52 protein-coding genes and 1 tRNA gene (1 of these 53 only partly in view) are annotated in these 57,671 nt (G+C 68.6%); 15 read left to right on the top strand and 38 right to left on the bottom strand.

Annotated elements, in window-relative coordinates:
• The first annotated feature begins 574 nt into the window (after positions 1–574).
• Positions 575–859, top strand: coding sequence for a hypothetical protein (locus ACO0M4_RS29150; protein ID WP_430374076.1), 285 nt, complete (start codon positions 575–577; stop codon positions 857–859).
• 165 nt (positions 860–1,024) lie between these two features.
• Here ACO0M4_RS29150 and ACO0M4_RS29145 read toward each other — a convergent pair whose 3' ends face one another.
• The 3 genes from ACO0M4_RS29145 to ACO0M4_RS29135 form a co-directional block, all read right to left on the bottom strand.
• Positions 1,025–1,441 carry a UbiA family prenyltransferase gene (locus ACO0M4_RS29145; RefSeq protein ID WP_430374075.1) on the bottom strand — a complete coding sequence of 139 codons (417 nt, stop codon included), beginning with the start codon at positions 1,439–1,441 and terminating at the stop codon, positions 1,025–1,027.
• 285 nt (positions 1,442–1,726) lie between these two features.
• On the bottom strand, positions 1,727–1,903 hold the full coding sequence (locus ACO0M4_RS29140) for a hypothetical protein (protein ID WP_430374074.1): 177 nt from the start codon (positions 1,901–1,903) through the stop codon (positions 1,727–1,729).
• A gap of 215 nt (positions 1,904–2,118) precedes the next feature.
• Complete coding sequence (locus tag ACO0M4_RS29135; protein ID WP_430374073.1) at positions 2,119–2,610, bottom strand: putative phosphothreonine lyase domain-containg protein; 492 nt, start codon at positions 2,608–2,610, stop codon at positions 2,119–2,121.
• Between the two features lie 83 nt (positions 2,611–2,693).
• Here ACO0M4_RS29135 and ACO0M4_RS29130 point away from each other — a divergent pair, with 83 nt between their 5' ends.
• The 4 genes from ACO0M4_RS29130 to ACO0M4_RS29115 all read left to right on the top strand — a co-directional run bounded on the left by ACO0M4_RS29130 (position 2,694) and on the right by ACO0M4_RS29115 (position 11,016).
• A complete protein-coding gene (locus ACO0M4_RS29130; RefSeq protein ID WP_430374072.1) occupies positions 2,694–3,893 on the top strand; it encodes a hypothetical protein in 1,200 nt (399 codons plus the stop codon).
• Positions 3,890–7,207 (top strand): hypothetical protein, encoded by a 3,318-nt coding sequence (locus ACO0M4_RS29125; protein ID WP_430374071.1) that lies wholly within the window; start codon positions 3,890–3,892, stop codon positions 7,205–7,207. The genes ACO0M4_RS29130 and ACO0M4_RS29125 overlap by 4 nt, the downstream gene beginning before the upstream one ends.
• Before the next feature lie 8 nt (positions 7,208–7,215).
• Positions 7,216–9,996 carry an RNaseH domain-containing protein gene (locus ACO0M4_RS29120; RefSeq protein ID WP_430374070.1) on the top strand — a complete coding sequence of 927 codons (2,781 nt, stop codon included), beginning with the start codon at positions 7,216–7,218 and terminating at the stop codon, positions 9,994–9,996.
• 225 nt (positions 9,997–10,221) lie between these two features.
• Positions 10,222–11,016, top strand: coding sequence for a 3'-5' exonuclease (locus ACO0M4_RS29115; RefSeq protein ID WP_430374069.1), 795 nt, complete (start codon positions 10,222–10,224; stop codon positions 11,014–11,016).
• A gap of 966 nt (positions 11,017–11,982) precedes the next feature.
• On the opposite strand, the gene ACO0M4_RS29110 is transcribed toward ACO0M4_RS29115, so the two are convergent.
• The 3 genes from ACO0M4_RS29110 to ACO0M4_RS29100 are packed head-to-tail and all read right to left on the bottom strand — an operon-like array spanning position 11,983 to position 15,297.
• Positions 11,983–12,579 carry a hypothetical protein gene (locus ACO0M4_RS29110; protein ID WP_430374068.1) on the bottom strand — a complete coding sequence of 199 codons (597 nt, stop codon included), beginning with the start codon at positions 12,577–12,579 and terminating at the stop codon, positions 11,983–11,985.
• Positions 12,576–13,190 (bottom strand): hypothetical protein, encoded by a 615-nt coding sequence (locus ACO0M4_RS29105; protein ID WP_430374067.1) that lies wholly within the window; start codon positions 13,188–13,190, stop codon positions 12,576–12,578. Before ACO0M4_RS29105 ends, ACO0M4_RS29110 begins: the two co-directional genes overlap by 4 nt.
• Before the next feature lie 25 nt (positions 13,191–13,215).
• The gene (locus ACO0M4_RS29100) at positions 13,216–15,297 is read right to left on the bottom strand and encodes a hypothetical protein (protein WP_430374066.1); all 2,082 of its coding nucleotides are present in this window, start codon (positions 15,295–15,297) and stop codon (positions 13,216–13,218) included.
• A 545-nt stretch (positions 15,298–15,842) separates the two neighbouring features.
• On the opposite strand from ACO0M4_RS29100, the gene ACO0M4_RS29095 reads away from it, so the two are divergent.
• On the top strand, positions 15,843–16,559 hold the full coding sequence (locus ACO0M4_RS29095) for a GNAT family N-acetyltransferase (RefSeq protein ID WP_430374065.1): 717 nt from the start codon (positions 15,843–15,845) through the stop codon (positions 16,557–16,559).
• A 270-nt stretch (positions 16,560–16,829) separates the two neighbouring features.
• Here the strand turns inward: ACO0M4_RS29095 and ACO0M4_RS29090 are convergent, their stop codons facing one another.
• Positions 16,830–17,339 (bottom strand): prepilin peptidase, encoded by a 510-nt coding sequence (locus ACO0M4_RS29090; RefSeq protein WP_430374064.1) that lies wholly within the window; start codon positions 17,337–17,339, stop codon positions 16,830–16,832.
• A gap of 456 nt (positions 17,340–17,795) precedes the next feature.
• Between ACO0M4_RS29090 and ACO0M4_RS29085 the strand changes: the two genes are divergently transcribed.
• Positions 17,796–17,869 (top strand) — tRNA-Met (locus ACO0M4_RS29085).
• Positions 17,870–18,083: 214 nt separating this feature from the next.
• Here ACO0M4_RS29085 and ACO0M4_RS29080 read toward each other — a convergent pair.
• The 17 genes from ACO0M4_RS29080 to ACO0M4_RS29000 all read right to left on the bottom strand — a co-directional run bounded on the left by ACO0M4_RS29080 (position 18,084) and on the right by ACO0M4_RS29000 (position 34,953).
• On the bottom strand, positions 18,084–21,473 hold the full coding sequence (locus tag ACO0M4_RS29080; protein WP_430374063.1) for a LysM peptidoglycan-binding domain-containing protein: 3,390 nt from the start codon (positions 21,471–21,473) through the stop codon (positions 18,084–18,086).
• Positions 21,474–21,475: 2 nt separating this feature from the next.
• Positions 21,476–21,943 (bottom strand): hypothetical protein, encoded by a 468-nt coding sequence (locus tag ACO0M4_RS29075; protein ID WP_430374062.1) that lies wholly within the window; start codon positions 21,941–21,943, stop codon positions 21,476–21,478.
• 3 nt (positions 21,944–21,946) lie between these two features.
• Complete coding sequence (locus tag ACO0M4_RS29070; protein WP_430374061.1) at positions 21,947–22,417, bottom strand: hypothetical protein; 471 nt, start codon at positions 22,415–22,417, stop codon at positions 21,947–21,949.
• Positions 22,414–22,782, bottom strand: coding sequence for a TadE family protein (locus tag ACO0M4_RS29065; RefSeq protein WP_430374060.1), 369 nt, complete (start codon positions 22,780–22,782; stop codon positions 22,414–22,416). Before ACO0M4_RS29065 ends, ACO0M4_RS29070 begins: the two co-directional genes overlap by 4 nt.
• 46 nt (positions 22,783–22,828) lie before the next feature.
• Entirely contained in the window at positions 22,829–23,038 is a 210-nt protein-coding gene (locus ACO0M4_RS29060; RefSeq protein ID WP_430374059.1) for a hypothetical protein, read from the bottom strand.
• 51 nt (positions 23,039–23,089) lie between these two features.
• Positions 23,090–23,986, bottom strand: coding sequence for a hypothetical protein (locus ACO0M4_RS29055; protein WP_430374058.1), 897 nt, complete (start codon positions 23,984–23,986; stop codon positions 23,090–23,092).
• On the bottom strand, positions 23,986–24,876 hold the full coding sequence (locus ACO0M4_RS29050; protein ID WP_430374057.1) for a type II secretion system F family protein: 891 nt from the start codon (positions 24,874–24,876) through the stop codon (positions 23,986–23,988). The genes ACO0M4_RS29055 and ACO0M4_RS29050 overlap by 1 nt, the downstream gene beginning before the upstream one ends.
• Complete coding sequence (locus tag ACO0M4_RS29045) at positions 24,873–26,435, bottom strand: CpaF family protein (RefSeq protein ID WP_430374056.1); 1,563 nt, start codon at positions 26,433–26,435, stop codon at positions 24,873–24,875. Before ACO0M4_RS29045 ends, ACO0M4_RS29050 begins: the two co-directional genes overlap by 4 nt.
• Positions 26,428–27,297, bottom strand: coding sequence for a hypothetical protein (locus ACO0M4_RS29040; RefSeq protein ID WP_430374055.1), 870 nt, complete (start codon positions 27,295–27,297; stop codon positions 26,428–26,430). The genes ACO0M4_RS29045 and ACO0M4_RS29040 overlap by 8 nt, the downstream gene beginning before the upstream one ends.
• Positions 27,298–27,307: 10 nt before the next feature.
• Complete coding sequence (locus tag ACO0M4_RS29035; RefSeq protein ID WP_430374054.1) at positions 27,308–27,985, bottom strand: SAF domain-containing protein; 678 nt, start codon at positions 27,983–27,985, stop codon at positions 27,308–27,310.
• A 26-nt stretch (positions 27,986–28,011) separates the two neighbouring features.
• Positions 28,012–28,449, bottom strand: coding sequence for an ATP/GTP-binding protein (locus ACO0M4_RS29030; protein ID WP_430374053.1), 438 nt, complete (start codon positions 28,447–28,449; stop codon positions 28,012–28,014).
• Positions 28,450–28,883: 434 nt separating this feature from the next.
• Positions 28,884–29,489 (bottom strand): hypothetical protein, encoded by a 606-nt coding sequence (locus ACO0M4_RS29025; RefSeq protein ID WP_430374052.1) that lies wholly within the window; start codon positions 29,487–29,489, stop codon positions 28,884–28,886.
• 249 nt (positions 29,490–29,738) lie between these two features.
• Positions 29,739–30,761, bottom strand: coding sequence for a hypothetical protein (locus tag ACO0M4_RS29020; RefSeq protein ID WP_430374051.1), 1,023 nt, complete (start codon positions 30,759–30,761; stop codon positions 29,739–29,741).
• A complete protein-coding gene (locus ACO0M4_RS29015; protein WP_430374050.1) occupies positions 30,758–31,219 on the bottom strand; it encodes a hypothetical protein in 462 nt (153 codons plus the stop codon). The genes ACO0M4_RS29020 and ACO0M4_RS29015 overlap by 4 nt, the downstream gene beginning before the upstream one ends.
• Positions 31,220–31,231: 12 nt before the next feature.
• The gene (locus ACO0M4_RS29010) at positions 31,232–32,143 is read right to left on the bottom strand and encodes a replication-relaxation family protein (RefSeq protein WP_430374049.1); all 912 of its coding nucleotides are present in this window, start codon (positions 32,141–32,143) and stop codon (positions 31,232–31,234) included.
• A gap of 90 nt (positions 32,144–32,233) precedes the next feature.
• A complete protein-coding gene (locus ACO0M4_RS29005; RefSeq protein WP_430374048.1) occupies positions 32,234–34,453 on the bottom strand; it encodes an ATP/GTP-binding protein in 2,220 nt (739 codons plus the stop codon).
• Positions 34,450–34,953, bottom strand: coding sequence for a hypothetical protein (locus tag ACO0M4_RS29000; protein ID WP_430374047.1), 504 nt, complete (start codon positions 34,951–34,953; stop codon positions 34,450–34,452). The genes ACO0M4_RS29005 and ACO0M4_RS29000 overlap by 4 nt, the downstream gene beginning before the upstream one ends.
• A 420-nt stretch (positions 34,954–35,373) precedes the next feature.
• Here ACO0M4_RS29000 and ACO0M4_RS28995 point away from each other — a divergent pair, with 420 nt between their 5' ends.
• Positions 35,374–35,958 carry a GNAT family N-acetyltransferase gene (locus ACO0M4_RS28995; RefSeq protein ID WP_430374046.1) on the top strand — a complete coding sequence of 195 codons (585 nt, stop codon included), beginning with the start codon at positions 35,374–35,376 and terminating at the stop codon, positions 35,956–35,958.
• A gap of 698 nt (positions 35,959–36,656) precedes the next feature.
• Here the strand turns inward: ACO0M4_RS28995 and ACO0M4_RS28990 are convergent.
• The 10 genes from ACO0M4_RS28990 to ACO0M4_RS28945 all read right to left on the bottom strand — a co-directional run bounded on the left by ACO0M4_RS28990 (position 36,657) and on the right by ACO0M4_RS28945 (position 48,010).
• Entirely contained in the window at positions 36,657–37,895 is a 1,239-nt protein-coding gene (locus ACO0M4_RS28990; protein ID WP_430374045.1) for an IS701 family transposase, read from the bottom strand.
• 59 nt (positions 37,896–37,954) lie between these two features.
• Entirely contained in the window at positions 37,955–38,929 is a 975-nt protein-coding gene (locus tag ACO0M4_RS28985) for an NlpC/P60 family protein (protein WP_430374044.1), read from the bottom strand.
• Entirely contained in the window at positions 38,926–41,385 is a 2,460-nt protein-coding gene (locus ACO0M4_RS28980; protein ID WP_430374043.1) for a hypothetical protein, read from the bottom strand. Before ACO0M4_RS28980 ends, ACO0M4_RS28985 begins: the two co-directional genes overlap by 4 nt.
• Positions 41,382–43,916, bottom strand: coding sequence for an ATP-binding protein (locus ACO0M4_RS28975; protein WP_430374042.1), 2,535 nt, complete (start codon positions 43,914–43,916; stop codon positions 41,382–41,384). The genes ACO0M4_RS28980 and ACO0M4_RS28975 overlap by 4 nt, the downstream gene beginning before the upstream one ends.
• Positions 43,916–44,524, bottom strand: coding sequence for a hypothetical protein (locus tag ACO0M4_RS28970; protein WP_430374041.1), 609 nt, complete (start codon positions 44,522–44,524; stop codon positions 43,916–43,918). The genes ACO0M4_RS28975 and ACO0M4_RS28970 overlap by 1 nt, the downstream gene beginning before the upstream one ends.
• Entirely contained in the window at positions 44,524–44,841 is a 318-nt protein-coding gene (locus tag ACO0M4_RS28965; RefSeq protein ID WP_430374040.1) for a hypothetical protein, read from the bottom strand. The genes ACO0M4_RS28970 and ACO0M4_RS28965 overlap by 1 nt, the downstream gene beginning before the upstream one ends.
• A 14-nt stretch (positions 44,842–44,855) precedes the next feature.
• Positions 44,856–45,875: a conjugal transfer protein gene (locus ACO0M4_RS28960; RefSeq protein ID WP_430374039.1), complete on the bottom strand. Its 1,020-nt coding sequence runs from the start codon at positions 45,873–45,875 to the stop codon at positions 44,856–44,858.
• Positions 45,876–46,029: 154 nt separating this feature from the next.
• Positions 46,030–46,275, bottom strand: a complete 246-nt coding sequence (locus tag ACO0M4_RS28955) for a hypothetical protein (protein ID WP_430374038.1) — start codon at positions 46,273–46,275, stop codon at positions 46,030–46,032.
• A gap of 143 nt (positions 46,276–46,418) precedes the next feature.
• On the bottom strand, positions 46,419–47,282 hold the full coding sequence (locus tag ACO0M4_RS28950) for an RNA polymerase sigma factor (RefSeq protein WP_430374037.1): 864 nt from the start codon (positions 47,280–47,282) through the stop codon (positions 46,419–46,421).
• A 323-nt stretch (positions 47,283–47,605) separates the two neighbouring features.
• Positions 47,606–48,010, bottom strand: a complete 405-nt coding sequence (locus ACO0M4_RS28945; RefSeq protein ID WP_430374036.1) for a hypothetical protein — start codon at positions 48,008–48,010, stop codon at positions 47,606–47,608.
• Between the two features lie 1,512 nt (positions 48,011–49,522).
• Here ACO0M4_RS28945 and ACO0M4_RS28940 point away from each other — a divergent pair.
• On the top strand, positions 49,523–50,230 hold the full coding sequence (locus ACO0M4_RS28940; protein ID WP_430374035.1) for a hypothetical protein: 708 nt from the start codon (positions 49,523–49,525) through the stop codon (positions 50,228–50,230).
• Between the two features lie 115 nt (positions 50,231–50,345).
• Here the strand turns inward: ACO0M4_RS28940 and ACO0M4_RS28935 are convergent, their stop codons facing one another.
• Positions 50,346–50,672: a winged helix-turn-helix domain-containing protein gene (locus ACO0M4_RS28935; protein ID WP_430374034.1), complete on the bottom strand. Its 327-nt coding sequence runs from the start codon at positions 50,670–50,672 to the stop codon at positions 50,346–50,348.
• Complete coding sequence (locus tag ACO0M4_RS28930; protein WP_430374033.1) at positions 50,669–51,157, bottom strand: hypothetical protein; 489 nt, start codon at positions 51,155–51,157, stop codon at positions 50,669–50,671. Before ACO0M4_RS28930 ends, ACO0M4_RS28935 begins: the two co-directional genes overlap by 4 nt.
• A gap of 194 nt (positions 51,158–51,351) precedes the next feature.
• On the opposite strand from ACO0M4_RS28930, the gene ACO0M4_RS28925 reads away from it, so the two are divergent.
• Entirely contained in the window at positions 51,352–51,636 is a 285-nt protein-coding gene (locus ACO0M4_RS28925; protein WP_430374032.1) for a hypothetical protein, read from the top strand.
• A 96-nt stretch (positions 51,637–51,732) separates the two neighbouring features.
• On the opposite strand, the gene ACO0M4_RS28920 is transcribed toward ACO0M4_RS28925, so the two are convergent.
• Positions 51,733–52,512 (bottom strand): transposase family protein, encoded by a 780-nt coding sequence (locus ACO0M4_RS28920; RefSeq protein WP_430374031.1) that lies wholly within the window; start codon positions 52,510–52,512, stop codon positions 51,733–51,735.
• Between the two features lie 239 nt (positions 52,513–52,751).
• Between ACO0M4_RS28920 and ACO0M4_RS28915 the strand changes: the two genes are divergently transcribed.
• Positions 52,752–53,618, top strand: a complete 867-nt coding sequence (locus ACO0M4_RS28915; protein ID WP_430369035.1) for an alpha/beta fold hydrolase — start codon at positions 52,752–52,754, stop codon at positions 53,616–53,618.
• A gap of 69 nt (positions 53,619–53,687) precedes the next feature.
• Here ACO0M4_RS28915 and ACO0M4_RS28910 read toward each other — a convergent pair whose 3' ends face one another.
• Entirely contained in the window at positions 53,688–53,813 is a 126-nt protein-coding gene (locus ACO0M4_RS28910) for a hypothetical protein (RefSeq protein WP_430374030.1), read from the bottom strand.
• Between the two features lie 122 nt (positions 53,814–53,935).
• Here ACO0M4_RS28910 and ACO0M4_RS28905 point away from each other — a divergent pair, with 122 nt between their 5' ends.
• The 4 genes from ACO0M4_RS28905 to ACO0M4_RS28890 form a co-directional block, all read left to right on the top strand.
• Positions 53,936–54,946, top strand: coding sequence for a quinone oxidoreductase family protein (locus tag ACO0M4_RS28905; RefSeq protein ID WP_430374029.1), 1,011 nt, complete (start codon positions 53,936–53,938; stop codon positions 54,944–54,946).
• Between the two features lie 320 nt (positions 54,947–55,266).
• Positions 55,267–56,385 (top strand): tyrosine-type recombinase/integrase, encoded by a 1,119-nt coding sequence (locus ACO0M4_RS28900; protein WP_430374028.1) that lies wholly within the window; start codon positions 55,267–55,269, stop codon positions 56,383–56,385.
• Positions 56,385–56,711: a helix-turn-helix domain-containing protein gene (locus tag ACO0M4_RS28895; RefSeq protein WP_430374027.1), complete on the top strand. Its 327-nt coding sequence runs from the start codon at positions 56,385–56,387 to the stop codon at positions 56,709–56,711. Before ACO0M4_RS28900 ends, ACO0M4_RS28895 begins: the two co-directional genes overlap by 1 nt.
• 3 nt (positions 56,712–56,714) lie before the next feature.
• Positions 56,715–57,671: the 5' portion of a hypothetical protein gene (locus ACO0M4_RS28890; protein ID WP_430374026.1), read on the top strand. It continues 558 nt past the right edge of the window; the window shows 957 of its 1,515 coding nt (coding positions 1–957); the start codon lies at positions 56,715–56,717; its stop codon lies off the right edge, out of view.

Raw genomic sequence — 57,671 nt, 5'->3', positions numbered from 1 at the left:
GCCCGTCGCCGCATGCGATGGTGGGCATGGGCGAGCACGGCCAGGGTGCCGTGGCCGACCGGCAGCGACCGGTGACGTCCGGGCTGCGGGCGGCAATGAACGACGTCCGACGGCTACCGCGACGGCACAATCGTCCTTGCGCACCTACGCCGCGCCAGCTGACTCGCCGGCACCGCCCTTGCCGCGGCCACGGCCCGGGTACCCGTCCCAGCCGGGCGCCGCTCGGCACCGAGCCGCGTTCACCCCGGACAAGACGAGCGCGGCGAGACCAGGTCCCGGCGGAGCCCCTCGCGAAGCTGGCGTCCATGAACGCTGAGCGCGTCAAGATCCCGAACACCGACGACGGCCGCCGGCTCCGGGACGCCCTCAGCGCCCTGCGTCCAGCCTGATGTCCCTCACGCACACCCGTGACGGAGTCACGGTGGGTTCGGATCTGCGCGGTGCGCCTCGCCCGTCACAGGCGGCCCTTGAGTCGGAACAGGAAAAGCGGCAGCGGCTGACGTGGTACCGAGTCAGCAGGAGGGGACGGAGACGAGTGAACGAGTTAGATCTGACAGACCAGGTGGATCTGGCGGTGAGGGCGCACGTGCGCCCGGGGCCACGGTTCCCCGAGGTCGTCTGGGCAGGCGAGAAGGTCCGGCTGCGGCTGTGGGCCAACCAGGCTGCGGACGTGGCGCGGGTCCTGGGGATCGGCACCGGGCTGCCGCTGGGGATGGAGCTGCCAGGGGTCGGGGTGCGGACGTCGGTGGGGACCGAGGTGGACGGCGTCGCGATGGTGCAGATGTCCGAGGGGGACGCGCGGCGCTTTGCAGCCATGTTGGAAGACGCGGGTCAGGCATGGCGCCATCGACTGTGCTGAAAGTGCCCGTCCTGTCCGTGTTATCTGCGGCAGGAGGGAATCGGTGCCGACCGTCGTCCAGCTGCCGGCCGGGAAGGCGCTGACCGTCCGGGCAGCGGCCGACACCTTCTTCGGCACCAATCGACTGCTGCTGGGCGTGCCTGTACGGATGTACTGGTTGGTGGGCTACAGGGTGAGGATCGCAGCGGAGAGGATCGCGGTGTACCAGTACTCGAAGAGGCGGTAGGTGCGGTGGTCGTAGGCCGGTGAGCGGCGGCGGGGCACGCGCCAGGCGATGGTCCAGCACAGGCTGGCGGTCCCGGCTTCGGCGATCCAGGCCCAGGTGGTGGATGCACGTAGCAGGAGAAAGTGATCGATCAAGGGCAGCAGGGCGAAGCCAGCGGCCAGGAAGGCGCGGGTGAACAGCTCGCCGAAGGCGGCGGGGAAGGTGAGGCGGCCGGCTGCGGTGTCGCCGGGCAGGTCGCGCAGGTCCTGGACGGGGATGAGCAGGAAGATCGGGACGGCGAGGGCGAGCATCCACCGCCAGGCGTCCGCGGTGAGCGGGCCGGTCATCTGCCAGGCCGGGCCGAGCATCGGTAGCACGCCGAAGCAGTGGGGGCGGGGCTGCTTCAGGACTAGCCAGGTGGGGATTCAGCGGCTTCGCTCGAGCGCGCAGTGGAGCACATCCGGGAGCGACTCGATGCTCTTGAGTACCGTCTCGCCGAACTCGAGGCACGACCGCCGTGCCGGTGTGAACAGGAGGCGGGTGGGAAGCCGCCCGATCGCCGCGGCCGGTAGGGGGCATGGGCGAGAGTGCCCGCTGCAACCTGGCACAGAATGCGGACAGCATTTCCAGGACGGCTTCGGTCGCTGAAACAGGAGGAGCTGTCACTCTCGGAAGAGGCGCAGGGCGACGTCGTCCAGGATCACTGAGGCCATCACGTCTGCGGCTTGTCGGTACTCCTCGTCGGTGACGTCATCCTGGCTTCCGAGCATGTCGAGCCACTCCTGTGCCTGCCAGGGGCACCAGGTCGCGAGGACTTCGGGGGTGGGGATGTCGAGCATGGGTGCTCTTTCTTCAGCTGAGGTACTTCTCTAGCCGCGCGATGCGCAGCCCGGGTAGGTCGGCCGAGTGCCGCACCCGCGTTGTCCCCGGCGGATCTTGTCCGATGAGCGCGTACGCTGCTGGCTCTTCTTCGGGATGCGCCGGTGCGGGTCGTGGCGGGGCGCTCCATGGGCGTCGGGCGGGCTGAGACTGCGCGCCGGGTTGGGCGTGGTGGTTATTGGCGGCGCCGTGCCGCTCTGCGGCGGGCCGCGGACCGTGGCGCGGCCCGGTCGATCATCTTGGTGGTGCCGGTGGGGGAGACGAAGGTGGCAGCGCCGTCTCCGTAGATGCCGGCGTGGGTGGTGTCGTTGGTCTTGTAGGCGAGCCGGTGCGGCACACCGAGGTGGCGTAGGGCGAGCAGGACGCGTTCGGCTTCGGCTTTGGTGGCCGTGCGTTCGTGCAGGTCGGCGGTGTAGATGCAGATGACGCGGCGGGTGTCGTCGCCGCGGGCGGCGTTGATCAGGGTGCCGGCCTTGGCGACGGGGCCGAGCTGGCTGGCGCGGACGGCGTCGTGGATCAAGCGCCATCCGGTATCCAGGGTGGCCATCGGCAGAAACCACAGCCACTTGCCCCAGGTTGGCGGTTCATCGGCTTTGGGTGCGAAGGCCCAAAGCCAGTGCGTATCGGTGGTGGTGGCGGGGGAGAGGCCGGTCGGGGGCTCATCCACGCGTAGCCTCCATACGGGGTAAAACCAGTACAAGACATCAGTTTATGGGAATTCGGGCGTTTTCCTGTTTGTACGGTACGCGCATGTCGTCGGCTGACAGCCCCACCATTGCGCGTCTGGACGAGGCGATCACCGCGTGCTGCCTGGCCGCAGCCGCCTTCGCCGACACCACACTGCCACCGCAGCGGGTAGCCCAGATGGCCATGGACTGCCTGGGCCTGCTGCGTGCCGCACACCCGGCGCGCAGCGCCCAGGGCTTGGACATGGCCATCTTTCGGCGTGGGCTGCGCGGACCGCTTGGCAGCCTGTTGCCTGCCCGCAGTGAGCTGCCCGTGGAAGTCTCCGAGCTCCACCTGCTCGATGAACGAGGCCAGTTGAACGAGAAGGTGCACCGACTGTGCCGCGAACACCTGGTGCCGCTGCGGGTGCTCGAGGTGCCCTGGCCGTGGGCACGGATGCGGGCTGAGCAGCAGCAGGGCCGCCTGCACGAGGCGCTGCGACAGCTACCTCCCGAGCTGTACGGGCGCGCCCGCATGCTGTGCATCACCCATCCAGCTGGGGAAGCGCGGGCCCTGCGGCGGGCCTGGGGTGATCTGTGGGGGAAGGTCGACTTCTTCGAGCCGATCTCCGAGTGGTCCTGGGCCCAGGTGGCCGGCTGGTGGTTCGCCTGCCCGCTGTGCCAGTGGCCGATGTTGGTGGAGGCGGAGGAGCACCGCGCACGGGTGCGATGCACCGCGCACGCCTGGCGTGGCGTGCGCTACACCCTCGATCTCTCCCGCACCCAAGGCGTCGCACCGCCCCGATTGCGCCTCACCGGCAGGCCCTCCTCAAAACAAGAATGGCCGACGCAGCCGGTGGTGGGGCAGCCGGCCAGCAGCGATCACCTCGCCTTCCAGGAAGGCGCGTGGCACTTCACCACCGTCGCGGGCCTGGTCGAGAAGGAACTTCGAGACCGCGCACACAAAGAGGTACCCGAAGCCCGCTGCGAGATGTGGCCAGCCGACCCCTACCCCGACGCCTACGACATGCGGCTGACCGTGCCGACCCCAGATGGTCAGCGGGTGTTCCGCGTCGACGTCAAGGACTGGATGGACGCCGCCGCCCTGGCCCGCGCCCTCATCAGCAAACCACTACCCGACAAGGCGATCAGCGTGGTCGTCCCCGACCAGCAGGAATCCCAACTGCACATGCTTAACGCCCGTCTGCCCGACTCCCACTATCGGGCCTTCACGGTCAGCCGGTTCCTCGATCACGTCGCCGACACAGCCCGGGGCCGAGTGTGAGCAGCCGGCGTGTGGACCCGGACGAACGGGACGAGCAGGAGGAGGTGATCGCGGCAGCCCTCGCGCTGACCGAGCACTACTTCGGCTACACCGACCCGCATGGCCGTCGGTGCGTGCCGCTCGACCAGGCCGGGGTACTGGCCACCGGACGCCTGGGCGATCTCATGGCCGGGTGGGAGCATCTGAGCGCCGACGAACACGAACGCCTCGGCCGCTTCTGGCAGGTGCGCGGTGATGATCTGGCCCGGGAGGCCGACTTCGCCAACGCCGCTCAGTACTACGCGGCCTGCAACCGCGGCCTGTACGACAGACCCGACCACGAGGGGCCCCAGCGCCGTCGGTACCTCGTGGCCCTCCACGCCGAGGACCCGCTCATCCTGGCCGACCGGCACCTGCATCAGGCCGCCCGATTGATCGCCGCCCGCAAGGACCTGCCGGTGAAGGCGGGCGAGGGGCTGTGGCAGTTCGGCACCCGCGAGATCACGACCGTGCGCGTGCCACCCCACGCCTCCACCACCGGCGACATGAACCTCAAGCCCTTGGCATGGAACACCGCACCCCGCTGCGGCGACGCCCATGTGGATGTCGAGGCCGTCCTCGCGCAGGTCCGCGCGCATGAGCACAGGGATGCGAAGGTAGCGTGGAAGCCGCAGCTGCTCGGGCAGTTCTTCGATCGCCTACGCGACCACCACGGTAACGCCATCGACCGCCTGGAGCTGCCGGCTGGGCGCCTGCAGATCGTCAACGCGCCCACCGGCGTCGGCAAGTCCGTCGCCATGCTCGAGATCGCCATCCTGGCTGCCCGTCAGCGACTGGGTCCGGTACTGGTGGTTGTCCCCCAGCTGAGCGACGCCTTTAAGACCACCGACAAGCTCCGCGCGATCGCTCAGCACGACCTCGACGACGATCTCCTTGACGCCGCTGGGCTCCCCGCCCGGCGCGCCTGCGACCTTCACATCACCCCGCTGATCACACCGAACCGGATGGCCGAGCAGGCGGGGCGCGCCGTCGCCCGCGACCGGTGGGACCGCTTTGATCAGCTTGCCCACCCCTGTGACGTGAAGGCGTGGATCACTCATGGCCCCGCCCCCGCACCGGGCGAGGAACCCTGCCTGCGTCTGCGCCGCGTCCAAGAGGGCGAAACAGACGACGGCGAGTTGACGGAGACCGGGCCCAGGGCCTGCCCGCGTATCGACCACTGTCCACGCTTCGCACTGCTCCGTGACGCCGCCCACGCTGACATCATCGTCACCAACCACCACAATCTGCTGCTGGGCAGCGCCCGGCTGCCCCTGCTGCTCGACGGGCTGCCCACCAGCCGCGAGAGCCTGCTCAAACTCCTGTTGGGACGATGCCCCCTCATCCTGATCGACGAAGTCGACGGTCTGCAGGCGACGTTGTGCGACGCCGACACCAAGCAGCTTGAACTCGCCGCTCATGGCCCCGGCACCACCGACAGCCCGCTGGTCAAGCTCGACCGGGCGCACCGCCGGCGCCCTGTGCCCCCGTCAGTAACACGCCGCATCGCCGATCCCCTGCGCCTGGCCAGGCACTTCGCTGAATCGTTCCTCGACTACGCCCTGGAGGGCGAACTGTGGCTCGAGCCAGACGATGCCGACCATGACCGACCTTCCTCCAATTTGCACCTGCCCGGCGCATGGGAACGCCGTATCGTCGCAGCTCTGCTGCACAAGAAGGAAAACGACAAGATCCCCTATGCGGACCTGGCGGGCTTGGCGGACCTGTTCCCCACCCCGTTCCAGGGTCAGAATCGTCAGGCAGAGCGCCGCCCACGGCGCGGACAAGTGCGTACCGAACTGCCTCAAGCCCGCGCCATCCGCCCACTCCTGGAGGAGGCAGTCAGCGCTGACCAGGGGCGCAACCGATTGCCCGCCATCAAGAATGAACTCACCACCCTGCTACAGAAGAACGGGCACCACGGCGTCGCGCTCCTCCAGTTGGTCAATGCGCTGCTGGTGCGCTCCTGGCTCGGCTGTCTGACCGACGCCCTCACCAAGCTGCGCAACGTCGCCGCCGCCGCAGACGCCTTCTTGCCCGAAGCCCGCCCGATCGCTGACCTATTGGGCACCTTCGCCCAGCATTCGCCTATCCCGCATGGCGCACTCGGCGACTCCCTGTACGGCTTCGCCATCACCCAGAACCCGCGTCCCATCGCCACAGGCCGGCTGCTCGTGCGGAGCTTCACCGGCGACCCGCACACCACGATGACTCAGCTCGGCAACACCATCGCCCTGGGCACCTGCGGCAAGCGCCGCCGCATCCTCGCCTTCTCCGCCACCGCCTACTTCCCCCGGGCCGCCAAGACTCACCTGCACTCCTTGCCGGCCTACCTCTACAGCGACGTGAGGCCCAACGCCGTGCGAGCCAAAGCCGGCCACGTCTCCCGCGACGACGACACCAACGACTTCTTCCGCCTGGCCGGACTGGAAGAGAGCGCCAAGGTGCGGGACCTGCCCGCCTTCGGCGGCCGCCTGTGGAAAAAACGCCTCGAACCTCACCTGCGTGAGGTCGCCAGTCTCGACCCCGACCGCCAACGCGTGTTGACCGTCGTCAATTCCACTTACCACGCCTTCCTTCTCGCCTCCGGCCTTGCCGCCGCAGCTCCCCAGCCCCACTGGGTTGCCGTGGTCCTGCCCGCCAGCGGCAAGGCGCCCGCCGTCGCCATGCCCTCCGGCGTCGTGCAGGTCACCGTCGACGAACTCGAAGAACTCCCCGCCCGGCATCCCGAAGTCAAGGTCATCGTCGCGCCCATCGGGCCGGTCTGCCGCGGCTTGAACATCCTCGTCCCCGGTACCGAACGCTCCGCCCTGTACTCGATTTGGGTCGGCACCCGTCCCGTCATGCAGATCCACGACCCGGCCACGATGTACGCCTCGGTCAACGCCGCTGGCATCTCCCGAGGAAGGCCCAGCCTGGACCCCGCCGCGATGCTCGCCACGCAGCGCTACACAGCCGAACAACGCGTCGAAGCCATCGTCGCCGCCGACCCCCACTTCAGCCGCTACCCCCGCTTCCTGAAGACCGAGATCCTCGCCGGCATCCTCGTCGACCTCATCCAGCTCTCCGGACGCGCTCGCCGCGGCGACACCGATGTCGAGATCTACCTCGTCGACAACGCCTTCCACGACGCCCGCTTCGGCAGCGACTACCCCTCCCTGCTGCGCACCTACTACGCCGAACTCGCGCCTGACGAACAACAACAGCTACGCCACACCTACGGCTCCACCTTCAACGCCTGGATCGACTTCGCCAGCGGCAACCCACCACCCCTGACCACCCTCGCGGCCCTCTAGGAACCCTGATGAGCCACCCCTCCCAAGGCCCCTATCTCGACCTGCTCGCCCACCGCGCTGACCAGGAACTGCTCGGTGACGGCTACCTGTACGACCTGACCCCCGCGGCAGCCGCATGGACGGCCGCCACTACCGAGTACCGAGGCATCACCGGCAGCGACGGCAACCTCCCCTACACCGCACTGCTGACCGTCCTGCGCGTACTGGGCAAAACCAGCGCCGAAATGGACCGGCCGTCACACGACAAGCCCCCCACCGGACTCATCACCGCGGCCCCCCTGCACCCCGACGACCTCCGTGACGCCGTCTGCCTATGGGAACAGGTCGCCCTCCAAGTCCCCGAAGACAAGATCAGCCTTGGCTACGACAGCCGCCTCGCCGATCAGATCGCCGCCATCGAACCCGAGCACATTCGCCTCGCCGACCACATCAACACCGGGACGCACACCTTCACCGCGCCCGGATGGCTCTACCCCGCTGCCACCTGGAACCCCGCACAGCTACTCGTCCGCAACACACTGAGCATCGATGGCCGCCAGGTCGAGCTGCGTGCCGACGACACCGGAGACGTCCACGCCTGGGAGCCCAAACACCTCTGGCCCGCCACCTGGACACAGATCAAGGAGGCCCGAGAGAAACGCAAGGACAAGAGCAATACAAGCAATCCAGCGCGCCTGCACGACGAGGAGCACACCAAGTACGCCGGACTGCACCTGGAAGTGCTCCTCGGCTCGCTGCCCGGCACACCGCAGCCCTACGTGCTGATCCAGCCACGCACTCTGCGCTACAGCGACCGCCTCGCCTCCGCCCGCACCGTGTATTACGCGGCCCAGGCTGACGCCCCGCTGATGACGCTCGCCCTCGGCGGTCGAGGCGAGCACACTCACTTCGCCCACGCCAGCCGCCTTGCCCTCGAGGCCTATGCCCGCCTGCGCGGCACCCGGCCCCTGCTGCCCAGCGTCGTACGTGACTTGAGCGGCACCCCGGGCGACTTCCGCGCCGTGCTGCCGTATTCCACCCGCTTCCCCATCGGTCGCGGCCCGGGCATGCACACCATGGCCGTCGTCAGCGACCATGCCCGCACAGCCTTCAACTCCGAGCCCCTGCGCCTACACCAGTGCACCGAACGCCTCTCCCGCTCTCGACGCACGACACATCTCGGACGCGACACGCACCTCCTCGACGCCCCGGACCTGGACCAGATCCTCCGCGCGGCCGCCTGCAACCGTCTTCGCATCCTCGCCCTCTACCACAACCCCACCACGCGCCCCCGCCTACAAAAGCTCCTCTGCTACCACTTCAACCGCCCCGAACTCGCTGAAGCCGCCGACGCAAAGCGAGACGACACACTCATTCGGCTCAACGACCACACCGAGATCAGCTTCAGCCACGCGCCACAACTGCTTGAACACCGAAGTGACCACACAGGGCGCCTGGCCGCCGCCCGCGCGATTCCACACCGAACCGCCCCACCCGGAACCCGTGTCCTCGCCCTGGCCGAAACCGAATTCGACGCCTCGGACTGGTCCCGCCGCCGCCGCGCCTCGCGCCCTAACGACTCCACAGAGAAGGACCCATACCTAGCCGACGCGAAGCCCTACGCCAACCGCTACCTGGCCCGATCCGGAGTCCTCGCCCAGTTCCTCAAATTCCGAGACCGCCCCTTCCCACCCAGCCGCAGCAAGGCTGCCAAGATTGAAAACCCCACCGAGCTCGAACGCCTGGGCCAAGAACTCTCCGGCGACCACCCCGGCCACTACGCCGTCGCCGACCTGATGCGTGCCGCCGGGCTCGTCCCCTCCCGACTCACCCGCAACCTCACCTACACCGCCGACGGTCTCAAGGAACCCCTTGTCCACGTCGGCCTCCATCTGCGCCAGCAGCGCAGCAACTGGAGAGCGGGCGAACCCCCACGTCTCGTCTGGCTCATGAGTGCGCTCATCCCCGACGGCGACCACTGGCGCGTACTCGCCCACAACCCCGGCTTCGCCCACACGCCGGGCACCTGGACCCCGTATACCGAAGCCAACCTCGAATTCCGCTCCGGCCAACTACCTCCTGGGCGCCGACAAGACCAACACCTCACCCACGACATCGACCAGGCACTGCTCAATCTCGGCCACCACAAAGGCACCGCCACCGGCTACGTGCTGTACGTCAACGGCAACAGCTGCCGCAGCCTGTGGCCACACCTCGCCAACACCCACCTCGACCAACCGATCGCGCCCGACGGCACCATCAAAAGCCTCGAAGGACGCCTCGCCCTCCCGAGCCTGTCCCTGGCCGAGCACCAACGACCCCGTGCCATCGTGCGCGTCACCGACGACAGCGCCTTCAGTGGGAAACTCCCCCGCCCCGCCCGGCTCCAACATCTGCGCACCGACTCCGAGACCGGCCTCGAAGGCCTCGAACCGGGCAAACGCACCAACGGACTCTTCGCCCACCCCACGGCCCGCACCACCTGGTACCTGGCCCACGTGCCCCAGCAGTTCAACGGCGGCACCCGCTACGCACGAGCCGGTGAACACTACGGCCGTTGGGCCAGCGACGACCCCGAGGAACAGGCCGAAGACTGGTACGCCCACACGCTCACCGAGTTCCACATCCCCTACCACACCACCGGAGACAACCCGTACCGCTACGCGCTCGCGGCAGCGCGCCTGTGCGACAACGCCCTCTCCTACGACCACCGCACCGACTATCCGCTCCCCATCCACCTGGCGATCCAAATGGACAAAGACCACCCCAACTACCGACGCATGCTGCACGAAGAAGAAGACGCCCGGTGAGCGATACCGTGAATCGCGAGCGTCTGATTGAGGCTGATACACCCCAAGGCCGTAGCGATCTGCGACGCGGCGGATCAGCGAGGTCGTCATCTTCCCATTATGGGGAGCGATACAGCAGACCATCGTTGGTCCCAGGTGACCCGGACCTGCTCACGGGGCTAGCCTCGGTGGCTGAGCCCGCTTCGCGTGCGGCACCGCACCGCAATGCGGGTAGTGAAGGGCGGTGTGGCCACCGTGGAGTTCGACGTATGGGACTGGGGTCATTGCCTTGATCGCGTAGTCGACGGCACACCAGTGCAACTCGTGCGCCCCAGCGACACCGAACGTCCGACCTGGGTTGCCTACGAGAACACTGGCTATCTGGGCACCGTCCACGCACAGGGCGATACGTGTGGCACCTGGCACGTACAGACGGTGCACGAGGACCATGTTCGTCTCGAGGACGCCGTACGTGCTCTTCGGCGTCCACCGACGTGGCCTCAGGACCGCCACCGCGCACGGCACTGGGCACGCGCTTGTCTCAACGATCCGCGGCTCCTCATCATCGACATCCAAACCACAGGCGTCCACAACGCCTGGGCCCTCCAGATTGGCCTGACCGACCGGCATGGCACAGCTCTCGTCGACGAGCTTGTCCACCCCCACGCCGAAGTAGAAGCCGCAGCAGTCGCGCTGCACGGCATCTCGGCCGCTCGTACCACCACCTCGCCGGCCTTCAGCATGCTCCTGCCGGAACTCACCGGGTTCATGGCCGGCCGCCGTTGCCTCTCGTATAACGCCGCCTTCGACCGCGGCGTACTGGAGAGAGAACTCTGGCGACACTACAAAAAAGATCACCGCCAGGTGCAAGCCTGGCTGCAGAAGTGCACCTGGGAGGACGCCATGCGCCCTTATGCCGCGTGGAAGGGCCTCTGGTCGACCCGCCATCGCACCTACCGCTACCAACCGCTCGGAGGCGTCTATGAGGCCGTCGCCAATTGCAGGCGCCTATTGAGCACCATGCAACACATCAGCCACTAACTCTCCCGCTTGCGCGTACCCCCTGCGCGGCAGCAGCGTTCGCGCCCCGCCACGGCCGCGCCCCTGCCGTGTCGCCGCCGCTCCGCGCCTGGGCCGTCCGTGCCCCACGTCCGTGCCGCGCCGCTCCCGTTGTGGCCGGCTGATGTTCCACGTCCGTCGACCGGGGCCGTTCGTCGGGGCTTGCTGGTCACCTGTTCACCGATCTCGCCTGGCTTTCACCGGTCCGCCATCCGGCCGTTTCGGCCCGGCGCCCGTCGGCGGGATCGCGCCCGCCGGGGCCACTGTCAGCAACTCCCGGCCTGGTCCCGGTGCGGAGTCTGCCACCGCCCGCTCGCCGAGCCGCTGGTGCGCTGCGGCCGACACATCCTGTGTGGAGTCGGGGTCGGTCAGCCCCGTTCCTCCTCCGCCGAGGGGCCGGCAGCTCGGTGGAGTGTGACAGGGCCTTCACCTTCTGCGGTGCCCTGTGGCGGTGGGTGGAGGGCGGGGCAATCGGAGGGAGAAGGCGGAGAGGATGCGGTCGATGTCGCGTACACGCTGTAGAAGATCCCGCGCACCAGGGCGCCGGCGCGGATGGCTCGGCAAGGAACAGCGCCTTGAGCTGCGGCCCAGTGACCTGTCCGTTCCCGGCGGTTTCGAGGCCCAGGAAGCGGTCGTAGCCGGTCAGACCGATGGAGTTGGTCAGCCCCGTCTTGGCGAGTAGCGCGTCGATGGTGCGGCGGACGGCGGCGTCGGCGGCGTGCGCGCGGGCGAGGGCGTCGGTGGTGGCGATCTCGGTGACGGTGGCGACCATGGCCGCCAGGCCCGCACCATTGCTGCCGTGGGTGGTCGACAGCAGAAACAGCGCTGGCTGCCCGGGCGTCCTTCGGCTCGGCCCAGTGGCAGACCTGCGCCCTGAGGGCCTCGGTACGCGTCGTCCGCGAGCACCCGGTGCTGCCTGAGTCAGCCCGTCCGGAACGCCCCGCACAACTACTTGAGCGCTGTGAGGACGGACCGGGTCAGGTTGAGCGTCCGCTGCAGTTGGTAGTCCCTGCTCCCGGTCCCGCCGGAGTACCTGATGGTGACCATGGCGTCGCCATGAACGACGTAGAGGTCGCTGTCGTTCGTGAGGGGGATGATGCTGGACTTACTGGGCTCGGTGGCGATCCATCCGCATAGTTTGTCGCCGAACTCGGCGGTTTCAGATGGCTTGATCAGATTCTCGGGGCGCTCCTCGTGTGACTTCATCTTCTGGCAGAGGTTGGCGTACATGCCGTTGTGGCCGCCGTCCCGGTCGAGTTCGATGGTGAGCCTGTAGCCGCCCGGGGAAGAATGCCCATCGCAATTGGCGATGTCGGGGGCGATCTTGTCGGATTCGAACTTGTTGTTCGGGGCGTAGTCGGTCAGCGTCTTGGCGCCGATTACGGCGCAGAGGTCGTCGGGCACCTCCGGTCTGTGGCCCTTCGGCCACACGAGAACGGCGCCAGCGGCGATCACGGCCACCCCGGTCGCGATGGCGATCCAGGTGCGCCGGTCCCGTCGAAGCGGTGCCTTGGTCGGTGCGGTGACCTCTGCCGGCTCTGTCATGTGTGGATCTCTCCTGTCATTCGCAGTTTTGCGAGCACCAGCCGGGTCAGTTCCACAGCGTTCTGCAAGGTGTCCTGCTGTCGTTCCGGCGGAATGCTGTACTCGATGTCGATCAGTTCACCGCCCTGAACGGTGTGCACGAAGACCTTGTGCTGGTATTCGCTGTGCATGATGGCGCCGCACATCCGGTCACCGAACTCGGCGGTTTCGGAGCGTTTCAGGGCGCGGCCGTCGATGTCGATGGCCAGGGAGTTCGCCCTCCGGCACGTCTTGGCGAAGTCCTTGACGGGCGGCTTGCTCCACCGGGTGAGGGTAATCCCGAGGTAGAAACTGGCCGGTGAGTCGGCGGAACAGAACGTGTAGCCGGGATCCAGCCTGTGATGGCTCAGTTTGGGGCTGGGGACGTACTTTGCGATCGAGTCCCTGCCGATGAACGCGCACAAGTCCTTCGGCGCCTCCGGGAGGTGGCCGCCGCCGTCCCGCGGCCACACCAGGACGGCTCCGGTCACGACGACCGCTAGGCCGACGACGAAGGCGATCCAGTTGCGCCGGTCGCGCAGGATGGGCGTACGAGTCCGGGGCGGTGAGGCGGGACTCGATGGCGTTGTCATGGGTGGACTCCTCCAGGCCAGCCGGTCAGGACTTCCCTGAACTGTCGTTGCCCGGCGGGCCGTGCTTGGTCGGGCGCCGGCGGTCGAGAATCCGCCAGCCGACCAGCAGGGCCAGCATGCCGGCGACGATCAGTTCGATCCCCAGGTTCCGGTTGGACCCGGCGAGGTCCGAAAGCAGCCCCCACGGACGCGACGACGTCGCGGCCTTCGGCTTGACGGGCGCGACCTCGGTGCCGGACTTCGACTGGGACACGCTCGCGCCCTTCACGTGTGTCCGGCCAGCCGACAGGCTTCGCCATCTGGCCTCGAAGTCCTGCTTGCTCACGTTGCGCTCGACGACCTTGCCGAAGTCGACCCCACCGGTCTTGATCCGGTAGAACTCCTCGGGTGTGCAGGACGGGCGCTGAATGCAGGACATCTGCTGGTCGTAGTTCCGCACAAAGCCTTCGTAGATCGTCTGCGGAGACCGCCCCTGCCGGGCTGGCCACTTCGACACATCGCCGCTGTCGATGACGTATTCGAAGCCCGTCTCGTGAAGAGCTGTCCGCTGACGGACCCACTCGGCGGCGACCCGGGTGAGATAGACCCGCCGCAGGGCGGCGAACTCGGGGCTTTCGTTGACCTCGCGAACGACCTCAGGCAGGACGATGTCGTTGTAGGCGGCATCGATACCGGCCGAGACGTCTGCGGGCTGACTGCACCCCGCGTGGCTACGGTTCCCGGTTTTCCCGACGTCGAAAGGCTCCGCCTTCACCTCCAACGGGGCGTTGAGGATGTAGAAGTCGTCCCCCTCGCTGTAGACGTCGGCCGGCCCGGGGGTGATCCACAGACGTTGCTCGAAGCAGCCGGCGCCACCGTAGCGTTGGATGCGCTGGCGGAACCGCTTCGCGACCTCGTTGTCCTGGCCGAACAGAGTCGCATCGACCTTCTTCAGCCGGTCGTCGGCCTCAAGCAGGATCCTTCCGACATCGGTGCCGGCGAGCCGCTTGTCGATGACCCTGTCCGGCTCGTTGGGATTGAGGTTCACCCAGAACGTCGACGGCGGGAGGGCCAGCCATACGTAGAACGAGTCGGAAGCCCCGCGCAGGCTCTGCGAACCGGCATCGGCGTGCTCCGCACTACTCGCCTGCGCGGTGAACTCGTAGCTGAATCCGAGCCGATCGCCCGGGTAGGCCGACAGGTGCCGCAACTCGACGGTTGAGAAGTCGATACCGCCTGGGGCGCCGATCGTGGCGCCGGCCATCAGCTGCCGCGGCGACCTCGAGCCGCCGCTTCCCCGCGGAGCCGCCTTGCGGCCAGAGGACCTCCGCGGTGGCGGGTCAAACAGCCCGTCCCCGTTCTGGTCCCGCCATTCGTTCTGCTTCTGAATCAGGTCCTGAACACGGCCGGTCGCCCTCCCCTGCTCCTCCTTGGTCCCGTAGGGCACCAGGAACCTCATGCCCTTGGAGTATCGGGCGCAGCGCGGCCCACCAGGGTAGTCGCAGGGCTCCCGCTCGGAGGCTCCGCCAATGAGCCGCTCGGGTGTGATGTCCACCCCGTTCCTGGTCTGCAGCTCCGAGTCGATCTGGTCGCGAGAGGCGCCCTCCTTGAGCCGCTTGAAGGTGTACTCGATCTCCCCCAGGCGCCTGAGGATGAGCTCCTCGGAATGGCCGACGGCTTCGCCGCGGTATCGGGCGCTCCTGGCAACCACCTGCAAGGTCACGTCGCCGGGCTGCAAGCCGAGTTTCTTGAGTTGGGCGAAGAGTCCGGGATCCTGCTGTTCGATCTCGGCCGCGGTACGGACCTTGCGGTAGATCGCGTCGTTCCACTCGCCGCGGTGCCGGTCGAAGCGGGAGTAGAGCTCCTTGTCGAAGATCCTCAGCTCGGCGGCCGTGTAGTCCGTGACCCGGAGCCAGGCGACGGCGTAGTTCACGGCCGCGCGGTCTTTGGAGTCGTAGCCGTCGAAGACCCGCCCCTCGTAGACGTACGAGAACATCGGATCGCCGTAGGGGGCCCGAGCCGACGAGCCAGATGCGGCTCGGACCGCAAGCGACGGAGCGCCCGCAGCAGCCGTGGACGGACCGGCGAGGAGGCAAGCCAACTCGACGAGCACTGCCAGCAGGCCCACGATACGACTACGCATACGGTCATTGTGTCGGCAACTCGCTTGAGACACCCATGACTTGAGTGATAATCGCATATCTGTCGAGACTCCTTCACGCACGCCCCGGTTCCGGGCCGCGAGGTTCCAATTCGGCTTCCGCTGCAGCCAGCCCGTCAGGCGAGTGAGGGCCACCGATCAGCGGCCCACGCGTGCCGGTGCTCGCGGACCGGGATGCCCACGTCGACACCCGCGGAAGCCTCACACCCGGCAAGGCTCGCCGGGACGCCGACATTGACGACCTTCGCTGAAAACTCGCCGCGGCCAAGCGGGAGATCACCGAGCTGAACAAACGGCTGACAGTCGCCGCCACGGTCATCGCCTCGCTTCACCATGACAACCAGATGCTGCGGATGGAGCGTGACGCGGAAGGCAGCGGAGGCCCGAACGGCGCCCGTGGGGCGGCCGTCGCGACGCCCGGCCGACGCGTCAGGTCAGCCAACCAGGCTGCGTCACGACTCGTGATTAAAGCCACGGAGTGTCCGTGTGGTGGGAGGGGGTAGTTCCTCGGGATGGCGAAGAAGAAGCGTCCCCAGTCCGGTGTACGGCTGACGAGGCAGAGGCTGGTCGATGGTGTGGCCGGTCCGGATGGAGCCCGCATACGCCTTGCGCGTCCGGAGGAAGGCCCTCGTGTCGGTGAGCTGCTGAAGTTGGCGACGGACGAGATCGAGCAGGCCCACATAGACGGCGTGGCTGCGGGGAAGTGCGGGACGTGGCTTCTGGATGGGCTTGCCGGGCATGACCGGGCCATGACCGAACAACTCGTGCGTGCCGCTTATGGCGGGAAATTGCAGGAGGGTGCCTTGTCGCTGTCGCTGCCGTTGGTTGCCCAGGACAGGGATGGCGAACTCGTGGGGGCTTTGCTTGCGCTTCCGCCGGGCACAGTGGTGCAGACCGTGCAGCAGGCCGGCTACGAGCAGCATGCGCTTCTGGCGATGCTGAAGTACGCCAAGATCAAAGGGCTTGCGGTGGCCGAAGCGGCGCGCGGCCGGGGCATGGGCGCGGCTCTCCTGAAGCGTTGTGCTCAGTTGTACTGGCAGCTCGACTTCATGTTGCTGTTCGGGGAGTTCGAGGTTGAACGCGCCCTCGGCTCCTTCTATGCGCGCCAGGGGTTCACTGTATTGGAACCGGGTGAGAGCACCGATGTCGGCTTCCTTCTGACTGGCAGGCCGATCAGCCTGGGAGCGGGACCGGGCGAGCAGCTCTTCTTCCGTTGGAAGAAGAGCTGATACGACCCGCGGGATGAGGGGACGCCGCCGGCCGATGGAGCGCACTGCGCGGGCTGTTGCATCCACATTCAGCTGACCGAGCCCACCGGACGCCTCGGCCGCATGATCCGGCGCCTGGTGAACGCAGACGAGCAAGTACCCCGCCAGGCCCCTAAATCGAACAGCGGCCAGCCGACTACCCCGTCCAGGGCTGGCGCGGATACCCCTCGATCGACCTGCGGTTACCCTTGCTGGGTAAGCAACTGGATATCCACCCACTTGCCTATCCGGTCAGGTGTTCGTGGTGAGAACGGCGGCTGCCAGTGCGCCGATGATGAGGAACGGGCCGAAGGCCAGTGTGCTCTTTCGGTGCCCGCGCCGGGTGACGAGCAGCACAGTTGCCACAGCCGCTGCCAGCAGGAAACTCACCACGAGCCCCAGCCACGCAGCCTGCCAGCTACGCCACCCCAGCAGGGCGCCGATGGACACGGCCACTTTTGCGTCGCCGAGCCCCATGCCGCCCAGCGCGAACAGGGTGAACAGCACGCCGGCCGCGGCCGCGACGCTCACAGCACGCACGAGGCTGCCACTTTCGTGGTGGGTTGCCGCGGCCACGAGCAGTACGAGCGTGCCGACAGTAGTGGGCATGGTCAGGGCATCAGGAAGTCGCTGCACGGCACTGTCGATCAGCAGCAGTGCCGTGCCGAGCGCGGCCACCCAGGACTGCGCCACGGCGTACCAGCCGACGGCACCGCCCATGGCCACGGCGGCGAACGCGGCTCCTGCTGCGGCCTCCGGCAACCAGGCCGGCGTCAGGGGAGTCCAGCACCTGGGACACCGCCCGGTGGGAGGCAGCAGCTCCACTGCGCCGAACCACTGTCCGGACTGGGGCGGCAGAGCGCACCTGGAACAGGTCGCAGAGGGCGGGTTTCCAACCGGGACGGCGAGGATTGCGACCACCGGCCGGACGAAGACGCCGACGAGACACCCCAGCAACGCCATCACGAGGAGAGGCATCACTGCTCCTCCTGACACTGCCTACGCTCCGACCCCCGAGCGATAAAACCTGTGCTTGCGTGAGCACTGGTTCCTGGGAGAACGCCGGACTTCGTACTCTGCGAGCCATGGCTGTTCAGGTCACTCACGAGCAATCGCAACGACGGTTCGTCATGGCCGGCCGTCGGTTTCGCAGGGTTGCTGCCAGGCGAAACCCGATTCGGCTTCGCCGGATCGATCCCGTACAGTTCACCGTACCGACGCGGGGTGGAGCAGCTCGGTAGCTCGCTGGGCTCATAACCCAGAGGTCGCAGGTTCAAATCCTGTCCCCGCTACTCTCCCGTGAAGGCCCGGCATCCACCGGGCCTTCACTGCATCCGAGCCCACTTGACCCTGCCTCGTGGACGACCAGGGCTCGTGGTCCACAAGCATCAACTGGACGACGCCCTCGTACCCTCTGCCGCCGCGGCGCGCACCGCTTTACGCCCGCGAGCCAGGTCCGCTGAGTCGTGCCTTCACCCAACGCGGGCTCGCACGCAGGAATCGCCGTCACGCCGACCGCTTGATCTGCGTCAGGATGGTCGCTGTGGCGTCCTCCATGTCGACCCCGAGCTGCATGTTCAGATCGTCCAGTCGTTCCGCGGCGCGCTCGAGAGCCTCGTAGTCCCCGATGGCCGCATACGCGCGGAACAGGATCCGGTAGAGACTCTCCATCTCGGGGGCTGCGTCGAGCCCCTTGGTCGCCGCCCACAGCGCGCCACGCGGATCACGTTCAGTCAGGTGATGCTCGGCCAGGTCGGCGGCGGCGTCCACGATCGCGCTGATCATGTCCTGCGTCTGATGTTCCGCCCACGCGTACCGGCGGGGGTTGACGCCGGCGAACGGCCGCCCGCGCACCAGATCGAGGGCCGCACGCAGGTGCACGGCGGCCTTGGGGCCGGAGGCGGTGGCTGCGGCCACGGTAAGGCGCTGGAAGTAGTGCCAGTCGGAGTCGACGGTGCCGGCGAGGGCGTAGCGGACGTCGGTGGTGTTGGCGACGGCGGGAAGGTAGGGCTCGCCGTGGTCGTCGGTGCCGAGCCAGGACCTGAGCCGGCTGACGGTGGCGTTGCGGTACTTGCGGTCGATGGTGCGCCCGGGCCACATCGCCTCGTCCAGAGAGTGGTGGTCGCGGCCGGGGTGCAGCACCAGGTAGGTGGCCAGTTCGACGCAGGTCCGCTCGCGCTTGGATTCGATCGTGCCGCGGGCGCCCACAACGTCCACGGGCCCGAGCATCCGCACCACCGGCCCATCACCGGCGGTCTCGACTCCGGTCGGCTCGGGGCTGTCGTGTGCCTCCGGGGCCTTGGCCATGGAGACCTGGCTGACGCTGGGGGAGTGGTCAGGCTCGGAGGCATCCTCACTCGTGCCTTCCACCGTCGCATCAGCCTTGCCGGCTTCACCTGACGGGGCCTCCTGGCCCTGCCTGTCCTTGGTGTCCGGGGTGTCGTCGTACGTAGCGAACTGCGCCATCAGGCTCGTCGACGCAGAGCTTGGCTCCACCCATTTCGTGAAGACGTTCCGGCCCGTGGCGACAACGGCCTCCCCTTCGGTCGACGGCGGTTCGGGCAACGGTTCCTGCGGTGCGTCCGGAACGGCCTTGGGGGCGGTGACGACGGGCCGCGGCGCGGGGACGTCATCGGCACGAGTGGTGGCCAACACCTCCAGGGCCTGGTCATAGTGCTCATCGGTCAGCGCCTGGAGGCTGCACCACACCTCAACCTCGGTGCCCGGCAGCGTCCATGCGATTGGCCCGGCAGCGGTGTCGGCATGCAGCACGTGCGCGCTGTCCGACGCCTTGGGGCCGGTGATGACGACTACGGTCGCCGACCGTGGTGGCTGCGCGATGACCTCCTGCAGCCCCTCCAGGGCCTTGGCAGCCTCCGCTTCCTCGGTGTCGAGGTCGCCGGCGAGGACGCAGTGAGGGGTCCAGGCGGCAGCGGTGTCCGCCCCGGTCCGCGCCCGGCGGAGACTGCCGGTCTCGAGCACGGTGAGGGCGCGCTGCTGCTCAACATGGTGAGCCCGCAGTGCCTCCAACGCCTCCCTGAGGTCGGCGCGTTCGATGACTCGCTCCGGCATCTCCTTGACCAGGCCGGGAGCGGCATCGGCGACGGGGCAGACGGTGAGGTGGTCGGCGAACTCGCTGGCGGCCAGCTCCAGTGCCAGCGTGCGCAGCACCCTGTGCCGGTCGGGCCCGGTCAGATGCAGGTGACCGACGTTCTCCAAGTCGATGAGGATCAGCTGGCCCCTCTCGTCCCAGCCGAGGGACGCCAGCGCCGGGTAGGGCGCATCAACGTCGTCGGTCTGCGCCTGGGGCAGGAGCTCACCTCCATGGGTCGGGCAGGTCCACCGCTCAAGAGCGTCAGGAGACGCCGTGAACGGCGGAACCGGCGGGACTGGTTCAGTCAGGTGCAGCACGATCTCGCGCGGTCCGATCACGGCCGCCGACAGCGAGGGAAGGGCCCGCCCGGCGCCGGCCAGGTGGACCGCTGCGGTACGCAAGGCACCGTCGAGCATGCTGGTGTCCAGGGCCGCCTCTGCGGTACGCAGACTCTGTTCGACGGCCGCTGTGTCGTCCTTGGGCAGTGCGATGCGCTGGCCGCGGTGCCGGCGGCGCTGCTGGAGGATGCGTCGGGTGGTCACGGCGGACAGGAGGGCTGCGGCCAGGACGCCACCGCCGATTGCGGCTGCCGCCGGGGTGACCCGGCCTTCGGCCTCCGGCTTCGGCGCCGTGGTGGGCGTCGGGACAGCAGGGGAGGGGGCCTGGCCCGCGTCAGCGTCGCTGTGTGTACCGGTGGTAGGTGCGGGCGTTGACGGCCGCGGTGCCGGCGTGGCCGTGCCGGAGGCGTGGCCGTCGGACTGGGTGCCGCTGCCGGTGTGTTGACCGCCAGCCTGCTGGTGCGGGGGCGCAGGGGTGGCCGTGGCGCCACCGCCGTGGCCGCCCGCTTCGCCGTCGCCTCGGTGGTCGCTACCAGTGCGGTCCTTCGGCGGAGCAGGGGTGGGAGCGGCGTGCTGGGTGGGGAGGTCGAGTTCCTGCCCGGGGTAGATCAGGTCCGGGTCCCGGATCTCCTGGCGGTTGGCCTTGTAGAGGTCGGTCCAACGGTCGCCGTCGCCGAGCTTCTTGTCCGCGATCTCGTACAGCGAGTCCCCGGAGGCGACCGTGTAGGTCTCGTGCCGCGCCTGCTTCTTGCCGGTGCCGGCGTCGACCATCCGGGTCTCGGCGTCCTGCGGGGCGAGGCCAGTGCGGGCATCGGCAGGAAGGCGCACGACGGTGCCCGTTGGCAGGGTTGCGGTGTCCGGCAAGTGCGGGTTCAGGGCGCGGAGTTCGCTGTGGCGGCGGCCGTCGCCCAGGTAGTGCTCGGCCAGGTCCCACACCGTCTCGCCGGTCGCCCCAACCGTGTGGGTGGGACCGGCATGCTGCGAGGCGACTTGCTGCTGCGGAACCGCCGCGGTCGTGTGCGCGGCGGTGGGGAGGTGAGTGGCAGTCGCGGCTGGCGCCGCCGTGGCGGTGGCGGGAGCGGCCAGCGCGGTGGCCGGCGGCAGGAACAGCAGTCCGCCCAGCAGAACCGCGGCCAGGCGCTGCGGGGCAGCCAGCCCCCGGATCCGCGGCGCCCGCCGCCGACGCAACAATGCTCCGGCCTCCACCAGCAGGGAGAGGACGAACCACGCCCACAGCGCCCAGCAGATGAGCGTGAGGATGGTGAAGAGCACCTGCCCGCCGTCATCCGGCGCCAGAAGTCCTTGCCCGAGGCCGTCCAGCGTAGGAATGCCGGCCGGCAGGGTGCCCACCTGCGCCAGGACAAGCGGGATGCCCACAACGAGGGCGAGCAGGGCGAGCAGGCTCCCGGTGAAGCGGGTGGCGGTCAGCGGCCAGGGCCGGCGCGGCGACAACGGGTGGGGCATGTTCAGTCTCCGACCTGGTGGACGAGCTGGGCGGTGCCGTGTCCGGTGACGGGCAGGGTGGGGCGCCCGACACTGGCCAGCAGAAGGCAGTGATAGGTGTCGTGGACGGTCACCGCAAGATGCCGTCCCCCGTCCTCGACCGTGACGGTGCCCTCGACGCCGGCTTGGCGCAGGAAGCTGCGGGCGGCGGAGGTGGCGGCGTCAGGGTCCACCACGACGGTGCCGCCGGGGATGGCTTTGCCGGCGTCGATCTGCTGCCCGCCGGCCCGGGCTGCGGCGTTGGCGACGTCATCGGCGTGCGCGGAGGCTTTCAGCTCGCCTCCGCCGTCGACGACGAGGGCCAGCAGAGCAAGGAAGACGCCGGCGGCCACAACCCAGAACAACGTCGACGACCCACGCTCACCGTCTCCGACGCTGGTGAGGCGGATGCGCAGCGTACGGCGGAGCGGCGCAGGGATGAGGTGCCGCATGCGCTACCTCCGGTCGGCGTACTGGTCAACGACGCTGATGGCCGAGGCGGTGAGCGTCTTGGATCCTGGCAGGCCCGGCACGGTCAGCTGGGAGAGAGGGATGGTGCAGGTGACGGTGGCGGTCACGCTCGCGGCCTGGCCCGGAGCGGTGGCGAAGGCGCTGGTGTCGATGCGGATGGAGCGGCTGGTGCAGTTGCGGCCGTCCTGCCGCAGCGAGGCTTCTGCGGCGGCTTGGCCGCGGGCCTGCGCGACATCGGCATCCGCCGCCTGGGAGGCGGCGCGGGCTGCGGAGTTGGCGGCGCCTTCCACGGAGTTGTCGAAGATGCCGGCCAGACCGTAGGCAGCCAGCAGCCCCAGGAACGGGATCAGCACGGCGACACAGATGACGGTCTCCAGGGTGTAGGTGCCGTGGTCCTGTCGCCACCAGCCCGACACCCACCACCGCCGTTGTGCGGTACGGGTCTTCGTTGTCATCCCACGCTCCAGCGCTCGACGGGGACTTCTGCGCTCTTGGTCACCTGTGGCCGCCATCCGGGTACCAGGGACAGGCTGCTGCCGGTGACCGTCACCCGCACCCGGTCCGCGGTGGTGCCGCTGGTCGACACTCCAGCGTCCTGCAGGACGTGGACGTGCGAGAGCCAGGCGCGGGCGCGGGCAGTGCCGTCGGCGGGGGTGGCCTTGTAGGCAGCGCCGGCGGTGGCGGCCTTGCGGGCCGCGGTCACGGCGGCTTCCTGCGCCAGATACCACATGCCCAACTGCAGGCCGGTGCACAGCACGAGCATGACGATCGGCGCGAGGATGGTGAACTCCAGCGTCCCCATCCCCGCGTCACTCTTCACGCTCGCGGCTATGCGCCGCAACCGTCCTCGGGCCGACTCGGGCATCTCAGAAGGCGCTCTTGAAGTTGCTCAGCAGGCTGTCGAACTTGCCCTTGAAGGCGAGCGCGAAGGCGGTGGCGGCGGTGATCAGCACAGCGCCGATGATGAGCTTCTCCAGGGTCTCCAGGCCCGCATCGCGCTCGCGTCGGTCGAGGAGCTGGAGGAAGCGGGCCTGGAGGCGGGTGATGACCCGCCTCGGAAGGCTACGAACGGACATATGGTTCCCCTTTCACACGCGGCCGGGCGCTCGTGCGGGCCCGGCGTTGGTCTAGTTGGCCAGGACGGTCTGGAACAGCGGGTAGCCCAGGGTGGCGATCAGCACGACGAACAGCAGCGTCCCGGGCACCACGGCCTTCTCGGTGTCGCCGTTGGCCTCGCTTTGCATGTCCGTCTGCAGCCGCTTCCGCAGCGTCTTGGCCTGGTTCTCCAGCGCGGCGACGATGCTGGCACCCTCATCCCCGGCGTGCGCGAAGGTATCGGCGGGGCCGGCAAGTTCGGGCACGTCCAGCTGCTCGGCGAGCGCCTTGAGGGCATCCCATGGCGGCGTCCCCGACAGCCGGGCTCGCTCCAGCGCGGCCCGGATCCGTACGTAGACCCGCCCATCTCCGACCGTGGCGGTCTCGTACAGGGCCTTCTCGGGGCCGGCGTGGGCGCCGCGCTGCAAACGGGCCCGCTCCAGCAGGGAGGCGACCGCGTACCGGTACTCCAACCTGAGCTTCGTGGCCTTACCCCGGACGTTGGTGTCGGCGGACACCCACATCAGCGCCGCGAAAGCGACCGAGACGAACAGCGGAAGGACGAAGGGGAGACGGATACCAGCGGCCGCGCACAGGGCCAGGGCCATCTGCGGCATCGCGAACCCGCCGATCGCGCCCACGACTTTGTCCCCTACGTGCTTGGCGGGGGTGATGCCCAGCAGGTCCAGGTCCCGCCGGGGGACGGCCAACCGTGTCCCGGCCGAGGCCAGGACACGGGCACCGACCCGCTCCGTCAGATCCGCACTCTTCGACACCCCGGCCCGGGAGGCGGGCGGGGGAGTGGGGGTGGTGGTCTCCAGCCGGTCCAGGACACTGCCGAGGTCCGGCCGGGCCGGCAGCAGCTCCCGCACGAGCAGGAAGAGGCCGACCCCGATCATCGCGCCGTAGACGACACTCGCCATCGACATCACGCAACACCCTCTACGGTCGTGTGGAGGAGGCGGGGGCCGGGTTTGACGGCGCTGAGCCGCCGCAGCCACACCAGCGCCCCGACGAATGCTGCGCCCATCGCCAGCAGCCACAGCTGCCCGCCGACGGTCGCCCACACGGATCCGAAGTTGCTGCCCATCCCAATGGCCATGGCGAGCACGATGATCGCCACCCATCGCGTCTGCGTGCGGACCTTTTGCCGTTCGGCGTCCATTGTGCGCAGCGCGGCCGCTTCCTCGGCGGTCAGGTCGGACAGGGTCTGGAGGGTCTCGACCATGCCGGTGCCGCGGTCGCGGATGTGGGTGAGGAAGACCAGCACCACGTTGTCGACGGCGCCGTCGGCGAGTTCGTCGGCGAAGGCACGGTAGGCGGACTCTTTGTCGACGCCCATCCGCAGTCGTGCCTCCAGTACGCGTACCGGTTCGGCGATGGGGGCGGGGACTTGTCGCATGGCGCCGCTGATCGCGGCCTCCAGGGTGTGGCCGACGATGTGGGCGCCGGCCAGGTGCTGCAGCCACGCGGAGAGGGCTTCGAGGCGGACGATGCGGCGGGTGGAGGTGCCGGCTGGGTGCCAGATCCACGGCACTCCGGCCACGACGGCCGCCGCGAGCAGGCCCTGCACGGGACGGGCAGTGACGACCCACATCACCATGGCGGCGATGCAGGCCGCTATCACGATCCACCGGTAGGCCGCAGCCCACGGCCCCGGCAGTCCTTCACAGATCCGTGCCCAGAGCCCTGTCCACCTCGGCGGCGCGGCTGCCCGGTCGGCTGGCACCGGCCGGAAGGCTCGGATCGCAAGCCAGATCCCGGCGACTATGAGCAGCCCGCACAACGCGCCGAGCAGCCCGAGCTGTCCCAGACTCACCTCTTGATCACCTCCATCGGCGTGGGCCAGCGGCCGAACTGCGGCTCGGTCAGCCACCGTCGGTCGAAGCCGGCATCGGCCATCTCCTGCGCGCATTCTCCGGACGGCGGTAGCTTCGGCACCCCGCGCGGGTCCCCCTTACCGTCGGGGGCGAAGACCTCGCTGAAAGCGGGCCTCCCGCCCTCGCCGGGAGAGACCTGCAAGACGTGGGAGACGAAGCGGTGACGGCGGCCACCGATCGGCGTTTGGTCGATCTGCCGGATGAACACCACGAAGTTGATGGCGTTCGAGACGAGTTGGTGGACGCTGTCAACGTTCATCCCAGCCCCCTGGCACAGCTGTACCAACCGCGGTAGCACCAGCCGCGGGTAGGCTGCGTGCAACGTGCACATCGACCCGCGGCCGCCGGAGCTCATCGCATCCAGCATCGGTACGACTTCCGTGGAGCGGACCTCGCCGACCACGACGCGGTTGCTGTTCATGCGCAGGGTGTGCGGATACATGTCGGCGATGGTGATCCGGCCGATTTCCCGGCCGTCCCTGCCGATCTCGCCGTTGGAGGCCCGCTCCTCCATTGCCATCACATGCGCAGCAATATCGGGGTCCTCGTCCAGGAACAGCTCGCGGTCGGTCTCCAGCGTGATGACCCGCTCACCGGTCGGCACCTGCCGCACGAGCGCCCGCAACAGGGTCGTCTTGCCCACACCCATGTCGCCTGCGACCAGGATCGTCTGCCGCCCCAGCACCAGTCCCTGGAGGAACGCGGACAGGGCGGGGCTGAGCGTGCCCCAGGTCACCAGGTCCTCCAGCGACGCCTTCATCACCCGGTGGCGGCGGATGACCATCGTCGGATGTGTGGTCTGCAGCGTGGCGGCAACGCGGGAGCGGTCCGGCAGCCGGAAGTTGACCATCGGGCTGGCAGGGTTGAGGATCCGGTCCCCGTGGCCGGAGCGGGCGGCAAGGCGGTTGATGAGCGCGACCAGTCCCTCGTCGTCATCGGCCACCGGATCCACCCGCCTTGTTGGCCGGTCGAAGTACTCCACCTCCACCCGCAGCCCATCCACGACGACGTTCTCCACGCCCTCGTCGTCCAAGTACTGCTGGAGAGGGCCGGCACGGAAGAGGGCGTTGATGATGGCCTGCCGCACCGCCTCCAGCTGCGAGGCACCCAGCGGCGCATGCTGGCGCGCGTGCTCAACCGCCCATGCGGAGACGCGCTTGGCCACCAGCGACCGCGCCAGCTCCAGCCGGTCCTCGTCCGACAACGGCCGGCTGGTCTCCTCCTCCCGCGTCACCAGGTCCTGGGATACCGCCTCTTGCAAGGCGCGGATGACCGCGCGGGACACCGGCAGTGCGCCCGGCATCTGCGCCAGGCCCTCCGCATCGGGCATCACGGCCGGCTGCGCGGCCGGTGCCGAGGGTGGGGGAGTAGGGTGCGCGGGCGTGGCCTGGCGCTGCTGGGCCAAGGCGCCGCGGAGCATGCCGGACAGCGGCGTACCGTTCACCGACCCACCGCTACCGCCGCCTTGGTGGGAGGTGCCGTTGGGGTGCTCAGCCACTGATCCTCGCTTCCTTCTGCGGGGCCAGCAGTCGCTGCACCACTCCGGCCACCACCGGCGACGTCACCGCCGGCGCCGGCAACTGCATCCGCAGACGCCGCGTGCTGGCGTCGACCTGCGCGGCATGGGCGGCCTGCCGGGCACGCTTCAGCAGCGCCAAAGAGGCGGGCTTGACCTGCCGCGTCGTGCCGTGGGTCAGGATCCGCGCGGTCTTCTCGTCCCACGGCAGCGTGCCGATCACCGGGATCTGGAGCCGCCGCGTGATCTCGTGATCGGGCACGTCGCCCTCCTGCACCAGCAGCAGCCGCAGCGCATCTGCCCCGGACCCGCGCTGCTCCAGCTCCTGTCGAAGCACCCGGGCCACCGGCAGGCACTGTGCAATCGAAGTGAGGGTGTTGCGGACGACGAGAACCACCAGGTCGGCGCAGTGCAGCAACGGACGCGGACATAGCGAGGGGTGCACTCCGCCGGGCTCGACCACCATCCGGCCGGCATCGATGACGACGTCGTAGCCGGCGTGCTGTTCCATGGCCTGCAACAGCACCCCCAGCGGCTCCCAGGTCTGCTCCATGGCCGCTGACTGCATGGGATCGGTCAGACCCGGCAACCACAACCGCGCACCGGCAGCATCCAGGCGGCGCAGATGCGCTTCGAAGGCTTCAGCCAGGGCGCCCTCGCGGTCGGCCTGGGCCAGATGCCACAGGCCCACCTCACCGCCCCACTCACCCATCCGATATCCCGTACGGATGCTGCCACCCTTGGCATCGCACTCGGCCAGGAGGGAAGGGCGCGCACCGGACAGCGCCAGGGCCAGGGAAGAGACCGTCACACCGCTTGCGTGCGCTGAGGTCAGCGCGATCACGGACACGACGTCAGCCCTTCGAGGCGAGCACGATCGCCACCCGGCCCGTCGCCGCCCGAGCAGCGAGAAGCGAGCTGTCCGTACCGGCGACCGAGACCTGCACGACGACTGCGCCCGAGGCGTTGGGCGCACCGACCTTCACGATCTGAGCGTCGATCTCCTCCGGTGCCGGCCCCTTCTTGGAGACCTGCTCGTCCTTGCCCTGCGTGGCGATGATCTTTACCTGGTCGCCGGGTGCGAGGGCGTCGATGGGAGCGGCTCCGCGCTGCACCTCCACGGCGACCAGCTCCTGGCCGGCGGGGAGCGTCTTGCCGCCGTGGAACTGCCCGTCGGTCAGCAGCTCGCCGCGGTGGAGCGGCGCGGTCGCCCGCCGGCCGATCACGCTTGCTTTCTCGCTCGCCTTCACCGGGGTGAGGGCAGGGTCGTTGGGCAGGGCGGCAGTGGTCAGATCCTCTGCGGTGATCTCCTGACCGGCCGGGACATCACGGGCGATGGCCAGCACGTCGACCCGGTCCCCGGCACTGCGCACCAGCATGCTGGTACCCAGCACCCCGACTAGTGTCACGAGGACGCCGAGCACCAGCATCGAGCGTTTGCGGCGTCGTGGGACGGGGCCGGCCCCGATCGGAGTCTCGGGCTGCATCGGCGCAGCGGTGGGGGCAGGGATCTGGGAGGTGCTGTTCTTCATCGCGCCCGACTTTCCATGTGCTGGCCCTAGTTGAGGACCTTGAGCTGACCGATGGTGATCTGAGTCTGGGACTGGCGGGTCTGGGTGAGCTGGCCGGACTGGCCGGCACCGTTCCACTCGATCACCCAGGTCGAGGTGGCAGCGACCGCGTACTTCTGGCCGGGCTCGTCCTTCGAGGACTGCCGGTAGAGGTAGCCGCAGTCCGGCGATTGGCGATTGCCATAGGAGGGGTCGTACGGGGTGCCGGCGGTGGTGCACGTGACGGAGTGGCCGTCGCCCATGTCCCACACGATCTGCGACACCTTCGCCGTCGCGGTGACGGTGACCGCTCCTGCGGTCGCGGACGCCGTATTGGGGCCGTATGCCTCGGGCGTCTTTGCGGTCCACATCCACACGGGCAGGCCGACCAGACCCTGCTTACCCGGCTTCGGGACGATGCCGATGTCCGGCCCGGACAACTTCATCTTGTTGATGGCATCCTGAGCGATGGCGACGGGATCTACTGCTGCGGCAGCTGGTGGGGTCCCCTTCGACCAAATGACACCCTGCTCTGCGCCTGCCACCCCTTCGCACGTCCGCTGATAGAGAGCCCCATCTCCCGGCTTGTGGCCTTCCCAGGCCAAGTTCTCGGCCGGTGGCTGCGGATCCAGCTTGGTCACCGTGCAGGATTTCGTCGGCTTCTTCCCCTCACCCTCCGACGACGGCTTGCTGGCAGAGCCTGATTGCCCACTGTCCGGAGAGCCTGGGGAAGTCTGTCCGTCCCCGGCGTGCACGTAAATAAACCCCGAGCCGCCCCAGACGTCGCCAGACTCATCGTCTGACTTGCCACTTGCCAGCGCAGTCGGGCACATCAGCATGGTCGAAAGCCCGGCGACGGCCATGCACGGCACAAGGCGCCTTAGCATTTCCGGCCCTTCGGCTCCACCTTGGTGATCATCCATCCGTTGGGCCACTTCTCAGCTGACACAACGGTGATGTAGCGCGTGAGATTGCCGTGGGAAAGTGCCAGCACCTTCCCCGTCTTGCGGTCAATCGTCTGCCACGGGCCGATGTCGAGGCAGTCAGTGATGGTCGCATCTGGCGTCTTCTTGTCGAGCCCCAGAGCGGTCACCTTGGCGTCGTGCTTCGGTGCACCTTTCATCGCGTTGCCGGCGCCACTCAGGTTGAGGAGGTCCGTTCGCGAGCGCCCCAGGGCATCGAGGGTGGCGTACTTCTGAAGATTGGTGCCCTTCTCGCTGCCTTGGGCGTACGCCTTGACCTGCTCGGCCCAGTAGTTGTTGTAGACAGCGAGCACTTCTTGCTTTGCGGTCGACTCGGGGTCAGCGCTCTTTGTCGGCGCCGGCTTCGTGTTCGCGGATTTGGTGGGCGTGGACGCCGCATTGGTACCGCCTGAGCCGCCGCTGCACGAGGTGACAGTCAGCGCAGCACAACCGACGACAAACAGCATGAGTGCGCTGTTCTTGAACCGACCTGTGTAGTGGTCCCTGGCTGGTGCTGAAGCCATCAGGTCTCCCTCCCCGAAGGTGCGATGTCCCAGATTTTCAGTGACGTTGTCACTTTGTGGTGTGGTTCTTGGTCACTCACCGCAGGGGCGGTATTGCGCCATCGGAGTGGCTGGACATTGCACCCTACCCCTGACTTTGCAAACCAGGAAGTCTGTTTTTGCGGATGGTCGCGGCATCTCCGGCAAATCAGGGTGCAGCGGTAACCCGCTTTTCTGCGCACGCCGTTGTGGCGAGGCCCGGTTCGGGCTTCACGACGATCGATCGGTGATCTTCCCTTCGAAGGTCGCCAGCGCCGTACCCAGATCTGTGACCTCTACCGTCACCGTCCCCGGCTTCGTCCCTTGCGGAAGGGAGAAACGGAAGTGGTGGGTGGCTGCCCTTTGCGGTGCGATGAAGGCCGTTTCGCCAGCGCCGGGGACGAGGGCCTGGACGAGGTCGGCTTCCTTGAGCTGGTCGCCGTAGTACACGCGCACGGTCGTCTTCATGGGGGTGTAGGGCGGGCCGGACGCATCTGACGCGTCGTTGAACATGGTCAGGTCTCCCCCATACACAGGGCGGCCGTCGTCGCCGGTGCCCTCCGCACGCACGTCGCCGACCGACAGTTGCTGGTCGGCGTTCCACTCACCGAAGGCAAGAGTCTTCTTGCTCTCCGGGGCCGGGCTGGGACGGAGGGCAACGCCCTTGCGGGCGGCGGCTCCGGGGAACGGGCCCTCGAAGAAGGCGACGTCGCCAGTGTTGCCGAACAGTGTCTTGGGGCGCGTGGTGATGGTGACCGGGCCTCCGGCCGCGTCGGCCGGCACCGCGATCCCCATGGTCACGGTGTATGCGCCTCCGGGCTTGACCCGTGGGGGATCAGCGCTGATGGTGTCGGGCATCCCCTCGATACCGGTGTCGGTGAAGGCGACCGCCGGCCGTCCCATCGAGCCGTACCGCACGGTGGGGAAGAGGTCCAGCAGCGGTTGGATCTCACCGGCGTTGTTGGTGAGCTTCCAGGTCATCTTCGCTGCGCGCCACCCGTGGGGCACACCCTTGGCACTACCGGTCGGCGTCACCTCCGTCAGCGTGGACGGGGCCAGCGTCCAGGTCTTTGCCTCCGTGCTTACGCTCTCGCCGAGCTTGTGCATGCCCTCGGGGAGGTCACGCTTGGGAGAGTGTGAGGCTTTGGGCGCGCTGCCGCCGGAGGGACGCTGCTTTACGGGCAGGTCGCCGGCGCACCCGGTCACCAGCCCCGCCACCGTCACACCGAGAACGATCCATCCGGCCTTCCTCACCACTGCCCCCTTGCCTGCGACCACCACGGAACCGTGCCTTGTTGGGGCGCCGATTGTGCCAGTTCAGGTGCTCGAAGATCAGGGTTACTGCAGACCGGGCCGGAAACCGACGAGCGGTCCTCCTGGTCAGGTCCACGGCCCGCACCGGCGTCGTCAGTCAGGAGGTCGTCGATAGTTCCGCGGCCGCCACTTTGGTGCCGCCAACCGGCCATGACCTGCCGCACGATCGAACGGGCCAGCAGCCGGTATTCATCGGGGCAGTTCTCGCGTTCGGAGAGCCACTCCAGGTGCCGAGTGTGGGTGTGCAGGGCGATCATCTCGCTGACCAGGGGCCCCATGGGGCTGGGGATGGCGGCGATATCGGCGCACGTGTTCTCGTTGTGCCGGCTGGAGAAGGCGGTGATGTCGATGACGGCTATCGACGGTTCGGTCGGCTTACGGCGAAGAAATCTGAACATGCCTCTCCCAGGTCAGGCCACTGCGGCGGCAGCGGCAGACGGACGCAACAGGACATCGGTCGGTTCGGCATCACCGAGGACGGGCGTGACGATCGGCGCGAACGGCCCGTACCGCTGCAGCTGATCGAGGGTGGTGACCCCGGCCCGAAGGTCCACCGCAGCCGGTTGCAGACGCGCGTCCGCTGCGGCCAGAGCTCGTAGATCGTCACTCCGCCTCGCCAACTGGCCCGCCGATGCTCCGTCCAGCACGAGCAGGACCCTGGGGAAGGACGGATAGCGGGCACGCCATGCCTCTCGCCGGTGCCCGGCCGCTGCCTTCGCGCGGCCGCGGCCGGGGGCCGGCTGGGGGATGTAGTGGGCGTAGCGGGCGTAGGAGTGGAGCTTGGCGGCGAGGCGGGCGATGCTCATCGTGGAGCGGTCGATCTCGCAGAAGAACGTCAGCAACATGCGTTGCTGCCCGCCGTCGTCGGTGCTGGTGGTGTGGATGTAGCGCAGGACCGCGTCGGGCACCAGGAACGCCTCGTCGCCCAGGCGGCTGTCGCCGTCGCGGACACGGTGGGCGACTTCGGGGTCCCAGTCCAGCGGCCCGCACTCGTCGTCCAGGCCCCGGGCGTGCTGCACGAACGCCAGCCCCATGGTGTTGACGGCCAGGGTGTGCTCCTGCAGAGGGCTGGCAGCTGCGTCCTCCGTCACGCGGTAGGCCCGCGGCGCGAGCTCACCCCCGCTCTCGACGACCTCGCAGCCCAGCGTGGTCGTGTACCAAAGGAGTTCGCCGGCGCGGGTGGCGCGGCGGATCGACGCATCGACCAGACCGCGGTCGTGGAGCACCTCCAACTGCCGGCGCACGTAGCGGGTGGAGGTGGCCGCCGGGCGCAGGAGCTGAGTGAGCTGGCCGGCGGTCAGCAGCCGGTGACGGTAGAGCACGGGCAGGATCTCCTGTCCCAGCTGAGACAGGCCCCGTTCCGTGGGGTCCAAGAAGCATGGGCGCGGCATCAGAATCCTTTCTGGTGCAGGTCAGACGGGGCGGAGGGTGCGGACCACGTCGCCGGATCCGCGGCCGGATGCGCGCGGCGGTGGTGTCCGGCCGGTGGTGAGGTGGGCGAGGATCGCGTCGTCCAGGCCGCGCTGGGTGGCGAGGATCTCGCCGACTGTGAGGCGGTTCAGGTTCTTGTCGATCGCCGATTCCAGGGCCGGCAGTCCCGCCTCGTTGCGGTAGTCGGCGAAGACCTCATCGACCGGGACACCGCGGACCCGGAAAGGCATGGTGCGCTTGCCACGGAGCATGACCGACTGGATGTACTCGTACGTGTCCAGGCCCAGCACCGTCTCCGCGTCGATCCCCGGCAGACGCTTGGCCACGAAGCCTGCCTCGTCGAAATCTGCGGCCGTCGCCGACAGCAGCGACTGGTTTTGCATGAGGGCGGCCCGCGTCTCGTTGGACAGCCGCATCGCCATCTGCGTCATCCCCATGAAGCGCACCTCGAACTTCCGCAGTTGCTCCAAGATCTTGGCGATGTGGCCGTGCGAGGCTCCATCAACCGCGGTCAGCTCGTCCGCCCACGCCCAGAACGTCGCCAGGCCCTCGACCGGGGTGTCGATGCGGGAGGTACCCGCCCGGAACAGGTCGAACAGCAGCAGCGCGGTGACCAGCTCGTCGCTCTCTCCAGTGCCGGACGGGCACACGAAGACGACCTGCCGCTCGTCCATCGCCCGCCGCACGTCATAGGCCGAGCGTGGACAGCCCAGGAACGCCTTGAGGGACAACGAGTTATCGAGCCGGTAGAGGGCATTGGTTACCGGGTTGACGGCGGAGGATTCCAGATGAGGGAAGGACTTGCGCCAGAAGACGGCCTCGGCTGGATCCAGGACCGCAAGCACCGCCTCACGCCACTCCTCGTCCTCCAGCAGCGTCTTGATCTGGAACACGGTCGGCTGCAGCTCCGGATACCCGCTGGTCACAAGGTGGTGCGAGAGCTGGGCGAGGGTGCGTGCCGCGCTGGAGAGGATCGTCCTGGCCCGGGTCGCGTTCTCCCCCCACGCATGGGCGGAGGCGATCGCCCCCACCACCGAGCCGACAATGTCCTGGACCTCCTCGACTTCCCGGCCCTCCATGGACAGCAGATTCCAGCACGCCATCCGGTCGTCCATAGCCGGGCGGGCCAGGTTGATCTCCCACACACGGTCAGCGACAGCGGGGTGCGCGAGGTAGGGGCGAGCCCGCTGCCACGCAGCACCGTGCGGGTCGAGGAACCAGGCCCCGTCGCCGGCATAGGCACGGGCCAGGCACTCCACGAGCGCCTTTTCCGTCTTCCCAAACCCCGACTTTCCGTAGGAGGCACCGAAGAGCACATCAGCTGCGTAGGCACCCCCCAGCCGCTCGTTGCCGTCAGGGCCCGTCACCCGACCCAGCGGCAGCACATCGCGCTGACCAGTCCACGTCGGCAGCGCGGCCGGCGCCGGCGGAACGACACCGCCGCAGCGGGCCACATTGGGTGCGTCGCAGCGGGCGGTGGGCGGCTTGAGCAGCCCGGCGATCTCCTGCCACGTCACCCACTGCCGCCGAGTCGGCGCGAAGTCCCCCCGCTCCAGACGCCGGTCGAAACGAGCCCGCAGCCACCACGTATTCGAATACCGACGCCACGGGCCCCACTTCGGGCCGACCGGCACGAAGCGGTTCTCACCGCTGAACGCCTCCATCGCCGCCAGCATCTGATGCAGGCGAGCCTGCGCCTGCTGCGGATGCCGGGCCACACATCGAACCAGCACCTGGACGGCGAACACCTCAGCACCGGGAGTGAACTTCCCTACCCCCTCGGACAGGTCACTCTGCCGCGGTACCCGCGCCGTCCGCTTGGCCCCTCCACCGGCGGAGACGCCCAGGCCATCGCGCAGGACCTCCATCGCTCCGCCCGCGTGGCCGCCCCCGCCGATCTGCTCGCCGTACGCGGACGGCCCGCGCCGGGTAGCGCGGCGCATCAATGCCCGGCGCCGCCGTGCCACCTTCCGGCCGGGCACCGGGACCAGGTCGACGACGAGCTCGGCCTCTTCACCAGCCTCGGTACGCACCGAGGCGAACACGGCCGCCACGTGCTCCAGAGGGTCGGGGTCCAGCCCAGCCTTGCCCAAAGGGCGGTGATCCGGTCCGGCCAGCACCAACTCCGCACGCGCCACGTAGCGCGGCCCCTCCAGGCTGCTGCCCATGGCGGTGGGCTTGGTCAGGTTGACGGTGCTCACCACGATCCACCCCGCTTCAGCGGCGCAGCATCAGCGAACCGGATGCGCCACCTGCGCTCGGAACGGGGGCGCGGAGCGACAACTTCAACCCGCCGGTAGCCGGATTGCCGCAACACTCCAGCGGAGCGCTCCGGGCCCTCCCACCAGTAGTGCAGGCGCCCCTCCTCACCCGCCACGACCCGTATGCGCACCGCGGCTGCGCGCCGGGGCAGCGTCCCGCTCGCCGAGCGCACACTGGCCAGCCGGCCCGCGACACGTCCCACCTCCAGCAGCTCCGGGTCGAACGTAGCCGCCGGCACCAGCTCCACCCGCGTACGGCCGGCGAGTTCGCGCACCGCCTGATGGCGCCACCACACCACGGCCGCGACCCACACACCCACAGCGGCAAGGGCAGCGAGAGCGACCCACCACAAGCTCGCCAGACCGGCCTCCACCAGCACCCACAGCCAGTGCCCCACCTCCGACGTACGCGGCAGGATGCCGGTCACCACAGGTCCCACTGGCTCGTCGCCCCGTGCGAATTCATCTGTGCCTCCTCGCCGGGCGGCACACCTTGCCGCCTCGTACAGAGAAGGGAGTCGAATCCATCCCGATGTGACACACGGGCTCAACTTTTTCTCCCGTCGCTGGGAGAGCGGCCTCGGTATGGCCGCCGACTGCACCGGTGAGGGCCGGACGAGGGACGAGCATGGCGCGCCGACCGAGTCGAGCCATGCACCGTTGGCCGTTCTTGCTCGTACGCTCGTGAGAGGTCGCACCTCGAAGAATTGGAGCAGTGATGGCGATTCTTGAAAACGACCGGAGGTGCTCCTCGCCTCACTTCGGAGAATCTTGAAGTGTGTGGGGAGAGTGGGGAGCGAAGAGCGTGAGTGGCTCTGCTTCGCAAGCAGTTCGTGGGCTCTTCGTTCTAGTGTGTCGCGGTGAACACCAACGCTCTCGTCGGTAGTGAGGTCCGCCTCGTCCCGTTATCCACCGACCATGCCGAAGATCTCTTCCCTGCTGCATCCGACCCCGAGGTATGGCGGTGGATGCCACGGCCTCGTCCTGAGTCTGTGGTGCAGATGCGCGAGTTGCTGAGCCAGATGCTCGCGGACCCGGCTCGGCGGTGCTTCGCGGTGCAACGTTGTGACGACGACACAGTGATCGGTTCGACCAGCCTGTATGACATTGACCTGGACGAGAGCCGCGCCGAAGTCGGCGCGACCTGGTTCGATCGATCTTGTTGGGGAGGCCCATACAACGCTGAGAGCAAGCTGTTGCTGTTCAGCCATGCCTTCGATGGCCTGCGCCTCGCCAGGCTCGCTCTACGCACTGACAATCTGAATGTCCGTTCCCAGCATGCTCTGGCCCGTTTGGGGCTGGTCTATGAGGGGACCCTGCGTAGCCATATGCGGCGCCAGGACGGCACCCGCCGCGACTCGCTGTATTACAGCCTGCTCGCAGATGAGTGGCCCATCGTCCGCGACACGCTGCGCACCAGGATCGCCGCCAAGTCGACCGCTTGATCCGGGACGCTGAGTTCATTCGTCGATGGCAAAGCTACTGGGCTCGCCGGCCGTCAGGCCGGCGAGCCCAGTGATCAGTGACGGTCAGGTGGCAGGGTTACGGGGTCCTTCGCAGCGGAACAATGTCGGGGCTGGTGGTGGGGACGGAAGGGCGGGCGGCTTCGGGGGTCCCGAGAAGCGCGACGATGGTGACTGGCTGCTGGCAGTGGGGACAGTTACGGGTCGCGGTCGGTTCCAGCGGGTCACGTTCCGCGGCCACTTGCTGACGCGCGAGGGGCCGGTTGAGAGGTTTGGACGGCGGAGGCAGCTCGAGCCACGACTGCAGAGAAGTGGTCTCACCGAGACGACGTGCGCGGTCTTCGTCTCTTGCCTGGTTGCGGCGGCGCTCGGCGTCTTTGCGGCAGGCCGGGGAACAGTAGATCTGGCGGGTGGTTTTCAGGGCCTCGAAGGGGCCGTTGCAGACCAGGCAGACGCGCCGGTCCCGGATGTCGTCGCTGGTGCGGGCAGCGCTGCGGCACTCTTCCGAGCAGTAGGTCCGGCGGCGGGCGACCGTCGTGGTGAACTCGTTCTCGCAGACCGGACAAGTCTGCCGTGCCCGTCCTAATACTCCAGCAGCGGTTCGTGTCCTGAGCTGCTTCTTCTTTTGTAGTGGCAGTGTTGGGCGGTTGCCTGGCGGTGTCTGCGCCAGTGGGACCAGGTCAGTGCGTGATCTCGTGGATGGCGGTGTGGTGTTCGGTGGGGCAGGAGATGTTCCAGGAGCCGGCGGATCTCCGCCACGGTGAGTGGGATGGTTCTGCTGGTGGGGTCGTTTCTGCAGCCCCTTTTGAGGCGTCGGCGGCGAGGCCGGCGAGAAAGGCGTGGGCGAGCATGGCCAGGGTGACGTGGCGGTACCAGCCCACGTAGCGGCGGACTTCGTACTCGTCCAGGCCGCATTCGTTCTTCGCGGCCTGGAAGCACTCCTCGATCGTCCAACGCATACCGGCGACCCGGGCCAGATCAGCGACAGTGCAGACGACTGGGGCGTAGGCGAAGTAGTAGGCGATCTCGTCCGGGCGGGTCAGGCTTCGGCGGGCCAGGACCCAGCGGTGATGGGTGGGCTCATCACCGTCGAAGAAGCTGATGGCCGGAAGTCTGGCACTCGCCCAGTCGTAACGGCGCGGGCCTTTTGCACCGTTGCCGCAGGAGAGCCGCTGCCAGGCATCCTCCGGAGCCTGCCTGATGAGCTCGTCGATCCTCCAGGAGCCCGCCAGGGACTTGACCTGCTGCGACTTGGGCACCGCGACCACATAGCCGACACCGAGTTCCTCAAGTAAGCGCCGGAACTTCCACTCCTGGCCGTAGGCCTCGTCCGCCGTTACCCACTGGGCAGGCAGGCCCGCTGCCAAGGTACGGATCACGATCGACTTCGCAAGCTCGCCCTTGGTTGCGAACCCTCTCTCGTCAGGGATCTTCGCCGCCCGGCAGCGTTCCCGGTCACTCGTCCAGGCTTTGGGGAGATACAACTCCCGGTCCACCAAGGCCCGTCCATGCTCGGTGGCGTAGGCGGCGAAGACTCCGATCTGGCAGTTGTCGATCTTTCCGGATGTGCCGGTGTATTGCCGCCCCACGCCCGCGGACGTGGTGCCTTTCTTGATGAATCCGGTGTCGTCAAGGATGAGCACACCGCCGGGGCCGAGCTTCCCGGCAACGTAGTCCCGCACATCGTCACGGATCTCATCCGCGTCCCAGACGCTCGAGTTCAAAAGCCGCTGGAATCCGTCCGGGCTACGGTGACCTGCGTATTCAGCCAGCTGCCAGCCGTTCTTGCGGGCCACCGGAGCCAGCAGTCCACGCAGGTAGTCCCGCATCCGCCACCGCAGATCCGCCCGAGCGAACCGACCCGCCACCCGAGCAAACACCGACTCCAACTCAGCGGCCCAGGCCGCACCATCCGTCATCCCCACCATGCCCAGTCAACGATGAACTACAGCTCAGGACACGAACCGCTGCTGGAGTACTAAGCGACGCGTCGGATGTCCCAGGCGTACTGCTCCCAGTACCCGGCGAGACTGATGATCTCGACCGATTTGCCAGGTTTGGGGGCATCGATCATGCGGTTTCCGCCGGCGTAGATCCCTACGTGTCCCCAGTTGTGCTTGTTGAACACGACGAGGTCGCCTGGCCGCATCTCGTCGCGCGGGATGGACGTCCCGACGTGGCGCTGTTCCTGTGAGGTGCGCGGCAACACCACTTTGTGGCCGGTGCCTTGATAGACCGCGTAGGACGTCAGCCCGGAGCAGTCGAAGCCTCCGCCGGATTGCCCGGTGATGGTGCCGCCGCCCCACACATAGGGGACGCCGAGCTGGGTGAGGGCGGCCTTGACGATCGAGCTGGAGGCCCCGTCACCCCCTACGTCGCTATTGTCGGCGGATCCAGCTGTGGCGTACGCCTTGGCTTGGGCGAGGACTTTGTTCACGTACCAGTCGGCGTGGTTGTAGGAGTAGATCGCCTTGTAGAGGCTGTCGCTGGTGCCGGTTCTGGCGCCGTTGGCGCACAGCATCCGGGCCGCGGCATACACCGCGTCGGTGGGGTCCCATGGCGTGGGCGGGGTAGCGCCGCCGGGCGGCACCGGGTAGGCGTAGCCCTCGAAGGTGGACGGCAGGAACTGCATCGGGCCGACGGCGCCGGCGTCCGAGCGCATGGTGGGGTGGCGGCCGTGGTCGGTCTCGACCTTCCCGATCGCGGCGAGCACCGACCAGTCCAGCCCCTGACAAGTGGCGGGCGCCGCCTGCCGGTAGAGCGTGAGCATCTGCGGCGGGATGTCGCCTACTTGGCCGCCCTGCATCGATATCTGCGACCCGACTGTGTCCTGGTCCTCCTGGTGGCCGGCGACGCCGTTGGCGACAGCGGCGATGAACAGCACCAACACGCCGATCAGGGCGAACGCTGCTGTGCCGAGGCCGACGCCAGTAGCGATGGCGGGCTTCTTCACGGACGCCTCCTGGGCCGTGTGGGCCGTGGCGGCGGGGGCTGGCGGCGCGGCGGCGCGGGCGGGGGGACGGGCCGGTTGGCCGCGGCGCGGGTGCGGATGCGGTGGAGGCGCTGCTGCAGGCTCGCCTGCTGGCTGGATGCCGGCGGGGTCAGCGGCCGCTGCGGCACCATCTGCGGCCGACGGCTACGGCGCGGTGACACGGCAGGTGTTGGGTTGAGCGGCCGGCCCGGCGCAGGGCGTCTCACGGGGCCGGTGGTTGCGCGAGCCGAGCGGCCAGGAGGGCGGGAGGGCAGCGTCGGTAGGCCGCGGCGCGCACGGACGCGGTTGCTGATCCAGCGACCGCCGATGCCGCGCCAGTACTCGTCGGCGAAGTCCCGCACCTGCGGCTCATACACATTGCGCGCGGCATCAAGGCGGTCTTTGAGCTGGGTGGCCGCGGTGGCGACCTGACCGGGCACGGCCTGCACTGCTGCCGCTGCGCGCCGTGCGGCCCGCGGTCCGTAAACGGGTAGCCCCACAGTCCCCTTCAGCCCGAAGCGCCCTGCCCGCATGCCGGTTCGAGCTCCAGCACGCACCGTCCTTTCGGCGCCACGGGCGAGACTTCCGGCGCCCTTGGCCAGGCGCCCGGTGAGAGCGCGGGCGCTGCCAGCGCGGCCCAGGCCACCTCCGACCGCCCCGGCGGTGCCGCCGGTGGCGGCCATCAGGCCGAGCATCAGCGCGGCTCCGCCGACCTTGCCCAGGGTGCCGCGCCGGCCGCCACTGGAGCCGAGGTCGGACGGGCCGGCCACGCCCCCAAGTTTGGAAGCTCCGACGCGGGCCTTGAGCCGGGCGGCCATCTGCTGCGACTTGCGAACCAGGCGCTTGCGGAAGATGATCGCGCCCACGCACAGGATGTCGACGGTGACGAAGCGGACGACGACGCCACCGGGAATGTCCTTCGCGGGCGCGGAGACCACGGCGGTGACCGCGACGACGAACACCCCAAGCCCCAAGACGAGGCCGACAAGCAGGGCCAGGCCGCGGAAAATCGCGGCTCCACGCGACCACAGCCACGCGCGGCCGGGCCCCGGCAGGGTGCCGGCGATCAGCGCGCAGCGCAGCAACATCGCCTCGGCGGCGAGCCATACCTGGGCGGCCAGGTAGCCGCCGGCGAGCCCGATGATGAGCACGCAGACCAGCAGTGCTGCCAGGAGCATGAAGAACGCTCCGGCGAGCTTGTCCATGGAGGCTTTCTTCGCCTCCTTGGCGTCTCCGCTGACGCATGCCTTCTCGAATTTGGCGTCGGGCTTAGTCGGCCCGAAGGTGTCCACTCCCCACTGCGCGGCCTGGTCCTTGACGGCGTCCTCGATCTTGCCGCCGACTCCGGGCAGAAGGATGTCCCCAGCTCCCGGCATGTCCTTGATGGCCTTGGTCTGCTGGGCGACCTGCTGGTTGATGAACGCTGTCGTGATGCGGGAGGACGTGAACTGCGACGCGCACTTGTCCTTGGTGTCGTCAGTGAACGTCTGGCCATAGGTGAGCACCTGGGAGGGCTGCACCACGAACGCGTTGACGAGTTCGTCGGTGATCGGCGTGGTGATGCCGGCAACCGCGTCGGTCGAACGTCCGGTGGGGTCCTCGTGGCCCATGACGATGGCAGCCACGGCGACCCCCAGGTCACGCGCCTTACCCACCGCGCCGTCGGGGCCGAGCAGCCTCTGGGGCGGCGAGGCGAGGCTGGTGACCGCGAGCGCGGAGATCAGCAGGGACGCGGTGAGTTCGCCCCAGCCGCGGGAGCGGTCACCGAAGAAGACGTGCCACGCCGCGACGGTGCCGCTGAAGGCGAGGAACAGGCCGGGCAAGCCGAGTTGAAGCAGGACGCTGTTGTAGAGAGAGTCCGACACCGCCAGGGCCGGCTTGAGGAGCAGGGAGGCCAGCTTGAAGCCGAGGGCCCAGGTCAGCAGCCAGCAGGCGAAGGCGACCAGCCACTTGGTCCACATGAACAGCAAGCTGGTCAGCCACTCCTCGACCTTCAGGTCCCAGTCGGACCACTCGCCGCTCTCGGAGTCCACCTTGAACGCACTGACAGGGATGCCGTGCTCATCAGTGACATGGAAGGAGTCCAGGAGGTCGTCCTTGCCGACGCCCATCCTGTGCAGCAGCTTGCGCAGCGACTCCTTCGCCTCCCGCTGAGCCTTCTTCGAGGCCGCCTTGCCCTGCTCGGTGTTCTTGTAGGCCACGCCCGCACGCCCGTCCGGCGCCGGCTTCTGGTCCGGCGATCCGGGCGTCTTGGAGCCGGAGGGGGAAGGCTGCGCACTGGTCGATGTCGATACGGAGGGCTGGGGCTCGGGGGCCGCGGCCGCGTGCGCCGCCATCGCCGTGGTGAGAACGGCCGCGGTGCACAGCACCAGCACCAGCCGCCAGGCACCCCGCCGCCCTATCCACGCCGTCTGCCCGGCCAGGCGCAGCCACCTCATGCCGCGAGCGCCGGGTCGGAGTGAATCGCGGCCTCCGCCTCGGGGTCGGCCGGGATGACGATCTGCATCCCACCGATCCGCCCGTACAGATCCCGGTGCAGGCACTCACCGGCACGCAGGGCCCGGACCTCGTCAGCCACGTCCATGGGGGACAGACCGGTGGTGACCAGCTCCACCAGGTCCGCATCGTCAGGGTCTAGGTCGAGGAAGGCGAGGCCGCGCTTGGCGAGGGCGACGTCGGTCTGCCGGAACAGGTACTTCCTGGGGAAAAGCCCGCGGATGACCTGCCCGGTGGCAGATGCCTCCGGGCCGATGTCCTCGCCGTCGTGCGACCCGACCAGGCAGCCGGCGTTGTGCTTGCGACCGTCGCGCACCAGCTCAAGGAGCAGGGCCATGCCTTCGGGGGAGGAGGTCAGCCACCAGCACTCGTCCCACACCGCCACGCAGAACTCGCGGGGGTTGGCGAAGCAAATTTCCCGGCACAGCGCCGCGATGAGATACAGCGCCGCCCGGCCGAAAGTCTTCTCGAACTCCAGCGTCGACAGCCGGTCGGCCGCCAACTCGTGTTCCTTGGGGAGCGCCAGGTTGGCGGTGGCGAACACGATCGAGTCGGCCCGCGCGGTATCCACCACCGGCAAGGCGGGGTCGAAGATCGTGCGGGCTAGGTCCTTGCGGGCCACCGCGGCAAGCTTGCGCGCTACCGCGTTCGAGGTCGCATCGCGCTTGCCGCGTGCCTGCAGTTCGCCCATCAGCGCTGCCATGGACGGCGCCGGCCCGGCCAGTGTTGCCTCGATCGCCTCCGACAGCGCGATGCCCTGGTCGCTCATGGGGCCGATGCCCAGCAGCAGCGTCAAGAACGACTCCGTATGGCGCTGCGCCTGGCCGGCGTCGCGGATCGTGCGCAGCGGGTCGAGGGAGACCTTCGCCTGGTCGTCGATCGTGATGACCTGGGTGGTGCCAGGGCACGCCTTGGCGTAGCGGGCCCACTCCTGCTGTGGGGTGCGGTCGACGATGACCGCTCGGCCCCGGCTGCCCGGCCTTCCTGCCTTCCGGCCGGCGGCGAGGATGTTGTAGACGGCGGTCTTCATCGCGACGCTCTTGCCGCCGCCGAGTTCACCGATGAACGCCGCAGACGCGGAAGCGGACTTCTGGGGGCCCAGCGACCAATCCGTCAGCACCGGCCGGGTGCCTCCGCCGGACAGCTGCAGCCCGTAGAGCGGTCCCTTGGCGTCGCCCAACGCCGATCCACCGAAGGCACCGGCCATCGCGAAGTCCCGCGCGATCAACACCTGCGCGTAGGAGGCCATGACCTTCGGTGTGCGGGCGCCGGGCAGCATGCCGTAGAACAGCCGCTCCTGCTCGCCGAGGGGGCGGATGAAGGTGTAGTCGTTCTCCGCGAAGTGGGTGTTCAGGTCGGCGGCGCGGGCCTCGGCCTCGGCCGGGGTGGCGCCCCAGACGCACAGCGTGCCCATGGCTTGGACCTCGACTTCCGTCTTCGTGCGGGTCACGGCGCTGCGGAAGTCCTCCATGTCGTCGGCGGCCTCGTACACGTGCGACGGCACACCGGAGACCTCCCCCTCGTACTCACCGGGCTGGTTTGCCAGCTCATCGGCCTGCCGGCCGGCCCTCCTGTTGGCGACGGCACCGGGGGTGACCTTGAGGCGCATCACCCAGTCCACCGGAAACGCGAACTCGTCCAGCGCGGCGAGGTATTCGGAGCCGGGGAAAACGAACCGCTTGGGCATCTCCGCGAGCGACATGAACGTCTGGTACGAGTCGCCCCACTCAGTGGAAACCTGCAACCAGCGCCGACCGAACCGGCCCTTGCCCTGTGTGTCCCCGTCCTCACCGGCCTCGGTGGGGGTGCCGCTCTCCGCGAGGATGACCTCGCCCAGAGCAGCGGCTCCGCGGCCGCGGCTCCGTCCGGTGCTCTGTTCCGGTTCGGGCAGCAAAGGCTCCAGCACTCCGCGCCGGGCGCTGTGCCCGTAGATCCACAGGATTTCCGCCTCAGTCGCGGGCCGCAGGGCGATCGTGGAGGGCCAGGTCCCGGCGAGTGCCTTCGCCTGCTTGATCCGGCGCTCCTCTTCGCGTGCGCCGACTGGCGCAGGCAGCAGACCCAGCTGCAAGGCCATCTCCGCGCGAGCCGCATCAAATGCCGCCCCGACTGCCTGCTTCTTGCTGCCGGCAGACAGCGAGACGGCCAGCCAGTCCGCGCGGCTAGTCAGCTCCATGCGCTCCAGCTGGTCCCACACCCGCGTCGCCAGCTGCTCGTAGCGCTCGCTCGCGGCCAGGTCGACGCCGTCGGTCATCTTGCGCACCACCGCGGCCGGGTCGACCTGCGGGCACAGGCTGAGCAGCATCGACTCGCCGTGCAACTGCTTGACCAACGACTCCAGGGCGCGTAGCCGCCGCTCCTTGACAGTGCGGGAGGACTGGGCGTGCCCGCTTCCCTCCACCCGCCACAGCGCCCAACAGGTGCCGTGACGGGTCCAGATGACATTTCCGGCGACGTGCCGGACGGGAATCCGCATTACTGCCCCCGCCCGTTCGTGTTCGTGGTGGTTCGACCGGAAGCGCGGGCGGCGAGCAGCGCGCCCACGCCCGACGTCACCCGCACCACAGGCGCGCCGGCCACCGGCCGGTCGGTGGCTGCGACGGTCTCCCAGGCGTGCGATGCGGCAATGGCATGCACCGGCTGGGCGGAGGGGGCGCCGGCTTCCGCCCGTGTCGCCGGCAGCCAAGTCAGCGTGCAAACACCGACCGCCGCACCACGCCGGGGCCGACGCACAGGGCGACCGTCCATCCGGCCAGACGACCCGCTGACCGCCAGGCCAAGAGCACTGGCCGCCACGGAAAAGGGGCTGCGACCATCGACGTGCACACGTCCCACGACCAGCGCCAGGGCGTAGGGCACACCGAGCAACGGCAAGGCATCGAGCAGGCCGTGATGTGCCCACAGCCCGGCGGTGAGCAGCAGCACCGCCAGGGTGGCTGCCGCCACGATGACCTGCGGCCACGTGTAGGGGCCGCCCCAGATCCGTCCCCCGCCGGGCGCGTTGCCAATGACGTTCTGGTGTCGGCGGGCCTTGGTGTAGCAGCGGCCGATCAGCGGCTCCGGCGCAGCAGCGGTGGCGCTCATCACCGGTCACCGCCCTGCGGGCCGATGTGGTCGACGGTGCGGACTGCGGCCGGGGCCGCTGTGCCGCCGGAGGGGTTCTTGATGTCCTCGCCGATCTTGTCCCGCAGCGCGGTCATGTTGACGACGACGGCCAGGACCACCGCACCACCGATGGCCGCCACTCCCGCCTTTAGCACGCTCTTGGTCTGCCCCCACACAAAGACGATCGAGACGACATACATCAGCCCCAGCACGCCCACAAGGAAGAAGTTCTTGAGCTGGGAGACGAGGCTGTTGGCGTCGGAGATGGCCCCTGCCATCTGCATGAGCCCGTTCATGAGCCCTGCCTTTCTTAAGAATCTGAAGAGTTGGGGGACGTCGCCAGGGCGGGTGCGGCTTCGAGCGAGGCGACTTCCCATCGGCCGTCGCGGGCGCGCAGCTCGATTGCGTAGGTCATCGGTCGGCTGCTCGTGTGCTTGCCGTTGCCTTCGACGTCGACCAGGAGCCGGCGCTGGACACCATCGGGCGGGGTCTGGGCTTCGGCGCCTTCGGCCGGACTGTGGCCGTGGTCGGCGATCTGTGTGAGCGTTACCGCCGTGTACGGAGCTGGCTGCACCGCGTGCAGCGTGATGCCGGGGGAGAGGTAGCGGTCCAGCTCGCCACGGCCCGTCAGGTACGCCGCCAGGAAGCCCTGGACCGTCTGCACCGCCGGATCGGAAGTCAGCGGCGCGTGCGCTGCGCCGTACGACAGCTCGGGAGCTGCTTCCTTGGAGCCGGTCGGGGCTGCGACCTCGGCAGGCAGCGCCGCGGCCGTCCAACCCGAGGTCCCGCGGCCGCCGGTGGCCTTCACCGGTACCTGGAAGTACCGGACGTGGCCGCTGTCGGAGTCCTTCGACGAACTGGTGATCCGCGTGGCCACCGTCACCGACCAGTAGCCGGCCGAGATCTGCCGCACCTGGACCGCTGACGCCGACTCCGCGCGCTCCGACCCGCCCTGCGCCGACCACGAGATCGAACGCGCCGCCGGGTAGAGCGTCGCGAGCTCCTCCGCGTCCGCGTCACTGCCGCCGGCCTTCACGTATGCGGCGACGTACATCTCGGCAAAGCCAGCCGGTGCCACCGCATCCGACGACGCCGGCTGCGCCCGCGGCGCTTCCGCGCTCGTGGGCACGGCCCCCGGAGTCGTCGCCGAGGCCAGGGCCCAGCCGCCCAGCAGCGGACCTGCCAGCAGCAAACCCCAGGCGCTCCACCGCACCACGGCCGTCCAGCTCGCCATGGCGCCCGTCGACAGCGACGTGGTGGCCCACCCGGTGTCCGGCTGGGCGGACTCCTCCACCGGCGGGGTCTGCGCTTCCTTACGGCGCCACTTCATGACTGCGGCCCCTTCCGGAGCAGATGCCCCCAGGTACCCATCGGGTCCAGAACCCAGATGCGCCGACCGTCGCGGCGAGCAGCCGCCACCTGGTTCATGACTGCCGCCTTCAGGGCCTGGCTCTTGCCGTAGCCCGCAGGGCCCAACGTCGCCCTCACGCCGTCACCTCGCCCTGCACGCTCTTGGACCGGGTCAGCTCGGCGATCCGCTCGCGCAGCCGCGCCGGCGGAAGCGCCAGCACCTCCCGCACGAGCACCTGCGCTTCATCGGCGTCCCGCACGTACGACCGCAGCTGCGCGTGGGTGTCGGCCGAGAACGGCTCCGTCACCAACGCGACCGCCAGCTGCGTCGCCCGCCGGCGAATCGCCACCAGCCGCAACTCCTCTGCCTTCAGCTCCACCGCTTCTCCCTCATGTCCCAACCCCTCGTTCACGACGGCTCCCTCCGCTGCGTTCGGTGCGCGGAATCCCCCCGCACACACAGAGAAGGGAGCGGAATCGGGCCTGATGTGACACCAGCACCCGAAAAAGTTCTGACGGCTGCTCACGCCGCCTCGACCCACTGCGGCGCCGCCTGCCGTAGCCGCGCCACTGCCCGGCTGCGCCGACGACGCAGCGCCACCGGGCTCACCCCCGACGCCGACGCCGACGCCGTCGCGGCATCCTGCGGTGCGCCCTCGCGGTAGTGATCGCAGATCCCGGATGCTGCCTCCGTGGTGAGCACCTCGCGCTCCAGCGCCCACACCAGGAGCGCCACCATTTCGCCGCGGGCCCCCTCCAGCTCCTCTACCGGACTCACAGCTGTCTGAAGGCCGGCCGCCTCGGCGGCCCGCGCCAGCAGCACCGGCTCGACAGCGTCCGCTGGCTCGACACCACCCGGAAGTGCCGCCGCCCACGTCTCATCCAGGTGCTCAGAGGGCGCCAGCTCCCGCTTGAGCTCACGCGAGACGCGATGCCACAACTCCAGCCGCAGACCTGCCGCGACCTTCCGAGGACGCCGCGCAATCGGGAAGGTGCGTACCACCTCCCACAGGGAGGCGATCACCACCTGCGCCACGTCCTCGATGTCCTCGCCGCTGCGCACACAGCCGCGCAGTACGCGGCAGGCATGCGGGAGCATCGCCTGGACCAGCACGCGGGCGGCCAGTTCTGAATCCCGCCTGTCGCCGGCGCTCACTCGGTGCAGCAGGACACCCATCCAGGCGTCGATGAACCCCGGTTCGTCACGCCTAGCGCCCTTCCGCAGAAGAGCGCACAGCTCACCCAGATCAGCGGGGGCCTGGTCCTCGTCCAGCACACCGGCGCCGAGCATCCAAGACCGCACCCGATCGCAGTTGCCGCGGTCGGCGCACAGCCACTCCCACTCGGCATTCAGACGTGTGACCAACGTCGGCTGTACGGCATCCACGGCAGGCTCCTTTCGGATCGACTGCCGTGAACTCTGCTCAGCACCCCTTACCAAACTGCTTGCCCCAAAAGGGAAAAGCCGCAGGTCAATTCGGGTATCCAGCGGGGTAACCAGTGGGGTATCCGCACCCCTGGCGCGGATATCTGCCTGCGGGGACCGTCAGGAGGGCGGCCCGTGGCCGTCGGGCCGTACGGCCTCGCCCGTACCGCGCCCTGTGCACGTCCAGGGCGCGGCGTTCGCGGTCCAGCCGCCGCAGCTGTCCTGTTGCACACTTTGTCTGCTGTCAACGATCCGGTGACAGTCGGTCGTCTGCCCTGACTCGGCTACGCCCCTGGCGCAGCGCGGTCCGGAGGGATGCGCAGCCCCTTGTACCCGGGGCCGAGGCCGCGACGGGCGCGGCCCCGGCTGATCGGGACCGGTGGTGCGACGGCCTCGCCTTCGTCTTCGAGGGCCGGTTCGGGCCAGTCGCTCGGTGGGAGAGCCAGGCTCTGGCGGAGCCGAGCCAGGTCCTGGAGGAGAGGGAGCGCCGCGGCGGCAGCGGCAGGGTGCGCGCCACCCAGGGCGAGCGCGGTGATCTCCATCGCTTCGACGACGTCCTCGGCCGCCGTGGCGCTCCATCTGGCTGGGCTGCCGGCGACGTCGTGCAACGCGCACGCAGTGTCCGCCAGAGCCTCGGCCTTCTCAGCCAGGCCCGGCGCGGCGGTCGTGGGCAGCTCCGTGATATCCATGGCTGTTGAACGACGGCGGGTTCGCATCGTCGCTCGTCTGACGGCCGCGGCGCGTCCGCCGACCGGGCGATTCGTCGTACCGGTGTGACGACCGCTGACGCCGACCCCTCGTACTGCAGCATGCCCCTGATACGCGCTGCCCGGCGCTTCACTTCACTCCCGGCGCGACCCTGCGGGGTAGGCGATCGACCACGCCAGGGGCGAGCGGTGACTGCACAGTTGGAGGGTGGCGGTTTCTGCTGCTCCGTGCGGCTGCTGCTAGCCGGCCTGTCGGAATGGCCGGTGCCGCTCGGAGTGGACCAGTACCACCGTAGGTACCACCGTGCGTTCCACGGTGGGTTCCACCGTACGTTCCACCGTGCGTACCACCCTGCGTACCAGGTCGTTTTGGAACTCAGGCGCATCTGTGCAGGTCAGCGTGTGTGGGTATGCGGTTCCCGCCGCTGACACCTCTTCCTCAGGAGGAGGAAGAGGCCCTTTTCTCTTCGTTTGGGACCGCGTGGCGCGGTGCGTGGTCCAGCAGGACCGAGCCCGCTTCTGGTGCAGCACGGCCTGCGAGGCGTCGCCCGCCCCAGCGTCGGCGTGATGCCCCCTACAGCCGCCGTTCTCGTGGCAGTACGGTGGCTTGCTCACGCGATGGGGACAAAGGACCTCGGGGGCTTGCCCAGTGGCGGGAAGCAAACTGACGCTCGGGAAAGTGATGGCCAAGGCCCGCAGGCGCAAGGGCTGGCCGCAGCGGGACCACCGTGGAACACCGCCTCGTGTCGGCCGCCCCGGTCACCTGGACCGCCGACTCCCCGAGGCCTCGCCGCCCGGCCCGGACGGAGCTCGGCGCGTTCTACCTCGCCGGCGCCGCGACCGCCGCGCGCAGCCCCGACGCGCTCCCGACCCGCGTGCTCCCGGCGTCCGGTCTCGGCGGCGCTGGCCGCCCTCGCGCTGCGCCGCGCCCTGCCTGCCTGCCCTGCAGCCGGTCAACGGACCGTGGCTGTTGTACGTCTGCTACTCAAGGTGAAGTTCTTCCGGTACGACCACCGCCGAGGGCGGCCCGGAGGCGTCCGGGTCCTCTTTACGATGGCGATTTGAAGCGATGTTGGCTGGAATGTGCGACGTATTTGGCAGCCCTTCGACGCCTGAGTCGGATATGTCTATAAATGGGCGATAGGTTGTTTGGATCTATCGGAAATGAGGGCTAACGTCGCTCCCCGTCGCTCAGCATGATCATGTCGAGCGGCCCGAGGGTCGGGGATGAGGCAATGGGGCCGTTCAGGTTCCGGGTCTGGGGGCGCGTCGCCATCTTCCCAATGACACCTCGGATTGACCGAAGTGATCGGTTCGCTCTGCAGGCGGTCGATCGCAAGTAGCCATGCGGAAATAGGCAGTTGTGGGGAAGAGCCAGTGAGTGAAACAAAGTGGAATGTTCCGACGGTCGCTGCAGTGGTCGCCTCGGGGTTCTCGACGGTAGCTGCGGGGGTGGCGATGGCCATGGTGCTTACCGTCGGAAGTGGGGCCGGCATGAGCGCTCCGACGGGCACCACCGTAGTCGCGGGGCAGTCGACTGCGATGGTCCAGGCGACCTCGAATGACAAGGCAGCGCAGAACTTCAAGGAGGCGTTACAGCAGTTCCGCAAGGACCACTCAGCGGCCCCCGCGAGTATCAAGGCCGAGGCTGTGGCGCAGGCGAAGAAGCAGATAGCTTCAGGTCAGCTGGTAACGCACTTGCCCGACGGTGCACAGTTGGCGATCGGGCGCGCCCGCGCAGCCGTCGGGCCGGATGGTACGACTCTGGCGATCCCCATCGAAGGTGCGGGACTGCATGCCGCGAGCGGCCTGACTGTGCAGGTCGGCAAGGACGGTACGCTACACAGCGCCGAGTCGCAGTTCCAGCCCACAGGAGCGAATTCTGGGGTGTGGACGGCCTGGAAGGACGGCGTCCTCACGCAACACGTGAGCGCCTCGAGTGACGGTTCGTCGGCCCCAGCGACCGGCCCTGTGCCCCAGGCAATCCAGGGCGGTCACATCTTGCAGGCGGGTGTCACCTCGCGTGGTCACGTCCAACAGGCAGGTTTCTGGGACGACTTCAAGAAGTGCACGGGTGACGACGACATCCCCGGCTGGATTATCAAGGCCCTCGCGGTGCCCTGCGCGCTCACAGGGCCTGTGTGCGCGTCGGCCATTACCTTGTACTACAGCAACAGCGTCCTCACCTGCCTGGGCATGTAGCTGTTCGATCGGACGTTGCCGGGCACCTCAAGAATTCGAGGTGCCCGGCAGTATCCGGCAAGGTTGGGACGCAGTCACGATTCCCGCACGATCGCTACGTTCACGTACGCGAGTGTCAGGCGTCAGGGGTGACGTCCTGCTCAGGTTCACGCTGGAGTAGCCGCTGCAGTGCCGCGACGTGTCGGCTGTAGCGGGCCTGGCCCAGCGGCGTCATGCGGAACCAGGTGCGCGGGCGCCGCCCGGCCCCGCCCTTGCGCACCTCGATGTAACCCGTGTCCTCCAAGGCGCGGCTGTGCTTAGACACCATCGAGTCGCTCAGCCCGGTCGCCTCCCGAACCGTGCGGAACTCTACCCACTGCGGGCCCGCGGCCAGCAGCGCGCAGATCGACAGCTTCGGCAGCGCATGGATCACAGGGTCCAACCCCTCGGGCGTGTCGGTCACCGCTGCTGACTCCCTGTCAGGATGTCGCCTCGGATACCCGCAGCCATCCAGGTCAGTAGGAAGGCGATCACGCCTCCCGCGATCACTGCGACCACGACGGACGCCCATGCGGCGCTGCTCGACGATTCGCTCAGCCAGCCCAGCCCGAACACCACCGCCATACTGCCCAGGCACGCCAGGACGAACGCAGGGAAGCGTCGACGCAACGACGGATACACCGTGAAGGGCGACACATCCCACCGATTCATCCCACACCGTACAGAGAACAGCACGATCAACGCCAAGAACACCAGACCGCCGACCTGGCCGTACGGCAGGTCCGGAATCCCTAAGCGTCGATAGCTGGCCGCGGGGAACTCGCTACCGACCGCGACCGCCCAGGACGTCGCGCTCAACACTGGAAACCACCAGCCCAGTCGAACCCGCGCAGCCGCGACCTGGCGCTGACGAGCCACAACGTCCATGCCCATCCGGTACTCGTCCATCCACTCACTCCCATACACAAAGTAACTTTCTAAATGGAAACTACTTTCTAGGTTCACACTTGGCAAATCGAGCATGAAGAGCCCCCAGCGGCAACGCCGTTGCCATGGGACCCCAACGGTCAAGCGGGGGGGGGGCGCAGGGCGAAGCGGTCGTGGTGGGGGTGGCGTGCTGGCCGGGCACGGAGTCGCCGTGTGTGGATGGTCAGCATGTTCAGCGGCGCGGCGAGCGGGTGTGCGCCGTGGCGCTCGACGGTGCTGGGTATCGCGGGGCGGCCGCCTACGCCGCCGTCGCGCCGGCGGTGATCACCCACACCGGCATGGCCATGGGCGGCCTGGCCGGATTGACGACGGCCGGGCAGGTGGCGCACGCCTACGAGGTCCCGCCGCACGCGAGCGCCGTCTACGCCTGCATGAAGCCGGGCAGGGTAACTCGCCTGTCCGCAGCTGGCGTTCCACGCGAACCGCATCGGAGTCGGTGATCAGCACGAGGCTGCCGTCGTCTTACGACCTTGGGAGCGATTGAGGTCGGGGCATGCTCGCCTGGCGGTTCGGCTGGTGGTTGATCAGTAGGCGGTCTACTGGGCGAGCGCCGGTTCGGTGCTGGTCTTGCGGCGGGTGGTCCTGCGGGCGGAGCGGTCCGAGACCAGTCCGGCGATCGCGAGATGGATCTCGGCGTAGGTCTCACGGCGGCTGGTGAACCGCTGCAAGGGCCGCCACTGCTTGAGTTCGGCGTTGGCGTGCTCGACGCGGATCCGTGCCGAGGACTGGCGGCGACGCTGCTCGCGCCAGGCGTACTGCTCGCCCAGCGGGGCGTCATCCTTCGGCTTCTTCGGCGGGGCGCTGACCTGGTCGGGGAACTCGTTGGCCAGGCCGCGGTAGCCCTCGTCGACCTCGGCTTTCACATCCGGGTACTGGCGGAACTGCTCGGCGATGCCCTCGGTGCGGGTGGCGGTCTGGTCGTGCATCCGGCCCGGCCGCACGATGCCGCTGAACAGCGTGCGGCCCTGGCCGTCGCTGAAGGTGGTGGTCTTGATGGTGTTCTGCTTCTTCTTGCCGGACACGAACGCCTTGCGGCCGGGGCGCCCCGCGCGCGGGCGGCGGACCTGCACCTCAGTGCCATCGATCCGGACATCCACGCCCTCGGCGTCGGCGTAGGCGAACAGGTCCTCCAGCGTGTGCAGCCGCAGTCCTGGATGGTCGGGGACGGCGAATCCGCGAGCGGCCAGCAGCCGACGGACTTCGCGGATCGCCCCGGAGACGGTGGAGCGGTCCACCCCGTACAGCTGGGCCAGTGCCGCGTGCGGCATGCCCAGTCGCAGGTGGACCAGCGTGGCCAGGAGACGGTCGGTGAACACCAGACGCTGCTTGGGGCCAGCTCCGGCCGCCCGCCGCCGCGTCGCTCGCGCAGGGCCGACTCACGGCTGGCTTGCCACTTCGGGGCGAGCTCTTCGAGCAACTCGCCGAAGTGTGCACGAGAGATGCCGGACAGGGCAGGATAGGAACAGGCCGCACGGGCCAGGTAGGCGTCACAACTCACCCAACCCGTGCGGTCCTTCTCACGTCACGGCCTGGGACGAGGCGCGATACTCGACCAGTGGACTCGATCTACCGCAGTGCGACGGGCGAAGAGCTCATCCGACGCTGGTGCCTCGACCGGCTCGCCGCATGGCCGGTGCCTCATAAACACAAGACGGTGACCGCCAAGGGCGCACAGACCCACGTGGTCCTCGCCGGCTCCGGCGCGGCAACGGTCGTGTTCGTCCCGGGCACCAACTTCAACGCCGCCGCGTCCCTGCCGCTGGCCACGGCCCTGGTCGCCACCGGCTACCGGGTCCTGCTGGTGGACGTCCCGGGCCAGCCCGGTCTCAGTTCCGGCGAACGCGGTCTGTCCGGCGGCCAGTTGGCCTGGTATGGGGCGTGGCTGAGCGAGGTGATCGAGAAGATCTCCTCCGAGCCGGTAGCGGTGATGGGCCACTCTTTCGGCGCCGCCATTGCTCTGTCCAGCGACTCTCCCCGGATCGACCGGCTCGTCCTGGTTTCGCCCGGTGGACTGACCAGGCTGAGGTTGACCCCCACTGTGCTGGTCGCCTCGGCCGCCTGGTTCCTGCGGCCCGCACCGACGCACAGCGCCCGGCTCCTGCGCGCCATGCTCGCGCCTGGCCACCCACCCCGCGAGGAATTGGTGGACTGGATGACGCTGGTCGCCCAGCACGCGCGCTCCAGCGGGGCACCCGGCGCTGCCATCCTGCCCGCGCGGTCAATTCCCCGTCTCGTCGTCACCGGAGAGCACGACGTCTTCCTCCCTCCGCGGCGGCTCCGCCCGGCAGTGCGCGGCACACTCGGCGCCGAGCTGGGTGTGGTCCCTGAAGCTGGGCACCTCGTGGTCGAAGAGCGCCCCGAATACCTGTCCGCCTTGCTGGAGAGTCCGGGCCGGTCTACCTCCGACGCCCCCGCGGTGTAGCCGACCTCCAGGACCCGGGCCCACACACCACTCCTATCGCTCCCCAAGTCGTTAGCGCTAAGCCGGTGATCATTGTCCGGGTGTGAGCGTGCTGACCCGGTTCTCGTACTCGCGGCGGGCCTTGCGCTGGGCGGGGATCGCGGGGAGGCCGTGGCCGCCGTCGAGCGGCTGGCAGGGGACGGCGGTGACGCGCATCCCAGACCCGGGTGCACAGCAGGCGTCTCAGCTCTCGGCGGGGGCGGCGGGCTGGTCTGCTTGCCGGGAATCGGATCGCCATCAACGGGGTTGGTGGTTGATGAGCCGTTAATTGGAGGGTCATGAGAGCGATTCAGGTGTACGAAGTGGGCGGTCCCGAGGTGCTGCAGGAGGCCGAGGTGGGCCAGCCGCGGCCGGGTCCGGGCGAGGCGGTCGTGGAGGTCGCCGCATCCGGGGTCAACTTCCTCGACGTCTACCACCGCGAGGGCCGGTACAGCCTCCCGCTGCCCTTCACCCCGGGCGCTGAGGGTGCCGGCACGGTCGTCGAAGTTGGACCCGGCGTCGCTGACGTCGCAGTCGGGGACCGGGTCGGTTGGGTGGAGATTCCCGGCACGTATGCCGAGCGGGCCGTCGTGGACTCCTCCCGGCTGGTGCCGCTGCCCGACGATATCGGCTTCGAGACAGCCGCCGCCGTGCTCCTCCAAGGCATGACCGCGCACTATCTCGTCAAGGACGCCTACCCGGTTCAGGGGGGCGACACGGTGCTCGTGCATGCGGCTGCTGGTGGCATGGGGCTGCTTTTGACCCAGCTCATCACCCATCTCGGCGGCAGGGTGATCGGCACGACGTCGACCACGGCGAAGGCCGAGCTGGCGAAGCGTGCCGGGGCCGCTGAGGTGATCCTTTCCTCCGCAGTCGACGATCTCGCAGCCGAGGTGAGGCGGCTCAACGGCGGTCAGGGACTGCCGGTTGTTTTCGACGGCGTCGGCGCGCACACCTTCGATGCGAGCCTCGCCAGCCTGCGAACCCGCGGCCATCTCGTGCTCTTCGGCGCGGCAAGTGGTGCCGTGCCGCCGTTTGATCCGATTCGGCTCGCCCACGGCGGTTCGCTGACCCTGATCCGGCCCAGCCTCGGGGACTTCATCGCCGATCGGTCCGAACTGCTCCGACGGGCCGCCGATGTGTTCGAGTGGGTGCGCTCCAAGGCGCTTGAGGTCACCGTAACGGGCCGCTACGCATTGTCCGAGGCCGCCCAGGCCCACAGCGATCTAGAGGCTCGGCGTACCATCGGCAAGCTGCTCGTCGTACCCGATGCGGCCGCTATTGGACGCCGCGAGGAGACGCAGAGCTGATCGCGGGTGACGAGGTCGGAGATCTCTCCAGCCGGTGTGCTAGCCGACCATGATCAATCTCAGCGCCAACCGCTGTACCGATGTTCCTACCGACGTCAATTGCATCGGATGCGAATAGGCGACACCCGTCCTGGAGATTGGCCCCGGACCGCATGGAAGTGGTCTCACCAGGGACGCTGACCTCGGAACCACGGTAGCGGTCTCCTCGGCGGACATCTGTGAGTCTCACTCCATCGAGCGATTGAACTGCGAAGACGCCCCCGGGTCGCATCTGATGCGAAATTCTCGCGTCAGATGCGATAGACGGAGAGTGGTGGCGCATGGGTGGAGACGGCCTCGTTCCGGGGTCTGCTCGGCTGCACTTGGTGGACGGTCTGCCGTTGCTGCGGCCAGACGAGCAGGTCTTCGAGGCGATGATCAAGGGCTGGCGCAACCAGCAGCTCGCCCGGAACCTGTCGCCGGGGTACGTCGGTGACCAGGAACGCACGGTCCGGGCCTTCACCCGGCATGCCGATGCAATGCCGTGGCAGTGGACGCCGCAGCACGTCGACGAGTGGTCGGCCGATCTGCGGGCCGTGCACGGTTGCGTCCGCTCCACCCTGCGCAACTACCAAGGTTCCGTGCGCCAGTTCTGCGACTTCCTGACCAACCCGGCCTACGGCTGGGCAGACGAGTGCCTGGGGCACTTCGGTACCCACCCGGTCCAGGTGGTCTACGACTGGAACGCTGCGACGCACGCCGATGAGGCCGAGGGCGAGCCGGAACGACGGGCCTTCACCCGGCCCGAGCTGGAGGCGTTCTTCGACCACGCCGACGAGGAGGTGCTGCGCGTTCGCGGCAAGGGCCGCAAGGGCTGGTTGCCAGCCTTCCGCGACGCCGCCTTGTTCAAGGTTACGTACGCCTACGGCCTGCGACGCAACGAGACCCGGATGCTGGATCTCACCGACTTCGGCCGCAACCCGGAGGGCCGGGAGTTCGGCGAGTACGGCACCCTGCTGGTCCGCCACGGCAAGGCCAAGAAGGGCTCACCGCCCAAGCGCCGCAGCGTGCTGACCGTCTGGCACTGGACACCCGGCACGATCGAGGAGTGGATCCACGAGGTCCGGCCCGGCATGAGGCACTCGACCAGCAGGGCCCTCTGGCCGTCCGAGCGAGGCCCGCGGGTCGGGGTCCAGCGGCTGGACTCCCGCTTCGCCGCCTACCGGGACGCCGCCGGCCTGGACCCCGCGCTGGAGTTCCACTCGCTGCGCAGGTCCTACATCACCCACCTGATCGAGGACGGCCACGACCCGCTGTTCGTCCAGCAACAGGTCGGCCACGACCACGCCTCCACCACCGCGATCTACACCTGCGTCTCCTCCGACTTCCGCACCCGCTCCCTGCGGCGCGTCCTGGACACCACCATCGAGGCCGCTCTCCGGCCGGGAAGGACCTCGTGATGCCTCGCCAGATCAGCTACCGGTGGCGCCTGCGCGAGCTGATGGCCGCCCGCGGCATGTTCACCGTCGCCGAGCTCATGCCGCACCTGACCGAACGCGGCATCACACTGTCCTCCTCCCAGGTCCACCGCCTGGTCTCCGGCACCCCTGAACGGCTGTCCCTGCCAGTGCTGGCCACCCTCTGCGACATCCTCGACTGCACGCCCACCGACCTGATCGCCACCACGGCCCAGAACCTCCCAGCCCGCCGCGCCGCCGGCGACGAGGCACCGATCAACCTTGCCGCGCGCCGACCCACGCGGGTCCGACTGACACCCGAGGGCTGAGCGATGACACCGGAAGAGTACGAGCGGTGGCATGTCCGGGACTGCGCACGCTGCGGCCGCCGGGCGGCAAAGTCGGCCCAGTGGTCGGACGGCCCGATCTGCCGGACCTGCTACGACTGCGCGATGCGCGTCCGCGGCTCCTGCCCCAACTGCCGAGCCGACCGGCTACTACCCGGTCTGGACACCGCCGGCAATCCGATCTGCCGCGACTGCGCGGGCATCACCCGCGACTTCTTCTGCGACCGCTGCGGCTTCGAGGGGCTCTTGCTCGGAGGGCGTCTCTGCGAACGCTGCACCCTCGCCGACACAATCGCCCGCCTCCTCGACGACGGCACCGGCCACGTCGCGCTTTCGCTGCAACCACTGGTCATGACCCTGCTGGAGATGGATCGGCCCAAGAGCCGCCTAATCTGGCTCCGCAACCCCAACGTCGTCCGTCTCCTGCGCAGCCTGGCCACCGGCACCGTCCCACTCACTCATGAAGGGCTGCACCAGGAGGCACCCTGGCGAACCGTTACCCACCTGCGTGACCTGCTGATGGACAGCGGCGTCCTGCCACACGTCGACCGGCAAATCCTTCTCTACCAGCGCTGGCTGACCGAACGGCTCGTCACCATCGAGAACCCCGAACATCACCTGCTTCTCCAGCGCTTCACTACCTGGCACCAGATGCGCCGACTGCGGGTCACAGCCGAGAAGGGGCCGCTGGGACGCTCCCAGACCCACCAGGCCAAGCAGGAGACCACCCAGGCTGGCATCTTCCTTACCTGGCTCGCGGACCGAGACCGCAGCATCGAGAACTGTCGGCAGGCCGACCTCGACACTTGGCACACCGAGAAGCTGGCCACCCGGCGACCCGCCCAGACGTTCCTCCGCTGGTGCATGAAAACGGGCCGGATGCCCAGCCTCACCCTCCCGCCCCAGGTCATCCCCCAGGACCAGACGCCGCTGCACCAGCAC

The organism is Streptomyces sp. RGM 3693 (assembly GCF_050471125.1).
Classification (GTDB): Bacteria; Actinomycetota; Actinomycetes; order Streptomycetales; family Streptomycetaceae; genus Streptomyces.
This window is presented reverse-complemented; position numbering and strand designations above follow the sequence as displayed.

Bases quoted from the DNA above. Each gene is read 5' to 3' on its own strand.
- ACO0M4_RS29140 (WP_430374074.1), bottom strand. From the start codon at position 1,903: ATGCTCGACATCCCCACCCCCGAAGTCCTCGCGACCTGGTGCCCCTGG.
- ACO0M4_RS29130 (WP_430374072.1), top strand. From the start codon at position 2,694: ATGTCGTCGGCTGACAGCCCCACCATTGCGCGTCTGGACGAGGCGATC.
- ACO0M4_RS29120 (WP_430374070.1), top strand. From the start codon at position 7,216: ATGAGCCACCCCTCCCAAGGCCCCTATCTCGACCTGCTCGCCCACCGC.
- ACO0M4_RS29110 (WP_430374068.1), bottom strand. From the start codon at position 12,579: ATGACAGAGCCGGCAGAGGTCACCGCACCGACCAAGGCACCGCTTCGA.
- ACO0M4_RS29105 (WP_430374067.1), bottom strand. From the start codon at position 13,190: ATGACAACGCCATCGAGTCCCGCCTCACCGCCCCGGACTCGTACGCCC.
- ACO0M4_RS29095 (WP_430374065.1), top strand. From the start codon at position 15,843: ATGGCGAAGAAGAAGCGTCCCCAGTCCGGTGTACGGCTGACGAGGCAG.
- ACO0M4_RS29080 (WP_430374063.1), bottom strand. From the start codon at position 21,473: ATGCCCCACCCGTTGTCGCCGCGCCGGCCCTGGCCGCTGACCGCCACC.
- ACO0M4_RS29075 (WP_430374062.1), bottom strand. From the start codon at position 21,943: ATGCGGCACCTCATCCCTGCGCCGCTCCGCCGTACGCTGCGCATCCGC.
- ACO0M4_RS29070 (WP_430374061.1), bottom strand. From the start codon at position 22,417: ATGACAACGAAGACCCGTACCGCACAACGGCGGTGGTGGGTGTCGGGC.
- ACO0M4_RS29060 (WP_430374059.1), bottom strand. From the start codon at position 23,038: ATGTCCGTTCGTAGCCTTCCGAGGCGGGTCATCACCCGCCTCCAGGCC.
- ACO0M4_RS29055 (WP_430374058.1), bottom strand. From the start codon at position 23,986: ATGTCGATGGCGAGTGTCGTCTACGGCGCGATGATCGGGGTCGGCCTC.
- ACO0M4_RS29035 (WP_430374054.1), bottom strand. From the start codon at position 27,985: ATGAAGAACAGCACCTCCCAGATCCCTGCCCCCACCGCTGCGCCGATG.
- ACO0M4_RS29030 (WP_430374053.1), bottom strand. From the start codon at position 28,449: ATGAAGTTGTCCGGGCCGGACATCGGCATCGTCCCGAAGCCGGGTAAG.
- ACO0M4_RS29025 (WP_430374052.1), bottom strand. From the start codon at position 29,489: ATGGCTTCAGCACCAGCCAGGGACCACTACACAGGTCGGTTCAAGAAC.
- ACO0M4_RS29015 (WP_430374050.1), bottom strand. From the start codon at position 31,219: ATGTTCAGATTTCTTCGCCGTAAGCCGACCGAACCGTCGATAGCCGTC.
- ACO0M4_RS28990 (WP_430374045.1), bottom strand. From the start codon at position 37,895: ATGACGGATGGTGCGGCCTGGGCCGCTGAGTTGGAGTCGGTGTTTGCT.
- ACO0M4_RS28980 (WP_430374043.1), bottom strand. From the start codon at position 41,385: ATGAGGTGGCTGCGCCTGGCCGGGCAGACGGCGTGGATAGGGCGGCGG.
- ACO0M4_RS28975 (WP_430374042.1), bottom strand. From the start codon at position 43,916: ATGCGGATTCCCGTCCGGCACGTCGCCGGAAATGTCATCTGGACCCGT.
- ACO0M4_RS28970 (WP_430374041.1), bottom strand. From the start codon at position 44,524: ATGAGCGCCACCGCTGCTGCGCCGGAGCCGCTGATCGGCCGCTGCTAC.
- ACO0M4_RS28965 (WP_430374040.1), bottom strand. From the start codon at position 44,841: ATGAACGGGCTCATGCAGATGGCAGGGGCCATCTCCGACGCCAACAGC.
- ACO0M4_RS28960 (WP_430374039.1), bottom strand. From the start codon at position 45,875: ATGAAGTGGCGCCGTAAGGAAGCGCAGACCCCGCCGGTGGAGGAGTCC.
- ACO0M4_RS28945 (WP_430374036.1), bottom strand. From the start codon at position 48,010: ATGGATATCACGGAGCTGCCCACGACCGCCGCGCCGGGCCTGGCTGAG.
- ACO0M4_RS28940 (WP_430374035.1), top strand. From the start codon at position 49,523: ATGAGCGCTCCGACGGGCACCACCGTAGTCGCGGGGCAGTCGACTGCG.
- ACO0M4_RS28930 (WP_430374033.1), bottom strand. From the start codon at position 51,157: ATGGACGAGTACCGGATGGGCATGGACGTTGTGGCTCGTCAGCGCCAG.
- ACO0M4_RS28910 (WP_430374030.1), bottom strand. From the start codon at position 53,813: ATGCGCGTCACCGCCGTCCCCTGCCAGCCGCTCGACGGCGGCCACGGC.
- ACO0M4_RS28905 (WP_430374029.1), top strand. From the start codon at position 53,936: ATGAGAGCGATTCAGGTGTACGAAGTGGGCGGTCCCGAGGTGCTGCAG.
- ACO0M4_RS28900 (WP_430374028.1), top strand. From the start codon at position 55,267: ATGGGTGGAGACGGCCTCGTTCCGGGGTCTGCTCGGCTGCACTTGGTG.
- ACO0M4_RS28895 (WP_430374027.1), top strand. From the start codon at position 56,385: ATGCCTCGCCAGATCAGCTACCGGTGGCGCCTGCGCGAGCTGATGGCC.